The 55660-nt window shown below is 68.8% G+C and carries 54 protein-coding genes and 1 pseudogene (1 of these 55 cut by a window edge); 26 read left to right on the top strand and 29 right to left on the bottom strand.

Annotated features, from left to right (window positions below; genetic code table 11):
- Positions 1–76: 76 nt before the first annotated feature.
- The gene (locus ASF34_RS04035; RefSeq protein WP_443136521.1) at positions 77–424 is read left to right on the top strand and encodes a DUF1003 domain-containing protein; all 348 of its coding nucleotides are present in this window, start codon (positions 77–79) and stop codon (positions 422–424) included.
- Between the two features lie 47 nt (positions 425–471).
- On the opposite strand, the gene ASF34_RS04040 is transcribed toward ASF34_RS04035, so the two are convergent.
- The gene (locus ASF34_RS04040; protein WP_056159010.1) at positions 472–1740 is read right to left on the bottom strand and encodes a deoxyguanosinetriphosphate triphosphohydrolase; all 1269 of its coding nucleotides are present in this window, start codon (positions 1738–1740) and stop codon (positions 472–474) included.
- A 99-nt stretch (positions 1741–1839) separates the two neighbouring features.
- Between ASF34_RS04040 and ASF34_RS04045 the strand changes: the two genes are divergently transcribed.
- Both ASF34_RS04045 and ASF34_RS04050 read left to right on the top strand, forming a co-directional pair.
- Entirely contained in the window at positions 1840–2166 is a 327-nt protein-coding gene (locus ASF34_RS04045) for a HesB/IscA family protein (protein ID WP_018043514.1), read from the top strand.
- Positions 2167–2297: 131 nt separating this feature from the next.
- Positions 2298–4139, top strand: a complete 1842-nt coding sequence (locus ASF34_RS04050; protein WP_200913203.1) for a hypothetical protein — start codon at positions 2298–2300, stop codon at positions 4137–4139.
- 67 nt (positions 4140–4206) lie between these two features.
- On the opposite strand, the gene rnd is transcribed toward ASF34_RS04050, so the two are convergent.
- A complete protein-coding gene (gene rnd, locus ASF34_RS04055) occupies positions 4207–5358 on the bottom strand; it encodes a ribonuclease D (protein WP_056159016.1) in 1152 nt (383 codons plus the stop codon).
- Positions 5359–5452: 94 nt separating this feature from the next.
- Complete coding sequence (locus ASF34_RS04060; RefSeq protein ID WP_056159019.1) at positions 5453–5872, bottom strand: hypothetical protein; 420 nt, start codon at positions 5870–5872, stop codon at positions 5453–5455.
- Positions 5873–6233: 361 nt separating this feature from the next.
- Here ASF34_RS04060 and aspS point away from each other — a divergent pair, with 361 nt between their 5' ends.
- From aspS to ASF34_RS04075, 3 genes are all read left to right on the top strand, one after another.
- Complete coding sequence (gene aspS, locus ASF34_RS04065; protein ID WP_018043510.1) at positions 6234–8048, top strand: aspartate--tRNA ligase; 1815 nt, start codon at positions 6234–6236, stop codon at positions 8046–8048.
- Positions 8049–8229: 181 nt separating this feature from the next.
- The gene (locus ASF34_RS04070) at positions 8230–9099 is read left to right on the top strand and encodes a glycosyltransferase family 2 protein (protein WP_056159022.1); all 870 of its coding nucleotides are present in this window, start codon (positions 8230–8232) and stop codon (positions 9097–9099) included.
- Positions 9096–9428 carry a hypothetical protein gene (locus tag ASF34_RS04075; RefSeq protein WP_018043508.1) on the top strand — a complete coding sequence of 111 codons (333 nt, stop codon included), beginning with the start codon at positions 9096–9098 and terminating at the stop codon, positions 9426–9428. The genes ASF34_RS04070 and ASF34_RS04075 overlap by 4 nt, the downstream gene beginning before the upstream one ends.
- Positions 9429–9444: 16 nt before the next feature.
- On the opposite strand, the gene ASF34_RS04080 is transcribed toward ASF34_RS04075, so the two are convergent.
- Together ASF34_RS04080 and ASF34_RS04085 are read right to left on the bottom strand one after the other, a co-directional pair.
- Positions 9445–9708, bottom strand: coding sequence for a DUF3297 family protein (locus ASF34_RS04080; protein ID WP_056159025.1), 264 nt, complete (start codon positions 9706–9708; stop codon positions 9445–9447).
- A 76-nt stretch (positions 9709–9784) separates the two neighbouring features.
- Positions 9785–10408 carry a CatB-related O-acetyltransferase gene (locus tag ASF34_RS04085; protein ID WP_026175878.1) on the bottom strand — a complete coding sequence of 208 codons (624 nt, stop codon included), beginning with the start codon at positions 10406–10408 and terminating at the stop codon, positions 9785–9787.
- Between the two features lie 84 nt (positions 10409–10492).
- On the opposite strand from ASF34_RS04085, the gene ASF34_RS04090 reads away from it, so the two are divergent.
- Positions 10493–12826 carry an NADP-dependent malic enzyme gene (locus ASF34_RS04090; RefSeq protein WP_018043505.1) on the top strand — a complete coding sequence of 778 codons (2334 nt, stop codon included), beginning with the start codon at positions 10493–10495 and terminating at the stop codon, positions 12824–12826.
- 153 nt (positions 12827–12979) lie between these two features.
- Here ASF34_RS04090 and ASF34_RS04095 read toward each other — a convergent pair.
- Positions 12980–13345: pseudogene (locus ASF34_RS04095) on the bottom strand (PhnA-like protein); the annotation flags it as partial.
- A gap of 363 nt (positions 13346–13708) precedes the next feature.
- Here ASF34_RS04095 and ASF34_RS04100 point away from each other — a divergent pair.
- The gene (locus tag ASF34_RS04100; protein ID WP_056159028.1) at positions 13709–15151 is read left to right on the top strand and encodes an acetamidase/formamidase family protein; all 1443 of its coding nucleotides are present in this window, start codon (positions 13709–13711) and stop codon (positions 15149–15151) included.
- A 16-nt stretch (positions 15152–15167) separates the two neighbouring features.
- On the opposite strand, the gene ASF34_RS04105 is transcribed toward ASF34_RS04100, so the two are convergent.
- From ASF34_RS04105 to ASF34_RS04125, 5 genes are all read right to left on the bottom strand, one after another.
- Entirely contained in the window at positions 15168–15491 is a 324-nt protein-coding gene (locus tag ASF34_RS04105; RefSeq protein ID WP_056159031.1) for a hypothetical protein, read from the bottom strand.
- Between the two features lie 43 nt (positions 15492–15534).
- A complete protein-coding gene (gene ppx / locus ASF34_RS04110; RefSeq protein WP_056159034.1) occupies positions 15535–17064 on the bottom strand; it encodes an exopolyphosphatase in 1530 nt (509 codons plus the stop codon).
- A 47-nt stretch (positions 17065–17111) separates the two neighbouring features.
- Positions 17112–19316: an RNA degradosome polyphosphate kinase gene (locus ASF34_RS04115; protein WP_244478893.1), complete on the bottom strand. Its 2205-nt coding sequence runs from the start codon at positions 19314–19316 to the stop codon at positions 17112–17114.
- A gap of 445 nt (positions 19317–19761) precedes the next feature.
- The gene (locus ASF34_RS04120; protein WP_018043499.1) at positions 19762–20484 is read right to left on the bottom strand and encodes a DnaA ATPase domain-containing protein; all 723 of its coding nucleotides are present in this window, start codon (positions 20482–20484) and stop codon (positions 19762–19764) included.
- Positions 20485–20492: 8 nt separating this feature from the next.
- Entirely contained in the window at positions 20493–21584 is a 1092-nt protein-coding gene (locus ASF34_RS04125) for an AI-2E family transporter (protein WP_018043498.1), read from the bottom strand.
- Between the two features lie 283 nt (positions 21585–21867).
- Here ASF34_RS04125 and ASF34_RS04130 point away from each other — a divergent pair, with 283 nt between their 5' ends.
- The 3 genes from ASF34_RS04130 (at position 21868) to purN (ending at position 25521) form a co-directional block, all read left to right on the top strand.
- Entirely contained in the window at positions 21868–23556 is a 1689-nt protein-coding gene (locus ASF34_RS04130; protein ID WP_244478888.1) for a methyl-accepting chemotaxis protein, read from the top strand.
- Positions 23557–23770: 214 nt separating this feature from the next.
- Positions 23771–24853: a phosphoribosylformylglycinamidine cyclo-ligase gene (gene purM / locus ASF34_RS04135; RefSeq protein WP_056159043.1), complete on the top strand. Its 1083-nt coding sequence runs from the start codon at positions 23771–23773 to the stop codon at positions 24851–24853.
- Complete coding sequence (gene purN / locus ASF34_RS04140) at positions 24853–25521, top strand: phosphoribosylglycinamide formyltransferase (protein WP_018043495.1); 669 nt, start codon at positions 24853–24855, stop codon at positions 25519–25521. Before purM ends, purN begins: the two co-directional genes overlap by 1 nt.
- A 48-nt stretch (positions 25522–25569) precedes the next feature.
- On the opposite strand, the gene ASF34_RS04145 is transcribed toward purN, so the two are convergent.
- Both ASF34_RS04145 and ndk read right to left on the bottom strand, forming a co-directional pair.
- On the bottom strand, positions 25570–25947 hold the full coding sequence (locus ASF34_RS04145) for a hypothetical protein (RefSeq protein ID WP_018043494.1): 378 nt from the start codon (positions 25945–25947) through the stop codon (positions 25570–25572).
- Between the two features lie 169 nt (positions 25948–26116).
- Complete coding sequence (gene ndk, locus ASF34_RS04150) at positions 26117–26539, bottom strand: nucleoside-diphosphate kinase (RefSeq protein WP_018043493.1); 423 nt, start codon at positions 26537–26539, stop codon at positions 26117–26119.
- A gap of 313 nt (positions 26540–26852) precedes the next feature.
- Here ndk and ASF34_RS04155 point away from each other — a divergent pair, with 313 nt between their 5' ends.
- Positions 26853–27392: a DUF2147 domain-containing protein gene (locus tag ASF34_RS04155; RefSeq protein WP_056149369.1), complete on the top strand. Its 540-nt coding sequence runs from the start codon at positions 26853–26855 to the stop codon at positions 27390–27392.
- 4 nt (positions 27393–27396) lie between these two features.
- On the opposite strand, the gene ASF34_RS04160 is transcribed toward ASF34_RS04155, so the two are convergent.
- Positions 27397–28032 carry a glutathione S-transferase N-terminal domain-containing protein gene (locus ASF34_RS04160; protein WP_056159046.1) on the bottom strand — a complete coding sequence of 212 codons (636 nt, stop codon included), beginning with the start codon at positions 28030–28032 and terminating at the stop codon, positions 27397–27399.
- 211 nt (positions 28033–28243) lie between these two features.
- Between ASF34_RS04160 and ASF34_RS04165 the strand changes: the two genes are divergently transcribed.
- The 6 genes from ASF34_RS04165 (at position 28244) to ASF34_RS04190 (ending at position 34228) form a co-directional block, all read left to right on the top strand.
- Entirely contained in the window at positions 28244–28513 is a 270-nt protein-coding gene (locus ASF34_RS04165; protein WP_056159049.1) for a hypothetical protein, read from the top strand.
- 64 nt (positions 28514–28577) lie between these two features.
- On the top strand, positions 28578–28994 hold the full coding sequence (locus tag ASF34_RS04170) for a DUF4345 domain-containing protein (RefSeq protein WP_018043489.1): 417 nt from the start codon (positions 28578–28580) through the stop codon (positions 28992–28994).
- Positions 28995–29047: 53 nt separating this feature from the next.
- Positions 29048–31015: an FUSC family protein gene (locus ASF34_RS04175; protein ID WP_056159052.1), complete on the top strand. Its 1968-nt coding sequence runs from the start codon at positions 29048–29050 to the stop codon at positions 31013–31015.
- Positions 31016–31027: 12 nt separating this feature from the next.
- Positions 31028–31222 carry a DUF1656 domain-containing protein gene (locus ASF34_RS04180; protein WP_018043487.1) on the top strand — a complete coding sequence of 65 codons (195 nt, stop codon included), beginning with the start codon at positions 31028–31030 and terminating at the stop codon, positions 31220–31222.
- Positions 31223–31257: 35 nt separating this feature from the next.
- Entirely contained in the window at positions 31258–32283 is a 1026-nt protein-coding gene (locus tag ASF34_RS04185; RefSeq protein ID WP_056159055.1) for an efflux RND transporter periplasmic adaptor subunit, read from the top strand.
- Positions 32284–32422: 139 nt separating this feature from the next.
- Positions 32423–34228, top strand: a complete 1806-nt coding sequence (locus ASF34_RS04190; protein ID WP_056159057.1) for a methyl-accepting chemotaxis protein — start codon at positions 32423–32425, stop codon at positions 34226–34228.
- A 641-nt stretch (positions 34229–34869) separates the two neighbouring features.
- Here the strand turns inward: ASF34_RS04190 and ASF34_RS04195 are convergent.
- The 6 genes from ASF34_RS04195 to ASF34_RS04220 all read right to left on the bottom strand — a co-directional run bounded on the left by ASF34_RS04195 (position 34870) and on the right by ASF34_RS04220 (position 39591).
- On the bottom strand, positions 34870–35268 hold the full coding sequence (locus ASF34_RS04195) for a hypothetical protein (RefSeq protein WP_018043484.1): 399 nt from the start codon (positions 35266–35268) through the stop codon (positions 34870–34872).
- Between the two features lie 262 nt (positions 35269–35530).
- A complete protein-coding gene (gene gatB / locus ASF34_RS04200) occupies positions 35531–37003 on the bottom strand; it encodes an Asp-tRNA(Asn)/Glu-tRNA(Gln) amidotransferase subunit GatB (protein ID WP_056159060.1) in 1473 nt (490 codons plus the stop codon).
- Positions 37004–37071: 68 nt separating this feature from the next.
- Complete coding sequence (locus ASF34_RS04205) at positions 37072–37371, bottom strand: hypothetical protein (RefSeq protein WP_056149352.1); 300 nt, start codon at positions 37369–37371, stop codon at positions 37072–37074.
- 10 nt (positions 37372–37381) lie between these two features.
- Positions 37382–38875: an Asp-tRNA(Asn)/Glu-tRNA(Gln) amidotransferase subunit GatA gene (gene gatA, locus ASF34_RS04210; RefSeq protein WP_018043481.1), complete on the bottom strand. Its 1494-nt coding sequence runs from the start codon at positions 38873–38875 to the stop codon at positions 37382–37384.
- Positions 38876–38967: 92 nt separating this feature from the next.
- Positions 38968–39255, bottom strand: coding sequence for an Asp-tRNA(Asn)/Glu-tRNA(Gln) amidotransferase subunit GatC (gene gatC, locus ASF34_RS04215; protein WP_018043480.1), 288 nt, complete (start codon positions 39253–39255; stop codon positions 38968–38970).
- Positions 39256–39360: 105 nt separating this feature from the next.
- Positions 39361–39591, bottom strand: a complete 231-nt coding sequence (locus ASF34_RS04220) for a hypothetical protein (RefSeq protein WP_018043479.1) — start codon at positions 39589–39591, stop codon at positions 39361–39363.
- A 108-nt stretch (positions 39592–39699) separates the two neighbouring features.
- Between ASF34_RS04220 and ASF34_RS04225 the strand changes: the two genes are divergently transcribed.
- Both ASF34_RS04225 and ruvX read left to right on the top strand, forming a co-directional pair.
- Entirely contained in the window at positions 39700–40239 is a 540-nt protein-coding gene (locus ASF34_RS04225) for an SMI1/KNR4 family protein (RefSeq protein WP_056159063.1), read from the top strand.
- Positions 40236–40736: a Holliday junction resolvase RuvX gene (ruvX, locus tag ASF34_RS04230; RefSeq protein WP_056159066.1), complete on the top strand. Its 501-nt coding sequence runs from the start codon at positions 40236–40238 to the stop codon at positions 40734–40736. The genes ASF34_RS04225 and ruvX overlap by 4 nt, the downstream gene beginning before the upstream one ends.
- 13 nt (positions 40737–40749) lie before the next feature.
- Here the strand turns inward: ruvX and ASF34_RS04235 are convergent, their stop codons facing one another.
- Both ASF34_RS04235 and ASF34_RS04240 read right to left on the bottom strand, forming a co-directional pair.
- Positions 40750–40950, bottom strand: a complete 201-nt coding sequence (locus ASF34_RS04235; protein ID WP_056159069.1) for a hypothetical protein — start codon at positions 40948–40950, stop codon at positions 40750–40752.
- Positions 40951–40968: 18 nt separating this feature from the next.
- The gene (locus ASF34_RS04240) at positions 40969–42030 is read right to left on the bottom strand and encodes a hydantoinase/oxoprolinase family protein (RefSeq protein WP_056159072.1); all 1062 of its coding nucleotides are present in this window, start codon (positions 42028–42030) and stop codon (positions 40969–40971) included.
- A 27-nt stretch (positions 42031–42057) separates the two neighbouring features.
- Here ASF34_RS04240 and ASF34_RS04245 point away from each other — a divergent pair, with 27 nt between their 5' ends.
- A complete protein-coding gene (locus ASF34_RS04245) occupies positions 42058–42741 on the top strand; it encodes a HisA/HisF-related TIM barrel protein (RefSeq protein WP_056159074.1) in 684 nt (227 codons plus the stop codon).
- Between the two features lie 139 nt (positions 42742–42880).
- On the opposite strand, the gene fae is transcribed toward ASF34_RS04245, so the two are convergent.
- From fae to ASF34_RS04280, 7 genes are all read right to left on the bottom strand, one after another.
- Positions 42881–43393, bottom strand: a complete 513-nt coding sequence (gene fae / locus ASF34_RS04250; protein WP_018043473.1) for a formaldehyde-activating enzyme — start codon at positions 43391–43393, stop codon at positions 42881–42883.
- Positions 43394–43662: 269 nt separating this feature from the next.
- Entirely contained in the window at positions 43663–44499 is an 837-nt protein-coding gene (locus ASF34_RS04255) for a triphosphoribosyl-dephospho-CoA synthase (protein WP_056159077.1), read from the bottom strand.
- Entirely contained in the window at positions 44496–45410 is a 915-nt protein-coding gene (locus tag ASF34_RS04260) for an ATP-grasp domain-containing protein (protein ID WP_056159080.1), read from the bottom strand. Before ASF34_RS04260 ends, ASF34_RS04255 begins: the two co-directional genes overlap by 4 nt.
- A gap of 109 nt (positions 45411–45519) precedes the next feature.
- On the bottom strand, positions 45520–46506 hold the full coding sequence (gene mch, locus ASF34_RS04265; RefSeq protein ID WP_018043470.1) for a methenyltetrahydromethanopterin cyclohydrolase: 987 nt from the start codon (positions 46504–46506) through the stop codon (positions 45520–45522).
- Positions 46503–47672, bottom strand: coding sequence for an ATP-grasp domain-containing protein (locus ASF34_RS04270; RefSeq protein ID WP_056159083.1), 1170 nt, complete (start codon positions 47670–47672; stop codon positions 46503–46505). The genes mch and ASF34_RS04270 overlap by 4 nt, the downstream gene beginning before the upstream one ends.
- Before the next feature lie 194 nt (positions 47673–47866).
- Positions 47867–48760 (bottom strand): NAD(P)-dependent methylenetetrahydromethanopterin dehydrogenase, encoded by an 894-nt coding sequence (locus tag ASF34_RS04275; protein ID WP_056159087.1) that lies wholly within the window; start codon positions 48758–48760, stop codon positions 47867–47869.
- 112 nt (positions 48761–48872) lie between these two features.
- Entirely contained in the window at positions 48873–49856 is a 984-nt protein-coding gene (locus ASF34_RS04280; protein WP_056159175.1) for a beta-ribofuranosylaminobenzene 5'-phosphate synthase family protein, read from the bottom strand.
- 375 nt (positions 49857–50231) lie between these two features.
- Between ASF34_RS04280 and ASF34_RS04285 the strand changes: the two genes are divergently transcribed.
- The 5 genes from ASF34_RS04285 to ASF34_RS04305 all read left to right on the top strand — a co-directional run.
- Positions 50232–51311, top strand: a complete 1080-nt coding sequence (locus ASF34_RS04285) for a hypothetical protein (protein WP_056159090.1) — start codon at positions 50232–50234, stop codon at positions 51309–51311.
- Complete coding sequence (locus tag ASF34_RS04290) at positions 51305–52948, top strand: formylmethanofuran dehydrogenase subunit A (protein ID WP_056159093.1); 1644 nt, start codon at positions 51305–51307, stop codon at positions 52946–52948. Before ASF34_RS04285 ends, ASF34_RS04290 begins: the two co-directional genes overlap by 7 nt.
- 39 nt (positions 52949–52987) lie before the next feature.
- Positions 52988–53944, top strand: coding sequence for a formylmethanofuran--tetrahydromethanopterin N-formyltransferase (gene fhcD, locus ASF34_RS04295; protein ID WP_056149327.1), 957 nt, complete (start codon positions 52988–52990; stop codon positions 53942–53944).
- A complete protein-coding gene (locus ASF34_RS04300) occupies positions 53941–54741 on the top strand; it encodes a formylmethanofuran dehydrogenase subunit C (RefSeq protein WP_056159096.1) in 801 nt (266 codons plus the stop codon). The genes fhcD and ASF34_RS04300 overlap by 4 nt, the downstream gene beginning before the upstream one ends.
- Positions 54742–55562: 821 nt before the next feature.
- On the top strand, positions 55563–55660 hold the 5' portion of the coding sequence (locus ASF34_RS04305) for an outer membrane protein (protein WP_056159099.1). The gene runs 730 nt beyond the window's last position; 98 of the gene's 828 nt are visible here — the first part of the coding sequence; it begins with the start codon at positions 55563–55565; its stop codon lies beyond the right edge, outside the window.

Consider the following 55660-nt stretch of genomic DNA (forward strand, 5'->3'; position numbering starts at 1 on the left):
CTGGCCGCCGATCCCGTATTCCTACGACCGATCCTCACGCCCACGCATCGCCCGACCTCACACTGTCTCGGACAGAGTGAATCATCTCCGGGACAAGCCCGCCAGCGACTTCTTCAGCAGCCTGCTAATCCTCTCCATGGTCGCCGCCCTGCAGGCGCCGGTGATTCTGATGTCCCAAAACCGTCAGGCCTCCCGCGACCGCCTTGCGGCGGCGCTCGACTACGAGATCAATCTTAAGGCGGAGGTCGAGATCATGGCGCTGCACGATAAGCTTGACCGTCTTCGGACGGACCGTATCGAGGCGATGATTGGCGCGCAGACTGTGCAGATCGCCGCCATGGACACGGATCTGCGCGCCCTCCTTGCCGATCGGTCTGGGTCACGCGGCGACGATGCGGTCCGGCGAACGGAGACTGGCCGCTAGCGCAGCGTCTTTTTCCGAAAGCCGAGGCCACCTTTCAAAACGATGCTTCAATCCTCCGCCAGCGGCAGGCCCCGGCTCTCGGGGCTCCAGTGCAGGTCCGGCGTCGTCGGAAACAGGCGCTTATGGGCGAGCACCGCGTAGGTGTCGGTCATGCCGGCGATATAGTCGGCCACCCGGCGGGCGATGCGCCCCTCCCCCGCCGCCTCGAGCCCGGCCCGCCATTCCTCGGGCATGCAGGCAGGGTTCGTGCTGAAGGCATCGAACAGGTCCGCGACGATGATGTCCGCCTGCGCCCGCACCGCCAGCACGCTCGGGTGGCGGTACATCCGCGCGTAGAGGAAGCGCTTGATCGCGGCATCCGCCTCCTCCAGGGCCGGCGAGAAGGAGACGACCGCCTCGTCGGCCGCGCGGATATCGGCGACGGCAGCCGGTGCCAGGGCCTCGATCCGCCGGGTGCTCTCGGCGATCACGTCCTCCACGAAGCGGGTGATTACGCGCCGCGCCAGTTCGTGGATCTTTCGAGATTCCTCGAGATTCGGATGCAGCGCGTCGATCTCGTCGAGGATGTCCCGGAGGAAGGGGACGCCGTCGAGATCCGACAGTTCGAACAGGCCCGCCCGCAGACCGTCGTCGAGGTCGTGGCTGTCATAGGCGATGTCGTCGGCCAGAGCCGCCGCCTGCGCCTCCGGCCCGGCGAAACGGGCGAGGTCGAGGTCGTTCTGCGCGTTGTATTCGAGGATGGCGGCGGGAATGCCCCGTGCCGCCCAGCGCGGGGTCGGGTCGCCCTCCTTCGTGAGGAGCGGGCCATTGTGCTTGACGAGGCCCTCCAGGGTCTCCCAGGCGAGGTTGAGCCCGTCGAACCCGGCATAGCGCCGCTCGAGCCGGGTCACGATCCGCAGGGCCTGGGCATTGTGGTCGAACCCGCCGTGAGCGGCCATGAGGGCATCGAGCGCGTCCTCGCCGGTATGGCCGAAACAGGTGTGGCCGAGGTCGTGGGAGAGCGCCAGCGCCTCCGCGAGGTCCTCGTCGAGGCCGAGCGCGCGGGCCAGCGCACGGGCGATCTGGCTGACTTCGAGGGTGTGGGTCAGACGGGTTCGGTAATGGTCGCCCTCGTGGTGGACGAAGACCTGGGTCTTGTGCTTGAGGCGGCGGAAGGCGGCCGAATGGATGATCCGGTCGCGGTCGCGCTGGAAGTCGCTGCGCGTGGGCGAGATCGCCTCCGGGATCAGCCGCCCGCGCGTGGCCGCCGGATCGGTGGCGTAGCGCGCCCGCCAGCGTTCGCCCCTGTGCCGCACGTCACCTCCTGAATGCGCCATCGCGCGCAACGATCATCCCGCGTTGCAGCGCGTCTCTACGGCGCATATCTTGTGTGGGCTAGCGCTTCTGGCAATCGACGAAAACCCAAGAGCATCACGATGGCCGACATCACCCTCACCCCCCGCGCGGCCAAGCGCATCAACGAGATCATGGGAGCCGAGCCTCCCGGCGCGTCCCTGCGGATCAGCGTGAACGGCGGCGGATGCTCGGGCTTCTCCTACGCCTTCGACATCGAGCGGGCGCGGGCCGAGGACGACGTGGTGATCGAGCGGGACGGCGCCACCGTCCTCGTCGATCCGGTTTCCCTCGAATACATGAGCGGATCGACCATCGATTTCGCCAACGACCTGATCGGCCAGGCCTTCAAGATCGAGAATCCGCAGGTCACCTCCTCCTGCGGCTGCGGCACCTCGTTCTCGCTCTGAGGCTTCGTCATTCCGTCACATCGCGGCGTGAGGCAGCGCGATTGCCTCGCCGTGGAAAAAGCGGCACGGATGCGGTTCGGCGCGGCACCGTTGCACGAAGCGCCTTTTTTCGCAGCGCCCCGGATCCGCTCATGATCGTCCCACAAGGTCGTCCCTTTCTCATGCGGACGGCTGGCCTTTCGGTCTGCGCCCTCCTCGTCTTCGGCGGCGGCGGCCCGATCGGCCCCTTGCCGGTCTCGGCCCAGGAAGCCGCCTCCGCCGTGCAGGACGTCACGCTCCAGAACGTGACGATGACCTTCGGCGGCACGGTCCTCACCGCGCCGCAGGTCATCGTCAGCGGCACGCGCCTGACGAAGGACGACCTTCTCGCCCTGCTCAGATCCGGCCCCGAGCCTCTGCCAGCGCGTCTCGCGAAGTTCGATGCCGCGAGCATCGTGATTCCCGAGCTTCGCTCCGAGATACGGATCGGCACCAAGACCCAGACCGCGACCTATCGCGACGTGACGGCCAGGGATGTGCGCGGCGGCCGCATCGCCCAGGCGGCAGCGGCGGGGGCGACGGCTGCCGAGGCGGGAGGCGGCGAGAAGCGCAGCGCCAGCTACGGCCGCATGGAGATGCGGGACGTCGATCTCACGGCGATGGCGCGTCTCTACGGTGAGGCCGGCGATGCCAAGAGCCCGATGATGCGCCTCTATGGCGCGTTCTCGGTCTCCGATACGCTGATGGAGGCCGACGGCACGGTGGTGAAGGTGGCGCGCATCGAGGGCACCGACCTCAGCGGGCGCCAGATTCCGGCGACCTGGACGGGCGCGCTGGACGCGATGGCGCGCGCGGACCAAGCTCAGGGCAATCCCGCCGACAGGGCGAGAATCTTCGGGGTGATGGCGGACGTTCTCGACGGCTTCTCCGTCGGCTCGGTCCAGGCCACCGGGCTCACCATCAGCCAGACGAAGGACGGCGAGCCCGTATCGATCGGCATGGGGCGCATGGTCCTGTCCTCCGGTGGCCTCAGCATGGAAGACCTCGGCTTCACCGCGGGCGATGCCGCCGGAAAGCTCGCGCGCTTGAGCGTGGCGGGCTTCTCCTTCGCCCCGACCGTGGTGGCCATGCGCAAGCTTTCGACCCAGGCCGGGGAGCCCACCGAAGCGGATTTGCGGCAGATGACGCCGGCGCTCGGCACACTGGCATTCAAGGACCTGAGCCTCCACCTGCCGCCGGACGAGGTGCCCGCTTCGCCCAAGCCCCCCGCGAAGCCCCCTGGCGCCGCCTCGCCCGTACTCCCTCCGGCAGCGACGGCGCCCACGCATATCGGCCTGCGCGACGGCGCCCTCACCTTCGGCCCGCTGCGCGACGGGGTGCCAACCACCGGCCGGGCCAACCTTTCGGGCCTTACCCTCCCCGCCTCTGCGGTGGCCGGAATCCCGGGGCTCGGCTCCCTCGGCGCCTACGGCTACCGCGACCTCGACCTGAACGTCGTCGCCGACACGGCCTGGAACGAAGCCGCCAAGGAGCTCTCCTTCAGCGAGGTATCGGTGTCGGGCAAGGACATGGGCAGCGTGACGATCAACGGCACCCTCGGTGGTATCGGACCTGCGGTGTTCGACCCCGATCCGAGCGTCTCGACCTTCGCCATGCTGGGCGCCACCGCCAAGGCCCTCGACCTGCGGATCGAGAATACCGGCCTGTTCGAGCGCTTCATCGCCTCGCAGTCGAAGAGCCTGAGCCTCAAGCCGGAGGAACTGACCCAGGAATACGTCACCGCCACCACGTTCGGCGTGCCGGCCATCCTCGGCAATTCGGCCGGCGCCAAGGCCATCGGCGCGGCCCTTGGCCAGTTCGTGACAAAGCCGGGCACGTTCTTGCTCAGCGCCAAGGCGAAGAATGCCGGCGGCATCGGCATGCTCGAATTCAGCGCGGCCCCGACGCCGGGCGCCGTGCTCGACAGGCTGGATGTGAGCGCGAAGGCGAATTAAGCGACCCGGGACGACGCCCGCGTCGCTCGCTCCCTACAGGAGGGGGGCAGAGCGTGTGGGGCCGGGGTCAATTCAGTTCGCGCACCACGATGCGGCCATTTTCGGCCGACAGGGCGAGGCGGCCGGCCTTGAGGGCGAGCGCCTTCTCGCCGAACAGCGTCCGGCGCCAGCCGTGCAGGACGGCGATGTCGGCCTCGTCGTCTTCGGCGATGGCTTCGAGGTCATCCATCGTGGCGACGATCTTGGGCGCCACGTCCTCGGCCTCGCAGACCGCCTTGAGCAGCACCTTCAGCAATTCCACCACGGCGCCGTTGCCGCCCCGGCCCCGGCTGCGCTCGGGCAGGACGATGTCGGACAGGTCGCGCTGGAAGCCGCGCTCCACGGCGGCGAGGATGTCCGTTCCGGTCCGCGAACGCTCGAAGCCTGCCGGGATCGAACGCAGGCGTCCCAAGGCCTCGATGCTGCGAGGCGCGGAAGTGGCGATGTCGATCACCGCCTCGTCCTTGAGGATGCGCCCGCGCGGGACGTTGCGGGTCTGCGCCTCGCGCTCGCGCCAGGCGGCGACCTCGGCCAGAACCGCGATCTCGCGCGGCTTGCGCATGCGGCCGGACAACCGGCGCCAGGCCTGGGCCGGGTCGGCCTTGTAGGTCTCCGGCGAGGTGAGGACGCTCATTTCCTCGTCGAGCCATTCGCCGCGATCGGTGGAGAGGAGTTGCCCCGCCAGCACCTCGTAGACCTTCACCAGGTGGGTCACGTCGGAGAGGGCGTAGCTCGACTGGGCGTCGGAGAGCGGACGGCGCGACCAGTCGGTGAAGCGGGAGGATTTGTCGATCTTGGCCTTGGCCACGTCGTTGACGAGTTGCTCGTAGGAGACCGAATCGCCGTAGCCGCAGACCATGGCGGCGACCTGCGTGTCGAAGAACGGCTGCGGCAGAAGCCCGCCGAGCAGCCAGATGATCTCGAGATCCTGGCGCGCCGAGTGGAACACCTTGACCACGCCTTCGTCGGCCATCAGCGCGAAGAACGGTGCGAGGTCGATGTCGGGGGACAACGGGTCGACGAGCACGCCCGACCCGTCCGGCCCCGCCATCTGGATGAGGCAGAGCTTGGGGTAGTAGGTCGTCTCCCGCATGAACTCCGTATCGACGGTGACGAACGGCTGTCCGGCGAAACGGCTGCAGGCCTCGGCGAGAGCCGGCGTGGTGGCGATGAGATCCATGAGAGCCGGCTATATCGGAGGTTGACGCGCGAGGCGAGATCGTATCTCGCACCGCGCGCGCCTATCCCCGACATCCCGTGCTGCACGTCCCTCCTCAGGCGGCGCGCTTGCGGGACCGGTTCCGGCGCGCGAGGCTGCGCACCAGTTCGGTACGCTCGCGCCGCTGGGCCTCGGCACGGGCGAGAAGCCAGTCGAAGATGCCGCCATTCCTCCGAGGCCCGCCCTCCTCGGTCAGGCGCCGGATCCGGTCCACCCGGAAGCCGCGATAACCGCCGCGTGCGCGGTCGATGCCGCCGAGCAGCGTCCGGCCGGGGCCGAGCCTCAATTCGCGCGCGTCGAGGGCACGCGTGCTCCAGAGACCACGGGAATCCTCGTAGACGATCTCGAACCGGCCTTGGAGCGGCAAGACCTGCCATGCGCCGGGCTTATGCTCGTCCCGTTCCGCGGCCTTCCCGCGCGCCGAGGGAGCCACTGCGGCCTCGTGCAAAATGTCGAAAAACGCGTTCGCATTCATGGGCTTGATATGGGGATTTGCCCTCGTTTCCGAAAGGTCCCGACCCCGTCTCCGGGGCTTCGACGATGCCCGTTCCGGGCTCGTCCCCGCTCCTGCCCACGGGCTCCGCCGCGTGGCGTGGGATCGCAGGGCTGCGAACTCAGGTTAACGGCAAAGACTTGCTCGTTACCGCACCTGCGATTTTTTATCCCCTCTCCGTCATTCCGGGCTCCGCTGTGCGGACCCGGAATGACGGAGGTGTGTCCATGGATGTCACGCCCTACCGTGTTAACCTGAGTTCAGAGCCCTGCGTGGGATCGCCTTCGCCTTGACTTGCCCGCCCTCGCGTGAATGGTGCGCCGCTCAATCTGAAGAGCCCGTCATGCACCGTTATCGTACCCATACCTGCGGGGCCCTCCGCCCGTCCGACGTCGGCGAGACCGTTCGCCTTTCCGGCTGGTGCCATCGCATCCGCGACCATGGGGGCGTGCTCTTCATCGATCTGCGCGATCATTACGGCCGCACCCAATGCGTGGTCGATTCCGATTCGAAGGCGTTCAAGACCGCCAACCTCGCCCGCTCGGAATGGGTGATCCGCATCGACGGACGCGTGCGCACGCGCCCTGCCGGCACCGAGAATGCCGACCTGCCCACCGGAACGGTGGAGGTCTATATCGACGACATCGAGGTTCTCGGCCCCGCCGGCGAGTTGCCGGTGCCGGTCTTCGGCGACCAGGACTACCCGGAGGAGACGCGCCTCAAGTACCGCTTCCTCGATCTGCGTCGCGACAAGCTCCACGCCAACATCATGAAGCGCGGCGCGATCATCGATTCGCTCCGCCGCCGCATGCGCGAAGGCGGCTTCTTCGAGTTCCAGACGCCGATCCTCACCGCTTCCAGCCCGGAAGGCGCCCGTGACTACTTGGTGCCGTCCCGCGTGCACCCCGGCAAGTTCTACGCGCTGCCGCAGGCGCCGCAGCAGTTCAAGCAGCTGACGATGATCGCTGGCTTCGACCGCTACTTCCAGATCGCGCCGTGTTTTCGCGACGAGGATGCCCGCGCCGACCGCTCGCCGGGCGAGTTCTACCAGCTCGACATCGAGATGAGCTTCGTCACCCAGGAGGACGTGTTCCAGTCGGTGGAGCCGGTCCTGCGCGACGTCTTCAAGGAATTCGCCGAGGGCAAGCGCGTCACCGAGACCTTCCCGCGCATCCCCTATGCCGAGGCGATGCTGAAATACGGCGTCGACAAGCCGGATCTGCGCAACCCGCTGATCATCGCCGACGTGACGGACGAGTTCGCCCGCGACGAGGTCGAGTTCAAGGCGTTCAAGGGGGTGATCAAGTCCGGCGGCGTGGTCCGCGCCATCCCGGCCACGGGGGCGGCGACGCAACCGCGCTCGTTCTTCGACAAGCTCAACGACTTCGCCCGCGCCGAGGGCGCGCCGGGCCTCGGCTACATCATCTTCGAGGACGACAACGGCACGGTCACCGGCAAGGGGCCGATCGCCAAGTTCATCCCTTCGGAGATCCAGGCCCTCATCCGCGAGAAGACCGGCACGAAGGCCGGCGACGCAGTGTTCTTCTCCGCCGGCACCGAGGGCAAGGCCGCGGCTCTGGCCGGCAAGGCCCGCATCCGCATCGGCGACGAACTGAACCTCTCCGACAAGGACCAGTACGCGTTCTGCTGGATCACCGACTTCCCGATGTACGAGTGGAACGAGGACGAGAAGCGGATCGACTTCTCCCACAACCCGTTCTCGATGCCGAATTTCGACCGCGAGGAATTCCTCGCCCTCGATCCGAGCGAGGCCGAGAAGATTCTCGGCATCAAGGCGTTCCAGTACGACATCGTCTGCAACGGCACGGAGTTGTCCTCCGGCGCGATCCGTAACCACCGCCCCGAGGTGATGGAAAAAGCCTTCGGTCTCGCCGGCTACGGCCAAGAGGTGCTCGAAGAAAAATTCGGCGGCATGCTCAACGCGCTGAAGCTCGGCGCCCCTCCGCACGGCGGCATCGCGCCGGGAATCGACCGCATCGTCATGCTGCTCTGCGGCGAGCAGAACCTGCGCGAGGTGGTGCTGTTCCCCATGAACCAGCGCGCCGAGGACCTGATGATGGGCGCCCCCGCCGAGGCGACGCCGAAGCAGCTGCGTGAGCTCCATATCCGGTTGAATCTGCCCGAGAAGCAGGGCTGAGCTGCGACACACCGCCCTCCCCCTCTGCGGGGGAGGGTACCTACGGAGCAGGCGGGAGAGGGGGCGACCTCTCCGGATTGCGCGCTCCCCTCTCCCGACCCTCGCTGACGCGAGGGCCACCCTCCCCCGCAGAGGGGGAGGGTTTGCAGCGCCCGATCCCTCCAACATTGACAGGGCCGACATGCCCTCCCTCGTCGCCATCGTCGTCAGCCATGACAGTGCGCATGCGCTGCCGACCTGTCTCACGGCGCTCGCAGCCGAGCACGTGCCGGCCATCGTCGTGGACAATGCGAGCCGCGACGGGTCGGCGGGCGTCGCCGAGGCGGCCGGGGCCAGGGTGGTCCGCAATCTTCGCAACGAGGGCTACGGCCGGGCCAACACCATCGGTATCCGCGCCGCCGACCGTGCGGAGCGCGTGCTCATCCTCAACCCGGACATCGTGCTGCGGGCCGGCGCGGTCGATGCGCTCCTGCGCGCGGCTGCCGCCTATCCGGATGCGGGCCTGCTCGCGCCGCGCCTGATGGAGCCGGACGGGCGGTTCTTCTACCAGCCACGCTCGCTGCTCGCGCCCTACCTCACCAACCCACCCGGCAACCGTGCCCTGCCCGACGGCGATGCCTGCGCGCCGTTCCTCTCCGGCGCCTGCCTGATGATCCGGCGGGACCTGTTCCTCGCCCTCGGCGGGTTCGATCCGAACATCTTCCTGTTCTACGAGGATGACGATTTGTGCCGCCGGGTCGCCGATTCCGGCCGCTCCCTGGTCCATGTCCACGGCGCGGTCGCCCTGCATGGGCGCGGGCGCTCGTCGGCGCCGGAGCCCGGCCGGGTCTTCCGCACCCGCTGGCATCAGGCCTGGTCGCGGGCCTATGTCTCGCGCAAGTACGGCCTGCCGGACCCGAGCCCGGCCATGCTCGCGGTCAACGCTCCGAAGGCGGCCTTGGCATCCCTGGGCTTCCGCCGACCCCTGATCGAGCGCTATGCCGGTTCGGCGGCCGGCGCCCTCGCTGCCATCCGTGGGCGCACCGCCCTCGCTCGGGAAGGGCTCGCATGAGCCTGCTCAATCCGACGGCCGCCCTGGCCCGCGCCGTCGCCGGCGTCGCGGCGCAGGGCTTCGTCGTCGTCGCCCGCAACACGCGCGGCGACAGCGTCTACCTGAAGCCGGAGGGCTGCACCTACGCGCTTCGGGTCTCGAACCACGCCCGGACGCCCAAGCAGCGCAAGAACCATCCCGACGCGATCACCAGCCTGGTGATCCGGGCCTCCACCGGCCCGGCTCAGGTCGACGCCCTGGTCGAGACCGCCCTGCGCAACTTCGCCGGGGAGCGGCGCAAGCGCGAGGGAGACCGGGGCGGGGAGAACGACGGGCCGGCCGTTCCGTGACCGGGCGGGCCGAGGATCAGGCGGAGGCCGAACCGCCCTCGGCCGCATCGCGAAAGTACGGCTCTACCGGGCCCTTCAGCTTCACCGTCATCGGGTTACCGGCGCGGTCGAGGGTCTTGCCGGCCGACAGGCGGACCCAGCCTTCGCTGACGCAGTATTCCTCGACATTGGTCTTTTCGACGCCCTTGAAGCGGATGCCGATGCCGCGTTCCAGGATGGCCTCGTTGTAGAACGGGCTGGTCGGGTTCACCGCGAGGCGGTCGGGAGGCGTGTCGGACATCGGCGTTGCCTTGGGAATCGTTGATCGGAGTCGAGCGATCGTTGACGCGTCGGGACGAAGGGTCCGGGTAAGCGATTCACGCCCCGCCCGCAACGCCGCCGGCCCTGGCCGCCCGCGCCGCCGCGATGAGATCGTCGATACGGTCGCTCTGAAGCAGGGGCACCAGAGCGTGCACCGCCTCGGGGGGCAGGTCCCACCACGCCGTCTCCAGCAGCGCCGCCACATGCTCCGGATCGAAGCGGTGGCGGATCACCCGCGCGGGGTTGCCGGCGACGATCGCGTAGGGCGGCACGTCCCGGCTGACGACGGCATGGGCCCCCACCACGGCGCCGTGCCCGATGGTGACGCCGGACAGGATCATGCAGCCCGAGCCGAGCCAGACGTCGCTGCCGATGGTCACGTCGCCGCGCGAGGCATGATAATCGGCCGGCGCCTCCACCCCCGGCCAGAGTCCCCCCATGGCCGCGAAGGGATAGGTGGTCACCCAGTCGAGGCGGTGGCCGCCGCCGAGGAGGATCTCGACCCTGTCGGCGATGGAACAATACCGGCCGATCGTAAGGTGCCGCCCAGCTTCCGGGAACCGCACTTTCGGACGGCCATAGGAGTACGAGCCGATGGAGAAACCATGGGTTTTCACCATTTTGGCGAGGTGCAGGCGGGTTTCGTTGTGCGGGTTGCGCCCACTCCGCAAGCGGTGCAACAGAGTTTTCAATCAATGCATCCCGAAGACCGGCGGGAAAGCTCCGCGGCGCCGTCAGAGCCCGCGATGAAGGGAGTGAGGCTCATGGGCGACAACATGTCCGACGATCTCAAATCCGGAGCCCTCGTCTACCACCGCCTACCCCGGCCCGGAAAGCTCGAGATCCAGGCGACGAAGCCGTTGGGGAACCAGCGCGACCTGGCGCTGGCCTATTCCCCCGGCGTCGCCGCGGCCTGCATGGCGATCTACGACGACCCGCAGGAGGCCGCCACACTCACCATCCGCCAGAACCTCGTGGCGGTGCTCACCAACGGCACCGCCGTGCTCGGTCTCGGCAATATCGGCCCCCTCGCCTCGAAGCCGGTGATGGAGGGCAAGGCGGTCCTGTTCAAGAAGTTCGCCGGGATCGACGTGTTCGACATCGAGGTGGACCAGAACGACGTCGGCAAGCTGGTGGACGTGGTCTGCTCCCTGGAGCCGACCTTCGGCGGCATCAATCTCGAGGACATCAAGGCACCCGAGTGCTTCGAGGTCGAGGAGCAGTGCCGGGCACGGATGAACATCCCGGTCTTCCACGATGACCAGCACGGCACCGCGATCATCGTGGCGGCGGCCGTCCTCAACGCCCTGGAATTCGCCGGCAAGCAGCTCTCCGACGTCCGCATCGTCACCTCGGGCGCGGGCGCCGCGGCGCTCGCCTGTCTCAACCTGCTGGTGTCGCTCGGCGCCCGGGTCGAGAACATCACCGTCACCGACATCAAGGGCGTGGTCTACAAGGGCCGCGCCGAACTGATGGACCGCTGGAAGGACGTCTACGCAAAGGAGACCGAGGCCCGGACGTTGGCCGAGGTCATTCCGGGCGCCGACGTGTTCATCGGCCTCTCGGCCGGCGGCGTCCTGAAGCCGGAATACCTGGAGAAGATGGCCGAGAAGCCGCTGATCATGGCGCTCGCCAACCCCTATCCGGAAATCATGCCGGATCTGGCGCAGGCGAAGCGTCCCGACGCGATGATCTGCACCGGGCGCTCGGATTTCCCGAACCAGGTCAACAACGTCCTGTGCTTCCCCTACATCTTCCGCGGGGCGCTCGATGTCGGCGCCACCTCGATCAACGAGGAGATGAAGAAGGCCGCCGTGAAGGCGATCGCCGCGCTGGCCCGCGAGACTCCGTCCGACGTGGTCGCCCGCGCGTATGGCGGCGAGGCCCGGCCCTTCGGCCCGCATTCGCTGATTCCGAGCCCTTTCGATCCGCGTCTGATCCTGCGCATCGCCCCCGCCGTGGCGCAGGCCGCGATGGATTCGGGCGTCGCCGGCCGGCCGCTGGAGAACATCCAGGCCTACGCCGACAGTCTCGACCGCTTCGTCCATCGCTCCGGTTTCATCATGAAGCCGATCTTCACCAAGGCGAAGGAGAATCCCAAGCGCGTCCTCTACGCGGAGGGTGAGGACGAGCGCGTGCTGCGCGCCGCCCAGGCCATCGTCGAGGATCATGTGGCCCGACCCATCCTGGTGGGACGCCCGCGGGTGATCGAGACCCGGATCAAGCGCTTCGGCCTGTCGATCCGGCAGGGCACCGATTTCGACCTGATCGATCCCGAGGACGATCCGCGCTACCGCGACTATGTCGCGACCTATCTCGAAGTCGCCGGCCGTCGCGGGATCACGCCGGATGCCGCGCGGACTCTGGTGCGCACCAACAACACGGTGATCGGCGCCATCGCCGTGCGCCGGGGCGAGGCGGACGCACTGATCTGCGGCCTGGAGGGCCGGTTCGAGACTCGCCTGCGGGTGATCCGCGACGTGATCGGCCTCGCGCCGGGCGTGCTCGATTTCGCCGCCATGAGCCTCATCGTCACCAAGGAGGGCGCCTACTTCCTCGCCGACACCCATGTCCGGCCCGATCCCAGCGCCGAGGAGATCGCCGACGTGGCGGTGGCCTGCGCCGGCCACGTAGCGCGCTTCGGCCTCACTCCGAAGATCGCCCTCCTCAGCCATTCGGATTTCGGCCAGTCCGATTCCCGCTCGGCCCAGAAGATGCGCGCGGCGCTGGGGCTGATCCAGGGCCGCCGGCCGGATCTCCAGGTGGATGGCGAGATGCAGGCCGATACCGCCCTGTCCGGCCTGATCCGCGACCGGGTGCTGCCGGGCTCGCCCCTCAAGGGCTCTGCCAACGTCCTGATCTTCCCCAATCTCGACGCGGCCAACATCGCCTTCCAGTTCTCCAAGGTCCTGGCCGACGCCCTGCCCGTGGGGCCGCTGCTGATCGGCCCGGCCCGGCCCGCCCACATCCTGTCGCCGTCGGTGACGGCGCGCGGCATCGTCAACGTCACCGCCGCGGCGGTGGTGGAGGCGCAGGCGGGCGCCGTCGAGCCGACGATCGCGTCGGTCGAGCCGGGTCTGACGCCCCTCTCCGAATAGGAAGAACAGGCGGGACGTCGCTCGTCCTCCACGGCCGATGCCATGAAAAAGGCCCCCGATTCCTCGGGGGCCTTTTTCGTTCGTGTGCCCGGAAGCGGTGGGATCAGACGCGGCGGTCGCCGTAGACGGCCTGAGTCACGGCGCCGAATCGGCCGCCGAGGTGAGCAGGTAGACGATGACCAGGGTGGTGACGGCCCAGGAGACGAGGCCATGACAACCGCTGGTGCTGGCCAGCGGCTTGCCCGAGAGGCGCCCGGCGAGGAACCCGCCGGCGAGCGAGGCGACGATGCCGGAGACGACCCACCACAGGCCGGCGCCGGTGGACAGACTGGCGGCGGTCGGGGTGTCGTTGCCGGCGGGATCCAGGGTCGACAAGCCGATGCCGAGGCCGATCATGTTGAGGATCATCTGCGCTACGAGGGCCGCCACGGCGCCGGCGAAGATCGCGCCCCAGGAGACCTGATTGTACAGGGCCGGGCGGGCGTCGAGGTCCGGTGGCGTTGCGACGACAGGCTTCAGAGTGGGGGATTGAGCCAAGGAAGGAGATCCTGAAAACAGATGTGAAGGATGAGGATCACGCGCAAGGACACCGTCGCCCCGGCAGAATTTTGCGGGGAGCGTGAAGTCGTTCGTGTCTTCGATATCCAGGGACGCGTTCCAGCTTCCCCGACACGCTCGGGGAGGCTGGAAATCAGCGCCGGTCCACGTGCATCGTCGGGGAATGTTCGCTCCGCCCGACGGAAATCCATCCGCCCATCATCCCGTCGGTCCTCGCCTACCGGCGAGCGGATCGTGTCGGGATTTCCCTTGAGCTCCGGCGCGTGAAAACTGGCCACTGGATTGCATACAGGATTCGGATCAAGGGCCGGTCGGGAGATTCCAATGTGCCGTGGTGACGATCCGAACTGCACCCATTTCGCCGAGCATCGCCGCCGTTTCCTCGGCGACCTCGCGCCCGAGCGGCGGGCCTTCCTCAAGAGCGGCTTCGTCGCCACCGGGGGCGCGGCGGCGATGGCGGCCGGCGGCCTGTCCCTCGTCGGCCCCGCGCTGGCGCAGACGAGCGCCAAGGGCATCCGGCAGACGGCGCATTATCATCTGCCGGCCACCGCCGAGACCGTCCATTGGGGCTATTTCTCGAAACTGCTGAAGCCCCAGGTCGAGATCGCGTCCGGCGACTACGTCACCATCGAGACCCTGACCCACCACGCCAATGACGATGCGGAGCGCATGGTGACGGGGGATCCCGGCGCCGAGAGCGTGTTCCTCTGGACCAAGGACAAGAAGGGCGTCGCCCGCCGCGGCGCCGGGCCGGAGACCGGCCCCCTCGGACCGGGCGGGGGGCTCGGCGTCCACATCTGTACCGGCCCGGTGGCGATCCGCGGCGCGGAGCCCGGCGACGTGCTAGAGGTGCGCATCCTCGATGTGGCGCCCCGCCCCTGCGCCAACCCCGCCTTCAAGGGCCGCAGCTTCGGCAGCAACGCCGCCGCCTGGTGGGGCTACCACTACAAGGACATGATCACCGGCGACCGGGCGCGCGAGGTCATCACCATCTATGAAGTCGATGCGAGCGGCGCCCGCGACTGGGCGAAGGCGGTGTACAATTTCCGCTGGCCGGGGGTCACCGATCCGTTCGGCGTGGCGCATCCCACCATCGATTACCCGGGCATCCCCGTCGACCATACCAAGACGCAGCGCAATTTCGACGTGCTCAAGGGCGTGCGCGTGCCGATCCGCCCGCATTTCGGCACCATGGGCCTCGCGCCCAAGGAGGCCGACATGGTGAACTCGATTCCCCCGAGTTACACCGGCGGCAACATCGACAACTGGCGCATCGGCAAGGGCGCGACGATGTACTATCCCGTCGCGGTGCCGGGTGCCCTGTTCTCGGTGGGCGATCCGCACGCCAGCCAGGGCGATTCCGAACTCTGCGGCACCGCCATCGAGTGCTCGCTCACCGGCACCTTCCAGTTCGTCCTGCACAAGAAGGCGGATCTCGCCGGCACGGCCCTTGAGACCCTCGATTTCCCGATGATCGAGACGTCCGAGGATTGGGTGCTCTCGGGCTTCAGCTACCCGAACTACCTCGCCGATCTCGGCCCCGACGCGCAGAGCGAGATCTTCTCCAAATCCTCCATCGACCTCGCCATGCGCGATGCTTTCCGCAAGATGCGGTCCTTCCTGATGCAGGCGAAGGGGCTGACGGAGGACGAGGCGATCTCGCTGATGTCCATCGCCGTCGATTTCGGCATCACCCAGGTGGTGGACGGCAATTGGGGCGTCCACGCCATCGTCAAGAAAGCGATCTTCGCGGACAGGCCGGCGTGACGCGCCGCGTCGTCGATCAGCCGACGAGGTGCCTTCGCAGCATGAAGAGATAGAAGATCTCGGCGGCGATCAGGATGGCTCCGACCGTCGCCATGTTTCGGGCGACAGCGGACCCGTCGTCGCCGGGGCCATGGCTGACGGCCACCGTCGCCATGACGATCAGGCCGATCGCCGGGATGAATCCGAGCGCGATCCATATGGGCGCGTACCATGTCGGCTGCCCGTTCAGGCCCCATTGCATCGGAAGCCGGTCGAGATCGCCCACCCAAGAGCCCGCAAGGGCCGACAGGCATGAAAGAATGACGAGAGTCAGGACGGCGAAGACGTAGACGGTCGGCATCGACAATCCTCCGAACGGCCGAGGCTATGACCCCGCGACGCTATCAGGCGGTATCGATCCGCCCTTCCAGACCGAGCACGCGGCCGAGGCCGCGGACGCGGTTGAGAAGGCGATCGCCCGGCAGCGCGGCCAGATCCACAGGCAGGGTCAGGGTCACCCGTCGATCCGCGACGAGGAGGGGCATGCGGGCCAGCGCCCCCTCCATCCCCGCCGAGATCGGGAAGGCGACACGCAGGAGGGCGCCGAGGAGGCGGGCGCGTTCGAACAGGCGCGGCCCGGCGAGGCTTCGCAGCATCGGGCTGGCCTTGTCCGCCGCGACGCCCTCGTGGCGGAAATAGACCGCCAGGGCGAGATAGGCCCGTCCGGGGTGGTCGATCCCGACGAAGGCGGCATGCGTGATGACGTTGATGCTCTGTTCACCCCGGTAATCGGGGTGTGCGCGCCAGCCGATATCCGAGAGGAGACAGGCGGCGTGCCGCAGGCGGCGCTCGTCGGCCGTCTCCGGCCCGTCGAGGGTTGCGACGAACCGGTCGGTCCAGGCGATGAGGTCGCTGCCATGGCCCGGCGAGCGGGCGCGGAGGCGGTTCAGTTCCGCCGCCGCCGCGAGGAGCGGGTCGGTGAGGCGGGTGTCGCGGTCGAGCTGCTCGTAGAGCAGCCCCTCGCGCACGCCGGAGGCCGAGATGGCGAGCTCGCGGGGGCGGCCGACGCGGATGATCTCCTCCAGCACCACGGCGCCGTAGGCGAGGAGGGGCCGGCGCGCCTCCGAGACGGCCTCCACGTCCTGCAGCAGGGCGGCGTCGGTGCGCTCCACCACTTCGAGGAAGCTGAGTTCGTCGGAAGGCTCGATGCTGTAGCCGTGCATGACGTGGAGCGGGTAGCCCCGCGCGGCCTGATGCAGGCGGGCGAGCGCCCGCCAGGTGCCGCCCACCGCGTAGAAGCTGCGCCCGCGCAGGGTCTCCAGCTGGGGGGCTGCCTTCGCGAGGTTCTCGCGGGCGATCTTGAGGGCCTTCTTCACCGACCCGCCGGAGAGATCCTGGAGGGCGAGACCGCCGAGCGGCATCGTCACCCCCTGCCCTACCGTGGCGCCGCGCACGTCCACCAGTTCGAGGGAGCCGCCACCGAGATCGCCGACGACCCCATCCGGCGTATGGAAACCGGAGATCACACCGAGGGCGGAGAGCTCCGCCTCCCGCCGTCCCGACAGGAGCTCGATCCGGTGGCCGCAGGCGGCCTCCGCCGCGGCGAGGAATTCCGGGCCGTTCTGCGCGTCGCGCGCGGCGGCCGTGGCCAGCACGAAGACGCGGCCGACGCGCATGGTCTCGCAGAGGATGCGGAAGCGCGCCAGCGCGCTGAGGGCGCGCCGAACCGCCTCCTCGTTGAGCCGGCCCGTGCTGAAGACGTTACGGCCGAGGCCACACAGGACCTTCTCGTTGTAGAGCGGCGTCGGCGCGCGGTTCAGGCCGTCATAGGCCACGAGACGCACGGAATTCGAGCCGATGTCGATGATCGCTACCGGTTCCACGCGATCTTGCACGCCGGGATCCCCCTGAGTCGTGAAGCCCGTACCTGTCATGCCGTCACGAGGAAGTCCCACGACCAGCTCCTGCCGGTATCGTCCGCTCAAGGACGCTGGGCTCTACGGCTCAGCGCGCGCGGACTCGACTTCTTCGAGGACTTGCCCCGGCCGGACAGGCTCGGGTTCGTCATGAAGTACTTGTGCGCGTTGAACGGCTCCTCGCCTTCGGAGGGCTGGACACGTTCACTCGCGCCAGACGCCAGTACACGCCAGCTCTGCTGGTTGTCGAGGAGATTGGCGAGCATGATCTGGTCCAGCACCTGCTGATGCACCGTTTGGTTAGTGATCGGCAACAGCGCCTCCACGCGCCGTTCGAGGTTGCGGGTCATCAGGTCTGCCGACGAGATCGACACCGTCGCCTTTGGGTGCGGCAGGCCGAACCCGTTGCCGAAGGCGTAGATCCGCTCGTGTTCGAGGAAGCGCCCGACGATGGATTTCACCCGGATCGTATCCGACAGGCCGGGAATGCCCGGCCTGAGGCAGCAGATGCCGCGCACGATGCAGTCGATCTGCACCCCGGCCTGGGACGCGTCGTAGAGCGCGTCGATGATCTGCCCGTCCACCAGGGAGTTGCACTTGATCCAGATCGCCGCCGGCCGCCCGGCTTTGGCATGGGCCACTTCCGCCGCGATGTTTTCCAGGAGCCGGGGCTTGAGGGTCAGCGGCGAGACCGCCATGCGCTCGAGTTCGGCCGGTTCGGCATAGCCGGTGATGTAGTTGAACATGCGGCTGACGTCGCGGGCCACCGCCGGGTCGGCGGTGAAGAACGACAGGTCGGTGTACACCCGCGCCGTGATCGGGTGATAGTTGCCGGTGCCCACATGGCAGTAGCTCACGAGCTTGTCGCCCTCGCGCCGCACCACCATCGACAGCTTGGCGTGGGTCTTCAGCTCGATGAAGCCGAACACCACCTGCGCGCCGGCCTTCTCCAGGTCGCGGGCCCAGCGGATATTGGCCTCCTCGTCGAAGCGCGCCTTCAGCTCCACCAGCGCCGTCACGGACTTGCCGAGTTCGGCGGCTTCCGCCAGCGCCGCCACGATCGGCGAGTTCGAGGAGGTGCGGTAGAGCGTCTGCTTGATCGCGACCACGTTGGGGTCGCGGGCGGCCTGGGCCAGGAACTGCACCACCGCGTCGAAGGATTCGTAGGGGTGGTGGACGATGAAGTCCTTCTGCCGGATGGCGGCGAAGACGTCGCCGCCGCTCTCGCGGATGCGCTCGGGGAAGCGAGGGTTGTACGACTTGAACTTCAGGTCCGGCCGGTCGATCCCGACGATCTGCGACAATTCGTTGAGGGCGAGCATGCCCTCGACTACGAAGATCGCGTCGTAGCCGATCTCGAGTTCGTCGGCGACGAAGGCGCGCAGATCCTCCGGCATTCCCGCCTCGACTTCGAGCCTGATGACGACGCCGCGGCGGCGCTGCTTCAGGGCGCTCTCGAAATGCAGGACGAGGTCTTCGGCCTCCTCCTCGATCTCGAGGTCGGAATCGCGGATCACCCGGAACGCACCCTGCCCTTTCACGAAGTAGCCTGGGAACAGGCGGCCGGTGAACAGGACGATGACCTGCTCGATGGCGATGAAGCGGGCGGTGGAATCCCCCGCGACCTCCGGCAGGCGCACGAAGCGGTCGAGGACGGCGGGCAGCCGGATCAGGGCGCGCAGGGTCCGCCCGTCGCGCGGGCGCACCATCATCAGGGCGATGCTGGAGCCGAGGTTCGACAGGAACGGAAACGGATGGGCCGGGTCGATGGCGAGCGGCGTCAGCACCGGGAAGACGTGGCTGAGGAAGTACTCCTCGAGCCAGGCCTTGTGATCGGGGGTGAGGTTGCCGGGCTCCACGAGGTCGACGCCGACACCGTGGAGGTCGTCACGCAATTCGCGCCAGCGCCGCTGCTGGTCGAGGGCGAGGCGGGAGACTTCGGAACCGATGCGGGTGAGCTGCTCGGACGGGCTGAGCCCGTCCTGCGACGGCTGGATCAGGCCGGCGCGGACCTGGTCGTGCAGGCCCGCCACGCGGACCATGAAGAACTCGTCGAGGTTGTTGGCCGAGATCGAGAGGAAGCGCAGCTGCTCCAGCAGCGGATGGCTGGCGTTGGAGGCCTCTTCCAGCACCCGGCGGTTGAACTGCAGCCAGGACAGCTCCCGGTTCACGAAGCGCTCGGGCGAATGGCGCAGGGCGCGGCCGGCGGCGAGCACGGTCTCCCGCGCCACGGGTTCGACTGTCGCTCGTTCTGTCGCCGTGTCGGCCATGATCGTCTCCGCCAGAATCGAGCCCGATTCCGTCTGTGCCTCGGGGGCCTCGTCGAACGAGGCCGATTCTGCCGGGAGAGGCGCTCCGGGGCCGGGCTTCGTCGTCCGTGTCCGGACGGTGGCGGGGCGAACCGGACCGGCCTCCGCCGGCCGGCGCCGGGCGGCGGGGCGTTTGGGCGCCAGGGATTCGGGTGCCGCGGAGCCGCGGCCGTCGTCGCCGGAGCGGGGTTCGTCTGGCGAGGCGTCGGCCGCTGGAGCGATCTTCCGCTCCTCGACAGCCGTTCCCTCCGTATCCGATCCCTTGATGTCCGACTCCTTGGCGATCGCGTCCGAATCCACTTCCGGCAACGGGTCTTCTCCTCACTCTGCTCGAACGAACGGCCTCGTAGCATGCGGCCGGGCCGTCGCGTCTGACAATTCCATGACAATCAGGATGGGCGGGCGATCAAGCCGGCGCGTCGTCCTCGTCGGTCTCGTCGTCCGGCACTCCCAGATCGGCCAGGACAGACATGGCCAGCGGCCTCGTGATGCGGCGGCCGCGCCTCAGGGCGTCGCGGTCGAGTTCGGCCACCACGGCCCGGGCCCTGGCGAGGGAGCGGTCGATCCGCAGGGCGATGGCCTCGACGACGCTGAGATCGACCACGAGCTGGCGGTCGACGAAGAGCTTGACCAGCACCGCCCGCATCAGCGCGTCGTCGGGGGGAAGGATGGTGGCGCCCGGTGCCAGCCTCAGGCGCGAGCGCAGATCGGCGGTGACGAGGCCGAGCGCCTCCACCGGTGCGGCCGCCGTAATAAGGACGGGGCTGCCGTTCTCGCGGGCGAGGTTGAGGAGGTGGAACAGGGCCGCTTCCTCGCGGCCCTCGGGGCGGTCGATATCTTCGATGACCAGGGCGCCGTTGGAGACGAGATGCGTGACCGAATCGGCGGTGACCTCGGAGGCCGGGACGGTCCAGGCATGGGAGCGCGTTGCCCAGATCGAGGCGAGGTGGCTCTTGCCGCTGCCCGATGGCCCGGTGATGAGGCAGACCGTATCGGGCCAGCGCGGCCAGGCCTCGATCAGCCCGTAGGCCGCCTCGTTGGCCGGCCCCACCAGGAAGTCCTCGCGGCCGTAGCGCGGGTCGAGGGGCAGGTCGAAGGCGAGCTGCTTCGGGGGCGCGGCCTCGCGCATCGGCGATCTCATCCCTCGCGCTTCTGAATCAGGATCGGTTCCTCGGCATAGTAGAGCGGACTCTGGAGATAACGCGAGATCGCGAAGCGCACGATGACGCCGATGGAGGCCGCGACGGGGACGGCCAGCAGCAGGCCGAGGAACCCGAACAGCGAGCCGAAGGCCAGGAGCGCGAACATCAGCCAGACCGGGTGCAGGCCGACCGAGTCACCGACGAGCTTGGGCGAGATGACGTTGCCCTCGAAAAACTGGCCCACCACGAACACGGCGACGGTCAGTCCGATATGGAGCCAGTCGGAGGTCGGCCAGAACTGGACCAGGGCGACGCCCACCGAGAGCAGGAACCCGACGAGGGTGCCGACATAGGGGATGAAGGTGAGGAAACCCGCGATCATCCCGATCAGCACGCCGAAATTCACGCCCACGAAGAACAGGCCGACGGCATAGAACGTCCCCAGGATGAGGCAGACCAGGGTCTGCCCCCGCACGAAGCCGATGATCGCCCGGTCGATCTCGCCGGCCAGACGCCGCACGGTGGTGCGGTGGCGCGGAGGGGTCCAGCCGTCGACGGTGGCGACCATCCGGTCCCAGTCGACGAGGAGGTAGAAGGCCACGACGGGGGTCACGACGAGGAGCGAGGCGATGGAAACCAGCGCTTGGCTGCCCGACCACAGCGATTTGAGGAAGGCCAGGAACCACGTGCCGCCCTGCCCCACCAGGGCTCCGACGGAGGATTGCAGGTCGTTGAGAACGTCCGCTCCGCCGACCCGTGTGAGGATCGGCCCGACCCGCTCGACGATGATGCCCTGAAGCCGTGACACCATGCCGGGGAACGTCGTCACAAGCGCCGAGATCTGATTGGCCGCCAGGGGCACCACGATCAGCAGGATCACCACGAGCCCGACGACGAACATGGCGAGGATGAGGAGCGAGGCGGAGAGCCGCCCGAGACCCCAGCGCTGGAGCCTGTCGGCCATGGGGTCGAGGAGATAGGCGAGCGCCAGCCCTGCCACGAAGGGCAGCATCACGCCCGAAAGCAGATAGAGCAGAAGCGCGACGACGCCGAGGCCCACCAGTCCGATTACCGCCCTGCCGCGCATCGGCCCTCCTCCGTCTCGCCCGTCGCCCGCGCACAAGAGTGGGAAGGCGGTGCGGCGCGGTCAAGGCTCGCCCGCGGAGGCCCGGCCCGCGACCGGGGGCGGGCTTGGATGACTTTCATCGGCACGAGAGCGGATTTTTAACAAGATAGACTGCATTATTCCCGTTACGACGGGGGATAAAATGAGTCTATCGCGAAAGTTTGCTGTTTTAATCGCAGCTATGCTGGTATCCAGCTTGCTCCTGGCTGGGTCCATCATCCTTTATGGACGGGCTGTCGACCAGGTGAGCGCGGCCTACGCGACCCGCCAGCAATCGATCCTCCTCGCCGACGAGATCCGGCAGAGTTCGGACGACCTCACCCGGCTCGGCCGCACCTACGTCGTCACCGGCCAAGCGTCGTACAAGCAGCAATATTTGGACATCCTCGACATCCGCTCCGGCCGCAAGCCGCGCCCGGAGGAGTATCATCGCATCTACTGGGATTTCGTCGCGGCCGGCGTGGCGAAGCCGCGCCCCGACGGCGAGACCGTGTCGGTGCACGACCTGATGAAGCGTCTCGGCTTCAGCCGGCAGGAAACCGACATGCTGGCGGAATCCGTCCGGAATTCGGACGGGCTGGTTCATCTCGAGGTTGAGGCGATGAATCTCGTCGAGGGCAAGGACAAGGATGGCCAGCCCCTGGCACAACCGAACCCCGCCCGAGACCGCGATCGGGCGATCGGGCTCGTCCATTCGGAGGCCTATCACGGTTTCAAGGCGCAGATCATGAAGCCGCTCGACGCGTTCTACGGGCTGATGCAGTCCCGCACCGACGCGGCCGTCGCTGCAGACGAAGCCCAGGCACACTTCTACTTCGCCGTCGTCATCGGCACGCTGGTCGCCACCGTCGCCACCTTCCTGGCCCTCGGCTGGTTCGCCCACGAGGCGCTGGTCCGCGGCTACGGCGCGGTCGGCCTGGCCATGGGCCGGATCGCCGAGGGCGATTACGCCGCCGCGGTGCCCTGCCTGGACCGCCGGGACGAGGTCGGCAGCCTCGCCCGGGGCCTCGAAGCGTTCAAGGCCAACCTCGCCCGGGACGTGGCGGAGCGTCATGCCGGGGAAACCCGACAGCGCGAGATCGCGCGCCGGGCTCAGACCGAGACCCTGGCGCAGGCCTTCGAAGCGGCTTTCGGCGGCATCGTCCGCGCCGTGGCGACCTCCGTGGGTGAACTGCAGGACACCGCGCAGGCGATGTCGCAGATGGCCGGCGACACCGCCGACCGTTCCGGCGCGGTGATCCGTGCCGCGCAGGAGGCCTCGGCCAACGTCGCCGCCGTGGCGGCAGCGGCGGAGCAACTCAGTGCCTCGGTGTCGGAGGTCGGCCGTCAGGTCGATAGTTCGGCGGCGCTGACGCAGGCGAGCGCGACGGAGGCCGGGCGCACCGTCGGGCTGGTCCAGGATCTGAGCCGGGTGGCGACCCGTGTCGGCGACGTGGTGGCGATGATCAACGGCATCGCCAGCCAGACCAACCTGCTCGCCCTCAACGCCACCATCGAGGCCGCGCGTGCCGGCGAAGCGGGACGCGGCTTCGCGGTGGTGGCGGCCGAGGTCAAGGAACTCGCCACCCAGACCGCCAGGGCCACCGACGAGATCGCCTCCCAGATCGGCGACATCCAGTCGGTCACCCGGGAGGCGGTGACGGCGATCGGCGCCATCGCCGGGCGCATCGACGACTTGAGCGGGATCTCGGGCGCGATCGCGGCCGCGGTGGAGGAACAGGGGGCAGCGACCCGGGAGATCGTTCGCAATATCCACCAGACCGCCGATGGCACCGGTCAGGTCACGTCTCATATCGGCGGCGTCGCCGACGCGGCGCAGAGGGCCGGCGGAGCGGCCGAGCGGGTGCTTTCCGTCGCCTCCTCGGTCTCGCACGATGCCGACCATCTCGATGCCGAAGTCACCCGTTTTCTGGCGCAGCTTCGCGCCGCCTGAGGACGATGCTCCGATCCGCGCAAGGCGTCGCCTGTCCGGTTCATCGAAGCGGGCGCGGGGATCGGCGAGCCCGGTGCGGCCCTCGTCGAACGGTTGAGGCGATCGAAATCTGCTTCCGCGCCCGGCACCGGGTGCCGAACTCGTCCGCGACGACTCGCCGAGACCGCCGCGACCCGTTAGAGCAGCCGGGACAGGACGTTGAGACGAGGTGCCGATGACGGCCGAGAGCAAGAACGGCGAGAGCCGGAACGGAATGACCTACGCGGATGCGGGCGTCGACATCGATGCGGGCAACGCCATGGTCGAGACGATCAAGCCGCTGGTGCGCTCCACCCGCCGGCCCGGCGCGGATGCCGAGATCGGCGGGTTCGGCGGGTTGTTCGACCTGAAGGCCGCCGGCTTCTCCGACCCGATTCTGGTGGCAGCCAATGACGGCGTCGGCACCAAGGTCAAGATCGCCATCGAGACCGGCCGCCACGATACGATCGGCGTCGATCTCGTGGCGATGTGCGTGAACGACATCATCGTCCAGGGCGCCGAGCCGCTGTTCTTCCTCGATTATTACGCCACCGGCAAACTGGTGCCGGGGGTCGGCACCGACATCGTGCGCGGGATCGCGGCGGGCTGCCGGATCGCGGGCTGCGCGCTGATCGGTGGCGAGACCGCCGAAATGCCGGGCCTCTACGACGGGGCGGATTACGATCTGGCCGGCTTCAGCGTCGGCGCCGCCGAGCGTGGCAAGCTCCTGCCACGCCCCGGCATCGCGCCCGGAGACGTCGTCCTCGGGCTGCCCTCCTCCGGGGTGCATTCCAACGGATTCTCGCTGGTCCGCCGGATCGTCGAGGCAAGCGGCCTCTCCTACGACGACCCGGCCCCGTTCGAGTCGTCGCGCTCGCTGGGCGACGCTCTCCTCGAGCCGACCCGGATCTATGTAAAGCCGCTGCTGGCCGCCCTGAAGGCAACGGACGGGATCAAGGCGCTCGCCCACATCACCGGCGGCGGCTTTCCCGACAACCTGCCCCGCGTCCTGCCCGATGGCGTCGGCATCCTGATCGACCTCGACACGATCGTCCCACCCCCGGTCTTCGGCTGGCTCGCCCGCGAGGGCAACGTCGCCGAGCACGAGATGCTGCGCACCTTCAATTGCGGCATCGGCATGGTGGCGGTGGTCTCGCCGGAGAGTGTGTCGGCGGTGACCCGGGCGCTCGACACCGCAGGCGCCTCGCCGATCCGCCTCGGGCTCATCACCGAGCGCGGACCCGATCCGGTGACCTTCCAGGGCAAGCTCGCCCTGTGATGGCTCCCCGACCCAAGATGCGGGTCGCGATCCTGATCTCGGGACGCGGCTCGAACATGGTCTCGCTGATCGAGGCCGCGAAGGCCCCGGATTATCCGGCCGAGATCGTCCTCGTCGCCTCTAACCGGCCGGAGGCGGGCGGGCTCGCCCATGCCGCGAGCGCCGGGATCGCCACGACGGCGCTCGATCACCGCGCCTATCCCGACCGGGCGAGCTTCGATGCCGCCCTGAACGCGGAACTCGAAGCGGCCGGGATCGAGCTCGTTGTGCTCGCCGGCTTCATGCGGATTCTCTCCGCGGGCTTCGTCGAGGCATGGGCCGGGCGGATGATCAACATCCATCCTTCGCTGCTGCCGCTGTTTCGCGGCGTCCATACCCACGAGCAGGCCCTGGCGGCGGGCGTGCGCCTGCACGGCTGCACGGTGCATTACGTGGTGCCGGAACTCGATGCCGGGCCGATCGTGGCCCAGGCCGCTGTCCCGGTCCTGCCGGGCGACGATGCCGACAGTCTCGCCGCGCGCATTCTCGTGGAGGAACACCTCCTCTACCCGCGTGCCCTTGCGCTGATCGCCGGCGGACGGGCAAGGCTGGAGAGTGGCCGCGTGGTGTTCGCCGGAGACATCAGGCCGGCCGAGGGGGCCTTGCTCAGCCTGTCCGCGCAAGGCTGAGGCCCGAGCCGCCGATCCCGAGATATCGAGATCGGCGATGATGACGGCTTATGCCGGGCGCGGCAGCTGGCAGCTGTCGAGGGCCGACAGCGCCTTGGCGCGGGCGGAATCGTTGAAATAGCCGGTGGTGCGGTAGGATTCGAGCTCGGCCGGGTTGAGGCTCGCCAGGGTCTGCTTGGCGTAGCAGCCGCACGGGCGAGCGAGCGACGCCTCGGGGACGCTCTGCAGGCGGGACTGCGTCACCGTGCAGGCGTGGCGCACACGACCGGTGAGGTTGCCGGCGGAAGCCGTCTTCAGGGCCGGATCGGGCGTGTAGCCTTCGAGGGAGGCCGTGGGCGTCCCCTTGTTCGCGTTACACGCGGCGAGCAGGGAGATGAGGCCGGCGGCGAGCAGGATCCGGCCGGTGCGCGGAGCGATGGAGCGCATGGAATGTGGGGTCCGTGAAAGGGATTCGGTGAGGGAATTCCTTTCACGTTCACACGACTCGCGCGCAAGGGCGTTCGCGCCACACCCGGCATCGTTCCGCGCCACGCTCCCGGTTCACCGGACGACGATGCGATCACGAACCCGTTGGCGGCGCGAAAGCCGGTCGGGCTCAGCCGACGATGTCGGAATCCTGGAAGAACTGCGCGATCTCGATCTTCGCGTTCTCGGCGCTGTCCGAACCGTGCACGGTGTTCTCGCCGACCGACTCGGAGAAGGTCTTGCGGATGGTGCCCTCGTCGGCGTTGGCCGGGTTGGTGGCGCCCATCACGGTGCGGTAGGCGGCGACGGCGTTCTCGCCCTCGAGCACCTGCACGACCACGGGGCCCGAGGTCATGAAGGAGACGAGTTCACCGAAGAACGGGCGCTCCTTGTGGATCTCGTAGAACTTTTCGGCCTGGGCCTGGGTCATCTGGATGCGACGCTGGCCGACGATGCGCAGGCCCGCCTTCTCGATCACGGCATTCACGGCGCCGGTGAGGTTCCGCTTGGTCGCGTCGGGCTTCAGGATGGAGAAAGTGCGCTCGGTGGCCATGTTCAGTCCGGTTATGTTCGCTCAGCCGAAAACGGCTTCGGCGGCCGGCTTATAGCGGGCACGCCCCGTCCTCTCAACCCGAAGGACGAAGACGGCGCATCCACAGCGGAATTCCCTTGGCCATGGCTTCGGCGCAACAGTGCCGGAAATTCGCCCGATTGCTGGTGTCTTCTCGCACCAGAAGACGCCGGCCCGGACCGCTCTCGGCGTCCGGCGCGGCCACGACCAAGCTTTCGACCCCAGGCTCACGACCCTTCGCGACGCTCCCGCCGATGCGCCGCGGCCCTTCACAGGCACCAGGAGACCAAAAGCCATGCGCGTTGCCCTGACCTCCGCCTTCCTGCTTTCCGGACTCGTCGCCGCCGCTGCGGCCCCGTCGAAGGACCCGTCCGGCACCTGGCTCACGAAGGACGGCCGCGCCAAGATCCGCATCGATCATTGCGGCCCGAACAGCGCGAACATCTGCGGCAAGGTCGTGTGGCTGAAGACGCCGACCACCGAGACGGGTGCGCCGCGCACCGACGCCAAGAACCCCGACCCGAAGAAGCGCCTGCGCCCGGTCATCGGCCTGCAGCTCATCGAAGGTCTCGCCCCCGACGAAGAGAAGTTCTCCGGCGACATCTACAATATCGACGAGGGCAAGATCTATCAGGTCAGCCTGGAGCGTGAATCCGGCTCCGAGCTGAGCGTGTCCGGATGCCTTCTCAAGGTCCTGTGCGGCTCGGAAACCTGGACCCGCGTGCCGGACGTGAACCAGCAGGCCGCCGTGACTCCGGCTTCCGAAGCCGCTCCCAAGCCGGCGCCGAAGCCCGCGGCCAAGCCGGCCGCGCCTCAGGTCGAAGCCAAGAAGTAGCGGCTCAGAGCGCGGCGAGGCCCCGTTTCACGGCGGGCCTCGCCAGCACTGTGTCGAGCCAGCGACGGACATTCGGCAGGGTCGCCAGATCGATTCCCTGCTTCTCGTGATGCTTGGCCCAGGTCAGGACCGCGATGTCGGCGATGGAATACGTATCGGCGATGTAGTCGCGATCCGCCAAGCGCCGGTCGAGCACGCCGTAGAGACGATGGGCTTCTGCAGAGAACCGTTCGATGGCGTAGGGGATCTTCTCCTCCGCATGGATGCGGAAATGGTGCATCTGACCGAGCATCGGCCCGAAGCCCCCAACCTGCCAGAACAGCCATTCGTCCACTGCCACCCGGGCGCGTTCGTCGGCGGGGTAGAGGCAGCCGGTCTTTCGCCCGAGATATTGCAGGATCGCCCCCGATTCGAAGACCGTGATCGGCTTGGCCCCCGGGCCGTCCGGGTCGACGATGGCCGGGATCTTGTTGTTGGGCGAGATCGCCAGAAAGTCCGGCGCCAACTGGTCGCCCTTGCCGATATTCACCGGCACCACCCGGTAGGGCAGACCGCACTCCTCCAGCATGATGGGGATCTTCCAACCATTGGGCGTGCCCCAGGTATGGAGGTCGATGGGCTTCTGGGTGGCGGCGGCCATGGGAAACGTTCCGCTCGTGTCAGGGTCGCATCATGTCGCCGGATCAAACCGGGCGAGGGGCGGATGGTTGCAGGATCCGCGCCGCCATCGAACGGTGGACGGTGCGCCGCGGCACCGCGAAGGACCTTGCCCTTTACCCGACTTCTGGCTGTGATGATGGCGGTTCCGGCGCCTCACCGTGAGCGCAGGACAACAGCCTGGGGTTGCGATCATGCGGTTTCGTTTTCTTCCGGCCGCGGTGGTCGCGGCGTCGATGGTGCTGGGTTTCGCGACGACGGCGTCCGCCAAGGACCCCGTTGCCGTCGCTCCGGAGCCCGCCGCGAAGGAACCGACGGTCGGGCAGAGCGCCGCCCGCGAGCGGCAGAAGAAATGCGGTGCCGAGTGGCGCGCCCTCTCGGTTACCGACAAGGCCGCGCAGGGGCCGAAATGGCCGCAATATTTTAGTAAGTGCGTCAAGCGCTTGAAGGAGATCAAGGCCTGATCTAGTTCGACTCGGGACCGGCTCGAGCTACGATTGCTCCGGGCCGGAGCGGAGAAACGGGCGGATGCGGGAACGCGAGGCGCTGCAGCGCGTGGTGGCGGTGGCCGCGATCATACCGGTGGCGTCGGGGCTCTTCGGAATCCTGTTCGGGCTCGGAGGAGTCGGCGGCGACAGCCTGTCCCAGATCTCCGCCGACAGCCATTTCCGCTACCTGTCGGGCCTCCTGACGGGCATCGGCATCCTGTTCTGGAGCTGCGTGCCGGCCATCGAGTCGAAGTCGCGCCTGTTCCGCTTCCTCACCCTCGTCGTCGTGCTCGGCGGGCTGGCGCGGTTGCTGGGCCTCTACCTCACCGGCCTGCCCTCGGCGGTGATGCTGGGTGCCCTGGCGATGGAACTGGTGGTGACGCCCCTCCTCTGCCTCTGGCAAATGCGGGTCGCGGCCAAGGCCGCGGATGCGGCGGCGGCCGGGCCTTCTCCGTGAGCGTGATTTCCGCCGGAACACGCCCCTCCCCGGTCGACCGCGCCCTTTCGCTCATGGAGCGCATCGTCCCCGCGCCCTCCGCCTGGGCTTTCGCCCTGCGGATCTGGCTCGCCATGGTGCTGGCCCTCTACGCCGCGTTCTGGCTTCAGCTCTCCGGTGCCTCGTCGGCCGCCGTCTGCGTGGCGATCCTGGCCCAGCCCAAACGCGGCCAGGCCCTGTCCAAGGCGCTGTACCGCTTTCTCGGCACCCTGGCGGGGGGCGCGATATCGATCCTGCTGATCGGTGCGTTCGGACAGGACAGGGTTCTCCTCCTGGTCTCCGTGGCGACCTGGCTCGGCCTCTGCGTCTTCGTCGCCCACTTCCTGCAGGACACGCGGGCCTATGGCGCCATGCTGGCGGGCTACACTGTCGCCATCGTCGCCGTCGCCCATATCGACACGCCGCAGGCGGTCTTCGAGGCCGCCATCGACCGCGTCGCGGCGATCACCATCGGCATCGTCGCCATCACCTTCATCAACGACGCCCTGGCCTCGCCGAGCACGTGGCGCACCCTGCGCAAGCCGCTCTCCGAGGCCCTGTCGGCCACCCGGGCCTTCGCCTGCGAGACCCTGTCCCAGGCGGATCCCGGCTCGGAGCGGGCGGCGGCCCTGATCCGGCAGATCGCGGTGATGCGCGCCGATGCCAGCGCCATCGGCGGCGAGCTCGACGACGGCGCCCGCCGGGCCGCCGGGGCGCGCAGCGCCATCGCCGCGCTCTACGCCATGGCGGCGGCGAGCCGCGCCTTCACCGCCGCCGCTGCGATGCTGGGTCGCGACAGCGCGGCCGTCGCCGAGGGCCGCCGGATCTGCCTGGGTCTCACCGATGACGGGACGCCCGATGCCGAGGCGGCCGCGCATCGCCTCGGTGCCCTGGTGGATGAGGCGATCCAGGGCGGGATGAGCGAGCCCCTGGAGATCCTGGCGCTGCAGCGCGGCCTCGATTTCGCGCGCGCCGCCTCCTTCGCCGCGGACGGTCTGAACGCCCTCTCCACCGGCTGCCGACCGAAGCGCGATGTCGCCCTGCCGACGCATCGCGACCTGCCCGTGGCCCTTCGCGGCGCGGCGCGGGTGGGAATCGCCTTTGGCGCCACCGCCCTCCTCCTCATCGCCGCCGGCTGGCCCGCCACGTCCTTCGCCCTGGTGCAGGTGGCGGCGACCTGTTCGCTCTCGGCCATCGCGCCGGATTCGAAGGCCTTTGCCCGGGGCGTCCTCATCGGAATGCCGCTCGCGGCGCTCTGCGCCGGAATCGTGCTCTTCGGCGTGCTGGGGGGCGAGCAGGGCTTCCCGCTGCTCGCCATCGCCATCGCGCCGGTGATCTTCGTGGCGTGCTTTCTCAGCCTGAACCCGCCGACCTTCGGAATCGGCTTCATCCTGCTCGTGTTCTTCATGGTCCTGCTGTCGCCGTCGAACCCGCAGACCTACGACGCACAGACCTTCCTGGCGAACGCGTTCCTGGTGACCATGGCGGCCTGCATCCTGTTCGTCGCGGTGCGGATCGTGCTGCCGATCTCGCGCGCCCAGCGCCGCGCCTTCGCCCTCGATTCGGCCCGGGATTCGGTGCTGGACGCGCTGGCCGGTGATGGCGGCGACGCCACCACCCGCACCAGCCTCAACAGCGATCGGCTGCTGCAATTCTCACAATGGAGCTCGGGCAGCGGCGCCGTCCGCGCGGCGAGCCTGGACCGTGCCTTCGACCTGGCCCGCCTCGAATCGGCCGCCGCCCGCGCCCATGCCCAGCTGTGCCGCCTCCCCGACGATCCCGCCCTGAACGATGCCGCGAGGCAGGCGCGGGAGGGGCTGGAGGCGGCGGACGCGGCCACGCTCGCCCGGTCCGTTCGCGCGTTCCTCCGGCACGGCCGATCCGTGAGCGCCCCGACGCGGCTCGACATCGCCCGCCTCGTCAGCGACCTGGTGACGGCGGGCGGCATCATGGAGAGCCAGCACCGCCTCCTGCGCCGCCTCGGCATCCTGCGACCGGCCTGATGGAGGCGCCCCATGCGGCATGACATCGATCTCGGCGGCGTCCTGATCTCGCCCTTCGTCGCCTATGTGCTGGCGGCCCTGGCCATCATGGTGCTCCTGCGCTTCGGCTTCAGCCGCATCCGCTTCAGCCGCTACGTCGCCAACCCGCCGCTGGCCGAGGCGGGGATCTTCGTCTGCATCCTCGCGCTTCTCATCGTTCTCTTCTGAGCAATGTGGCTCGCCGACATGGATCTTGCCTGACAATGGCCGACGACGATCTCTCCGACGCTCCCCCGTCCCGCGAGCGCGTGCCGTCCCTCGCGAGGCGCCGGCGTTGGCACGTGGTGCGGCTCCTGGCGACCGTGGTGATCCTGGCCTGCGCCTGCCTGGCCGCCGCCCTGGTCTGGCAGTTCTACGTCACCGCGCCCTGGACCCGCGACGGGCGCGTCCGCGTGCAGGTGGCCAGCGTAGCGCCCCAGGTCTCCGGCCAGATCACCGAACTGCGCGTCACCGACAACCAGACCGTCGCCAAGGGCGATGTGCTCTACGTCATCGATCCGGTGGATTTCGACATTGCCATCGCGACCGCCCAGGCGGAGCTCGAGAACCGCGAGGCCGACCTTCAGGTCAAACGGACCCAGGCGGCCCGGCGCGAGGCCCTGACCACCCTCTCCACCTCGGTGGAGGAGAAACAGCAATATGCGGGCACCGCCAAGATCGCGGAGGCGGCGCTCGCCTCCGCGAAGGCGCAGCTGCATCAGGCCCGGGTCAACCGAGGACGCACGGAAGTGCGCTCGCCGGTGAACGGGCGCGTCACCAACCTCCTCCTGCGCGCGGGCGACTACGCCGCCGCCGGCACCGTCAACGTTGCGGTGATCGATACCGATTCGTTCTGGATCGACGGCTATTTCGAGGAGACGAAGCTGGCCCATATCCATGTGGGCGACGCGGCGAAGGCCGAGCTTCTCGGCTACTCGGCGCTCATCGACGGCCGGGTGGAGAGCATCACCCTCGGCATCAGCAACGCCAACGCCTCGCCGAGCACGCAGGGCCTGCCCAATGTCGACCCGGTCTATACCTGGGTGCGCCTCGCCCAGCGCGTCCCCGTGCGCATTCGCATCGATCGGGTTCCCGACGGCGTCACCCTGGTGGCCGGCATGAACGCCACCGTCTCCGTGGGCGAGCCCGGTGCCCATGGCGGCACGTTCTGGAAGACCCTGCGCGACCGCTTCACGGGACCCTCCGCCTCCTCCGGGCAGGAGCGTGTTTCGGGGGCGGCGGCCCGCTGAAGCCCTGGCCAGGACGACGTCGCGCTTCGCCGAATGCCTCGGGGCAGCATGCCCAGGCAATGGAGAGGTGAAAACTTCTTCAGTATTGGCGCGAAGTTGAGCACGGATCGCGAAGCTGTTTCAACCGCGCTTAAGGACCATGAGCGATTCTTCCGGCATCTTCTCGGCTGGGTCGGGTCACGTGCTGAAATCCATCGACGCCTTTGAGAACGACCCGACCGCGGCGCCCGGAGACGGGGGCGTCACCGACGCGGTGGCCGGCATGGCGACACTCATGCGCCACGCCGCCCGCGCCAATGGACAGGCCGCCAGCTTCACCCGCGAGATCCGTCGCCAGTCGACCGGCGTCGACCGTTCCTTGGCGGCGACACTCGGCAGCGTCGGCCGCGACACGGCGGCGGGAACGGCCGAGCGCCTCCGCGGCGAGCTGGTGGATGCGGTCGGGCAGGCCATGCGCGAGATCAACGCCGAGATCGCCCGCATCGGCGCGCGCATCGACACCAAGGCCACCGAGGCGAGCCGGATCGTCGCCGCCATCGACGGGATCGGCGCGACGATCCGGATGCTGTCGTTGAACGCGACGATCGAGGCGGCGAGAGCCGGTGAGCATGGGCGCGGCTTCGCCGTGGTCGCCGCCGAGGTCCGCGCCCTGGCCGACCAGACCCGGGAGAGCGCACGCAACGCGGCCGGCATCATCGATTTCTCCGATGTCCGCGCCGATCTCTCCGCCCTGCGCGTCTCGACGGACCATGCCCTCGACGGACTCGCCGGTTCCGTGCGGGCCACCGCCGACCGGATCGAAACCCTGCTCGGCGGTGTCGGCGTCGAACTGTCCGCGATCAGCGCCAGCAACGCCTCCATCGGTGAGGCTCTCGGTGCCATGCAGAGCAGCATCGACCGGACGGAGGCCAAGGCCGTCCGCGCCCTGGCTCTGGCCGATGCCACGCTGCAGGCGGCCGCCTCGGGCCTGCCCGCGCCGGACATGGCCCGGCACGGTCTCGCCCGCCGTCCGAAAGGCTTCGATCTCCTCGACGACATCCGGGCGCGCGGTACCCTTCGGATCGCCGTGGAGCCCGATTTTAAGGGATTGTCCTTCCGCAAGGCCGCCGGCGGCGCCCTGCTCGGCCTCGACATCGCCTATGCCACGGCCTTCGCGCGGTCACTTGGCGTTACGCCGGTCTTCGTCGAATGCCCCTGGGACCAGTGCACGGAACTGCTTGATGCGGGCCAGACCGCCGCCGAGGCGCCCGCCGACATCGTCTGGTCGGCCCTGCCGCCGAGCCCGGGATTCGGCGCCATCGCCTATTCGCAGGCCTATACCCATCTCCACTACGTGCTGGCGCGCCGGACCGGCGACACGCGCATCCGCAGCCTGTCCGACCTCGACGGCCGGACGCTCGGCGTCATCAACGATCCGAGCGCCTACGCCACGCTGGAGGCCGCCGGACTGCGCTGGGCCGAGAACCTGCAGGCGAAGGGAAGGCGGGTGGCGACCCTCGGCAGCCTCGTGCCGATCACCGACCAGGGCCGCATCCACGACGCTCTGGCCGAGGGCGTGGTGGATGCCTTCGCCGTGGACGCGCCGATCATGCACTGGGCCTGCACCGGCGCCGACAGCCCGTGGCGCGGCCGCATCGAGATCGTACCCGGCAACATCGCGCCCGCACCCTGGTACTACACCGCCGCCGTCGCCGACCATCCGAGCGCCTGCCGCCTGCTCATGGCGGCGGATGCCTTCATCGCCGCCTTCGCCGGCACGCCCGAGCGTGCCGCGATCGAGCGGCAATGGCAGGGCGGTGCCATTGCCGGCACGGGCGGTTACCGGGACGAGCCGGGAGGCTTGCGCGGCGCGGCGGAACTGGCGGCCGATTACGCGGAGGCGATGGGACGGATGCCCAATCTCGCACCTCCGCGCGGCGGCGTGGCACTCCGGAACGTTGCCTGAATCCGGCCCCGGAACGCGGACGATCCTTTGCCGACCACTTTGTCGACCACCTAGCCAACCACCTGAATGGGCAGCGCTTTTCAGGATGTCGCGGAATGGGAAAGAATACAGTTGCCGGAAAGACGAGATAGGGGCTTGACGTAAGGGCGATCCAGTCGCACCTTGATCATGTGCTCTTGAACAAAGCACAGCTCAAGCAACGAGGAGGCGTAGATCGGTTGTCGATCACGACCAACTTAGAGGCAGGAGATGGGAATGACTCCACCCCAGCAGGATGCTGCGACGATCATCCGGGACTAATTCGGCCTGGACGTTGAGCAGCACAAACGCGAATCACGGGACGGAAGCGGTCTCCGGGGCGCAGAAGCGGCCGATACGGCACGACTTCGAATGCGCAGAATGCCCCAATTCGACCGCTTCCGCCGCCTGTCCATTGTCTTCACCCGACGTGTCCGAGCCTTGAGGCCCGCAAGACCTTCCCACATGACTGATCGCTGATTTTGAGAGAGCGTGGTTTTAGCCCCAGGGCAAGAAACCGCCGTCCTCATACCTCCGGATCATGAAAGTGTTGGATGCTCTCGCGATCGATCTCGGAAGCCTTTCGCCCGCGACGGGCCGGCTTGCCGAGCGCCATGGTCTCGTCAGCGCTGGCGGATCGGCCGCAGCGGGCCGTGGAAGAATCCGGGCTCCATCCCGATCTCGGCGGCGCGCTCACCGATCACGCCGAGGCCGCCCATAAGCCCCATGATCGGCGCATCCAGCAGGGCCGGATGGTTCAGGGCGTTGCCGATCTGGCGGCCCTCCCACCATAACTCCGCGAAGAGAAGGGCGAGGAGGCCGAGCAATCCCCAGGTCTCCAGGCCCCACCCGAGGAGATAGACGCCGTAGGGCGGCGACAGGACCGTGCTGAGACGGGACAGGCCGATCACCCCGGCGAAGCCCAGGACGAGGATCAGGGGCAGGCGAACGAGAAGGCGCCGATACAGGCGCAAGGCCAGGTTGAGTTCCTCGACGGAGGAGTGGTCGAGCCTGAGGGGCATTTGGGATTTTCCTGTGACGTTCGCGCGCCCGAGCGCCATGCCCCCCGATAAAAGTGGGAGATGTGTGGCTGACGGGCGCCCGCCCCGCCACCGGTGCCATCACGGGGGCCGACACGTGTGCCTCTAAGACATCTCGTCAGCCGCCTCCGCGCGCTCGCCGGCGCATGCCGCTGACCATGATGCGCCAGGGCCGATCGAGGATGTCTTTGTCGGGTTTGAGCAACCGGTTGAAATGAGAGCCTCGACAACGGCGCGGCGCGGGTCACTCGATCCCGAGCTTCGCCTTCAGCAGGGCATTGACCGCGGCCGGATTGGCCTTGCCGCCCGTGGCCTTCATGGTCTGGCCGACGAACCAGCCGAGCAGGGTCGGCTTTTCCTTGGCCTGCTGAACCTTGTCGGGGTTCTTGGCGATGATCTCGTCCACCGCCGCCTCGATGGCGCCGGTATCGGTGACCTGCTTCATGCCGCGCGATTCGACGATCTCGCGCGGGTCACCGCCCTCGGACCAGACAACTTCGAAAAGGTCCTTGGCGATCTTGCCGGAGATCACGCCCTCGCCGATGAGGTCGACGATGGCGCCGAGCTGATCGGCCGAGACCGGGCTCGTCTCAATGCTGTGGCCCTCCTTGTTGAGGCGGCCGAACAGCTCGTTGATCACCCAATTCGCCGCGGCCTTGCCGTCGCGGCCCTTGGCCACCGCCTCGAAATAATCGGCGGAGGACCGCTCGGCGATGAGCACGCCGGCATCGTAAGGAGAGAGGCCGTAGGATTCGATGAAGCGGGCCTTCTTGGCGTCCGGCAGTTCCGGCAAACCCTCGGCCAGCGCATCCACATAGGCCTGGTCGAATTCCAGCGGCAGCAGGTCCGGGTCGGGGAAGTAGCGGTAATCGTGCGCCTCTTCCTTCGAGCGCATGGACCGGGTCTCGCCCTTGCCCGGATCGAACAGGCGGGTCTCCTGGGAAATCGTGCCGCCATCCTCGATGATCGCGATCTGGCGCCGGGCCTCGACCTCGATGGCCTGCCCGATGAAGCGGATCGAGTTGACGTTCTTGATCTCGCACCGGGTGCCGAGCGGCGCGCCGGGCTTGCGCACCGAGACGTTCACGTCGGCGCGGAGAGATCCCTTCTCCATGTCGCCGTCGCAGGTGCCGAGATAGCGCAGGATGGTGCGCAGCTTGGTCACGTAGGCGCGCGCTTCCTCGGAGGAACGCAGATCCGGCCGCGAGACGATCTCCATCAGTGCGACGCCCGAGCGGTTGAGGTCGACGAAGCTCTGGGTCGGGTTCTGGTCGTGCAGGGACTTGCCGGCATCCTGCTCGAGATGCAGGCGCTCGATGCCCACCGTGATGGTCTCGCCCTCGGGCAGGTCGACCAGCACCTCGCCCTCGCCGACGATGGGGTCCTTGAACTGGCTGATCTGGTAGCCCTGCGGCAGGTCCGGGTAGAAATAGTTCTTCCGGTCGAACACCGAGCGGTGGTTGATCCGCGCCTTCAGCCCGAGGCCGGTGCGCACGGCCTGGGCCACGCATTCCTCGTTGATGACGGGGAGCATGCCGGGCATCGCCGCGTCCACCAGGGAGACGTGGTCGTTGGGCTCGCCCCCGAATTCCGTCGAGGCGCCGGAGAACAGCTTCGAGCGGCTCGTGACCTGGGCATGGATCTCCATGCCGATCACGACCTCCCAGTCGTGCAGGCCGCCCTTGATGAGTTTCTTGGGGTTCACGGCAGCGGTCATGATGGCCCGGATTCAGTGTTGCGCGGCGCGAAACCGCACCGGAAAGGTGGAAGGACCGGCCGGCGCGGTCAAGCGCGCAGGCGATAGAGCTGATGGGCGAGGAAGCCGAGGGTGCCCCACAGGAAGCCCGCCATCCAGCGAATGGGGAAGAAGGTCGGCCCGTCATGGCTGATCGGCGCCGGCCAGGGAATGCCGATGGCCGTGACGGCCCAGGACACCATAACCGAGATGGCGAAAGCCATCAGCGAGACCAGGATGACCTTCACGAACTGGTCCGACTTCCAGCCCATGACCAGGGCGATGGCGATCAGGACGGGATCGAACGCGGCCCAGATCCAGACGTCGAAGGGATAGACCGGAACGGTCATGGTCGCGCTTTCATGCCCACCACGCCTTCGGCAGCTTGGTCCGTCCGGCCGCCGTTTCGATCACCTGGGCGGCGGCGAACAGCGTCTCTTCGTCGAACGGGCGGCCGATGAGCTGGAGGCCCAGCGGCAGCCCCTGCGCGTCGAGCCCGGCCGGCACCGAGATGCCGGGCAGCCCCGCCATGTTCACCGTGATGGTGAAGACGTCCTGGAGGTACATCTCCACGGGATCGCCCGAGCCCTTCTCGCCGATGCCGAAGGCGGCGGACGGGGTGGCGGGGGTCAGGATCGCGTCGACGCCGGAGGCATAGGCCTGTTCGAAATCGCGCTTGATCAGGGTGCGGATCTTCTGGGCGCGGACGTAATAGGCGTCGTAATAGCCGGCCGAGAGCACGTAGGTGCCGATCATGATGCGGCGCTTCACCTCGCGGCCGAAGCCCGCCGCGCGGGTGTTCTCGTACATCCCGGCGATGTCCTTGCCGGGCACGCGCAGGCCGTAGCGCACGCCGTCGTAGCGGGCCAGATTCGAGGAGGCCTCGGCCGGGGCGACGATGTAATAGGCCGGCAGCGCGTAGCGGGTGTGCGGCAGCGAGATCTCGCGGATCGTGGCGCCCGCATCCTTGAGCATCGCGGCGCCCTTGTCCCAGAGCGCCTGGATCTCGGCGGACATGCCCTCGACCCGGTATTCCTTCGGGATGCCGATGGTGAGGCCCTTCACCCCCCGCGCCACCGCCGCCTCGAAATCCGGCACAGCCAGGTCGGCACAGGTGGTGTCGCGGGCGTCCGCCCCGGACATGGAGCCGAGCAGGATGGCGCAGTCGCGCACCGTGCGGGCGATGGGGCCGGCCTGGTCGAGGGAGGAGGCATAGGCCACCGTGCCCCAGCGCGAGCAGCGCCCGTAGGTCGGCTTGATGCCCACCGTGCCGGTGAAGGCGGCGGGCTGGCGGATCGAGCCGCCGGTATCGGTGGCGGTGGCGCCAAGGCACAGATGCGCGGCCACGGCAGCGGCCGACCCGCCGGAGGAGCCGCCCGGCACCAGCTTCGTGTCGGAGAGCGTTCCGTTTTCCTGCCGCCGCCAGGGCGAGACCACGTCGCCATAGGCGGAGGTCTCGTTGGAGGAGCCCATGGCGAACTCATCGAGGTTGAGCTTGCCCAGCATCACCGCGCCGTCGCGCCACAGATTGTGGGTCACGGCCGATTCGTAATGCGGCTGGAAGCCTTCGAGGATCTTCGAGCCGGCGGTGGTGGCGACCCCGTGGGTGCAGAACAGGTCCTTGACGCCGAGCGGCAGGCCTTCGAGGGGCCGGGCCTCGCCGGAGGCGATCTTGGCGTCGGAGACCTCCGCCATCTGCAGGGCGCGCTCGGGCGTCTCCAGCAGATAGGCGTTGAGGCCGCGCGCCGCCTCGATCGCCGAGAGATGGGCCTTGGCGAGGTCGGTCGCCGAGAAATCCTTGGCCTTCAGCCCGTCGCGAGCCTCGGCCAGGGTGAGTTCGTTGAGATGGGTCATGCCGCCTGCTGTCCTCAAAGCCCGCCGGACCCCGTCGCCATTCTCAGGCGCCGCGCGATCCTGGCCGGGCACGCATCACGAAATCGAGCGTGCTACTCGACCACCTTCGGGACGAGGAAGTAATGGTCCTCGGTCTCGGGGGCGTTGAAGACGATGTCGCGAGCGTGACCGCCGTCGGTCACCACGTCGGTGCGCTTCTTCATCGCCATCGGCGTGACCGAGGTCATCGGCTCGACGCCCTCGACATCGACTTCGGAGAGTTGCTCGACGAAGGCGAGGATGGCGTTGAGTTCGCCCTGGAGCGGCGCGACCTCCTCGTCGCTCACCGCGATACGCGCCAGATGCGCGATGCGCCTCACTGTGGTTGCGTCGACCGACATGCTGCCTTCGGACCTCGGGACCTGCGCCGGAACGCGCGTTCAGAGGCCGGGCTATAGCACCGGGCTTCGCGGCCCCGCAACGCCGGGGCGGGCGGAAGCGTCGTCTCAGACGATGGCATTGCCGGGATGAGAGGGAGCCTCGACCACGATCCCCTTGTCCTGGCGGAGCGTTTCCGACTGCCGGAAGCCGAGGACGAGGATCTCGAGGGCCAGGGCGAGCATGAGCTTGTGCCGGAACGGCATTTCGCGCGTGGCGTCGACGTTCCAGGCGCTGCCGCCTTTGCCGGGCGACCGTAACATGCCGAGAACCTGGGAGAGGCGGCCGCGCCGATTCATGCTGTCTCCGTATCGTTATCAAATCCTTAACGAGCTTATGGCGCATTCGCTCCCAGTGCGGCTATTCCCCTTCGGACGTAGGATAGGGTCGCGTTGGGGATAGACATCATGTGGCAGACGGTGTTCGCCGATTTCACCGCCGGGCCGAAGGCCGATCCGGCCGATCTCGACCGCGCGGAGACGGAGCTGGGGTTCCCGCTGCCGGAGAGCTACCGCAGCTTTTGCCTCGCTTGCGGAATCGGCCTCGCTTGCGGCTCCCTCCGCATCGCGATCCCGAGCCCCACCGAGAGCGCGGACCTCGGCACCCGTTCGGAACTGATCGCGCACAGCATCGCCTCCGTGCTGGAGACGCGGGAGGGGCATCGCTTCGAGGTGGAGGGCGACGATCCGAGCGTGGTCGAACGCGCCTGTTTCTTCGGTGAGACCGAAGCGGGCGAGTTCCTGTTCTGGGACGTGGTCGTCGGCGCGGACCAGACCGAGCGCCGGGAATACGAGATCTGGGTGATGGGCGCCGATCTCGAATCGGTGCGGTTCGGGGGCGCCGACCTCCCCGATCTCATGCGCCGGCTTCAAGGTCCCGCAGTGCGCGGCATTCTCGGCATGGGCGCCGAGCCCCTGCCCTCCAGTTTCCTGGGTCAGGTCTCGTGACGGAAGACGAGGTCCGGGCGTTCGTCGCGGCGTCCGCGGGCGGCCGGCGCCTCATCGGGATCGATCTCGGCACCAAGACGATCGGGCTCGCCCTGTCGGATGTGGGCCGGCAGATCGCCTCGCCCCTCGAGACCATCCGCCGGGTGAAATTCACGCCCGACGTCGCCCGCCTGCGCCTCCTGTGCGAGGCTCACCAGGTCGGCGGCCTCGTCATGGGCCTGCCCCTCAACATGGATGGCAGCGAAGGGCCGCGCGTCCAGGCTACGCGCTCCTTCGTACGCAACATGAAGCCCCTGCTCGACCTGCCGGTGCTGTTCTGCGATGAGCGCCTGTCCACGGCGGCGGTGACGCGGGCGCTGATCGCGGCGGACGCTTCGCGGGCCAAGCGCGGCGAGGTCGTGGACATGCTGGCGGCGGCCTACATCCTCCAGGGATGCCTCGACCAGATCCGGGGTCTGATAGGGGACGAGGAGCGCGAGGAGCGCGACGCGTACTGAGGGGAGCGGCGCGTCACGCCGCAGCCGGCGGCTCGTCGTCGCCGGGCCCGACCGGCGAATTGAGGATGTCCTCCAACTCGTCCACCAGCATGTCGATCTGGTCCTGGCTCGCCAGCACCTTGAGGGTCTGGCCGCTCTCGGTGGCGAGGGCGAGCTCGATTCCCGCGCCGGAGCGCGTGGCCAGGATGCGGGCGAGTTTGTGCGTGGCGTTCATGCGGGTCTCCCGTTCGGCTCAGTGTTGGATGATTTCGGCGGCCAGCAGGGCCACCGCCACGGCCGGGCCACAGGTGGAGGCCCAGTCGGCGCCCTCCTCCGCGAGCGACGGCGCGATGAGGTCGGTGAGCGCTACGGCGGGGCGTCCCAGGCGCCGGGCCAGCCGCCCGGCCAGGAACCGCCCTGCCCCGCAGACCACGAGGGGCGCATCCGCCGCGATGTCGGGGCGCGAGAGCAGGATCGCCGCCGCGTCGTGGAGGGGCCGCAACTGGCACTCGGCGAAATGCGCCGCGAGGGCACGCCAATCGGCCGAGTTTCCCTCCGCATGGTCGCGGCCGATCATCCGGGCGAGGCGGATCTCGGTCTCGGGGATCGATTTGCCCTTCATGTCGGCGCTGTGCTGCTGGTCGGCCCCCTCGGGCAGGTCGCCGGTGAGGCGGTAGACGTCGGCCGTGGTGGCGAAGGTCTCGGCCATCAGGCCCGTACGTCGGCCCTTGAACGGCGCTGATGCGGTGAAGGCGAGGACGGGCGTGCGCACCACGCCGGAATAGACCAGTTCGCCCGTCTCCAGGCGCTCGGCATCGCTGTAGCCGGTGGCGGCGGGGCGGCCGCCCACGATGGGGATCAGGTCGGCGGTGGTGGAGCCGATATCGACGAGGAGCGCGTTTTCCGCGTGGCGGCCGACCAGGGCCGCCGTGGCGTGCCAATTGGCCGAGGCCACGTCGAGGGCGGCGCCCGTCGCCTCGCCGGGCGGGAGGAGCCCGGCCCGGCCGCCATAAATCCGCACCGAACCGGCGAGATTCGCGCTCGCCCAGGCGGAGAGCTGCGCCACGCCATCGGTGCGGTCGGAGAAGCAGTCGGTGAGTTCGCCGGTCATGGTCACCACATGGTCGGCCTCTCCGCGCGCCCAATCGGGCAGCTGCGAAAACGTCTCGTCGAGGGCGGGCAGGCCGCGCCATAGACGGCAGGGTGCCTGTACCACCGCCTCGACACGGCCGTCGCGAACCAGGGCCGCCTTGACATGGACCCCCCCGAGATCCCAGCCGATCACCGGGTTGTGCGTGGATGCGGCAGGCGTCACGGGCAGGTCCGTACAGGGAGGAACGGGATGAAGGACGGGTTTCGGATCGTTCCGGTGATCGACCTGCGCCACGGAGAGGTGGTGCGGGCCAGGGCCGGGGATCGCGCCTCCTATGCCCCGATCGTGACGCCCTTGGCAAAGGGATCGTCGCCCGGGGATGTCGCGCAGGGGCTGGTCGCCGCGATCGCCGCCCGCATCCTCTACGTCGCGGATCTCGATGCGATCATCGACGGCAGGCCTCCCGATCTCGGCAGCCTCGCGCAGGTCGCTCGCGCCTGTCCGGGTGTCCAGCTCTGGGTCGATGCGGGATTCTCCGGCGGCCCCGGCGTGGATGCGTTCCTGGCGGAGGGGTTGGGGCGTCCGGTGATCGGCAGCGAGAGCCAGCACGATGCCGCCCTGGTGCGGGCGCTCGGAGACCGCGCGGTCTTCTCCCTCGACAGTCGGGGCGCGGAGCGGATGGGGCCGGCGGAGCTCCATGACGAGCCGGCGTACTGGCCCTCCGAGGTCATCGTGATGACCCTGAGCCGTGTCGGTGCCGGGACCGGGCCGGACCTCGACCGCCTGTCGGAGATCCGTGAGATGAGCCCCGCGACGCGACTCTACGCGGCGGGCGGGGTGCGCGGGCCTGCGGATGTCGCCGCGCTGGAGGAGATTGGCGTCGCGGGTGCCCTGGTGGCGACCGCGATCCACGACGGGACATTACGGAGGTAGCGGGCCGGAGACACAAAAAAACGAGGCGGCCGGAGCCGCCTCGTTTCATGTTTCATCGTCCGAGGAAGATGGAAGCCAGTCGCTGGAGCAGGCCCCGCGGTGCGGGCGGAGGCGCGCTCTGCCCAGGACTGTCCCCGATCTAAGCGTTCGACGCGAAGGGGTGCGAAGCGGAGTTGCGCTGCTCGGTGGCGTAGGCAGCGGTGGGCTCGCCCTTGACGGCGCGCTGGATCGACAGCTTCACGGCGTCGTAGTTGTACTTCTGGATCTTGGCGTCGTCGGCAGCTTCCCAGTGAATGAACACGCCGACCAGGATGAACAGGTCGTCGGCTTCGTCAGCGGGGATGATGCCTTCGGCAACGGCGTCCTGCACGGCCTTGGCAACGCCGTACTGGGCGGGGCCGAACATCTGGACGGCCTGACGGGCGTCGTTGATGGTGACCTTGTTGAACATCAGGGTGTTCGGCTTGCAGGGCAGGTTCGGCGCGATGACCGCGAGCAGGCTGGTGAAGCCGTGCTTGTTGTTCACGAGGCCGTTGCAGAAAGCCGTCTCGGCCGGCGAACCGCGCGGTCCGATGATGAGATCGATGTGGGCGACCTCGTTGCCATCGCCGACGAGAGCCTCGCCGACCAGAACTTTGTTGATCTTCGCCATGTGGGGTTTCTCCCAGGAGTCTTGAAAAAGCATGACCGCCCCGTAGTTTGGCGCGGCCGAAAGCCATCCTTGTTCACGGCGTCCAGCCCCAATGGGACCGGACCGGTTTGCCCGGATCGCGGCGCGGACCCTACTCTGGGGTCTCTGCCGGAACAACCCTGCAAGGGGGGCGGATTCGAGCAAAATCTTTGCCGAACGGGGGCTTGAACGCGCCACGGCATCGATTATGGCGCCCCTCGCCGCCGTAGGGGCAGCTGAATTCCCTGGGTTTAGGTTCCAGCCGCCAGCAATCGGTCGGCGAAGAGGGTGGCCACCGTCATGTCCGCGCTGGTGCCCGGATTGAGGTTCTGGCCTTTCCACGAACGGTCCCGCACCAGGAGCTCGGTGACGGGGTGGGTGGCGAGATCGAGGGAGAGAAGCTCCGCCGCCTCGGCGCACAGGGCGTCGGCGCGGGCCGCGCCGTGCTTGCGCGCCACGTGGCTGTCGGGAACGGCCGCGAGGTAGCCGAGGAACACCGCCGTCGTGCTCCAGGGGGGCGTGAGGCCCTTGCCGCGCGCCTCCGCCAAGGCGGGCAGGCCGATGCCGAAGATGTCGGCGAAGCCGGTGACGTAGGCGCGGGCGATCCGGTCGCGCGGGGCCGCCTCCGCCATGGCCGCGACGAGGCTGGCCGGGGCTTCCGGTCCGGTCACGTCGTGGCGTTCGGCCCGGCCGAGGCCGCCGGGATTGGCGGCGCGAATCGCGGCGAAGACGTCGGCCGCATCCGCCGCGTCGAGGGTATCGAGAACGTGGCTCAGCGCCCCGCGCAGAGGGCCGCCGCGCTCGGCGGCGAGCGCCAGGGGCGCGCAGAGGAGGAGAATGCCGAGATTGGTGTTCTGGCCCACCGCGCCGAGGGTCGCCTCCATGGCGGTGCGCACGCGCCGGCCGATCCGCGCGCCGGGTTCCGCCAGATGGGGCGCGGAGACCTCCGCGCTCGTGACGAAATCCGCCACCGCCATGCGATGGCCGTCGCCGAAGACATGGACGTTGCCGGGCTTCAGGGCATCGAGCTCGGCCAAGCAGCACGCCCTGTAGGCCGCGGCGATCACGTCGGGCGAAAGCCCGCTCATCCCGATGCCGCCAGGAGCCGGGGGGGCCTTGCCGCCCGCACGGCGTTGAGGAAGCCCCGGGCCACGGCGGCCGCGACGTCGACCGCGGTGACCTGTTGCAGGCCCGACCAGGCCGGCATGGAATTGACTTCTAGGACGAGGTAGCCGCCCTCCCCGTCCTCCACGAGGTCGATGCCGGTGTAATCGACACCGATGGCGGCCGCCGCGCGTTCGGCGAGTTCGGCGGCCTTCTCCGGCATCGCCCAGGGCAAGGGCCGGCCTCCGCGATGGACGTTGGTGATCCAGCCGTCGCCCTCGCGGATCATGGCGGCGATGGCCCTGCCCTCGCAGACGAAGACCCGGTAATCGCGCCAGAGGCCGTCGTTCCGCGCGATGTAGCGCTGGAGATAGTAGACCCGCGACACGGCCTCCTCGTCGGGCAGGTCTTCCGGCCGTTCGATGAGCTGCAAACCCTCGCCCTGTGAGCCGAAGAGCGGCTTGAGCACCAGCGGCCGGCCCGGTCCCGCCTCGCAGGCGACGCAGGCGGCGGCGGCCTCGCGGCTGGAGAACACGAAGGTGTCGGGGGTGGGGAGGCCGGCCCTGGCGACGAGGAGGCTCGTCATGGCCTTGTCCACCGAGCGCTCGATGGCGCCGGGGGAGTTCCACACCGTGACCCCGGAGGCCACGAGGGCGTGGAGCACGCCGAGCCGCATGGTGGTGGCCTCGAAGGTGCCGCCCGCGATGGTGCGCAGGAGGACGCCGTCGGGCAGGCCGTCCGCGAAGCCCGGCACACGAAGCGGCTCGCCCGCGCCGGTGACCACCGCCACGTCGGCGAGCGAAAACAGCACCGGCTCGGCGCCGAGATGTTCCAGGGCGGCCCTCAATCGGGCCTTGTGCCAGTTGCCGTTGTCGGCCGCGAGCCCGATGCGCATGGATGTGGTCTCACACGGTGATCCGGTCCCGGCCCGGCCGGGATGACAGGCGTTCCCCTCTCCCCGCCCGGCGGGGAGAGGGGCTGGCGCTGCGGCTTTTCCGTTCAGATCAGCTGAAGGAGGCGTCCACCAGTTCCGGCATCAGCCGGCCACCGCGGAAACTCTTGCCGGTGGTGACGGAGGTGACGATGACCTCGGCCGGGCTGAAGAGCGCGCCGTCGATCTTGTAGAAATCGCCGTTCACCCGGCCGAAGATCTCGGCGAAGGGAGCGCCGTGGTCGGCCGAGGTGGTGGAGGGCAGCTGCTCGGCGAGTTGCTTGGCATCCGCCTCGTCGGCCTCGACGAAGAGCTGCACCCGGCCGCCATAGATGATGGCGTCGTTGGTGCGGCCCATGGCCTGGATGAAATCGGGATGCTGCGGCGAGAGCGGGGCCGAGCCGATTCCGTCCACGATCTTATGCAGGTCGAAGCCCACGGTGTGGGCCTTGTGCAGGGCGACTTCGAGGACGCGGGCGACGACCTGTGTCGCGCCGGCCAGCGACTGTGTCGGGGCGTAGATGAAGGTCAGCGCGTCCGCCGACAGGCCGCAGGCCTCGGCGACCTTGGCGATGACGGAGGCGGGCGGTCCGCCGGCGGCCTCGAGCACCAGGGCGGTTCGGCTGGCGGAATCGCGGTAGCCGAGTTCGGTGTAGAGATCTTCCACCACCGAGACCGCGCGGCCGGGGCCGGAGCCCAGGGCGAAGAAGCCGGAATCGCCGGTCTCGTCGGCCAGTGACCAGCCGGCATACTGGCTGCCGAGGCAGGCGAGCACCGGGTCGGCGGAATGCACCACCACGGAATAGGGCCAGGCCGCGATCGGCCCGGTGGGGACGATCGACACGGTGCCGAGGCCGCCGAGGCAGATCTCGGCGATGCGCCGGCCGGCCTCGATGGAGCCGCGCACGGTGGCGCCGGCATCGACCATGCGTGCGCCGTTCTCCGTGGTGACGGCAAGGCGCAGGGCCTCTGCATCGGCCACCAGCTTCTCCACGAGGGGATTGGCGAGGGCGTTCAGGCTCGGCGTGGTCCGGAGCGTGGCGGGGGGATGGGTGGTCATCGGGCTTCCTCCGTCGGGGCGAGCAGGGTCCGCAGAGTGGCGGCCCGGACGCGCAATAGGTCTCGGGTGGCGGCCGAGTCCGGGCCTGCGGCGAACACGGTGCAGAGGGGAGCATCGCGTGGCACGCAGGTGCCGGATTGTGGGCGGTCGCGAACGAAATCCGGCCAGTCGAGGGGCGGCATCGGCGCGTAGCCGGCTGCCGCGTAACAGATTTCCGTGGCCGCCGCATCCACCGGTGCGGGTTCGATTCGCGGCAAAACGCCGAGGCTCGCGTCGATATGCGCGGCCAGGAGCGGCGTGTCGCGGCGGTCGAGGACGTCGAGGGTGGCTCCCGGGCGCGGGTTGATCTCGCTGAGCCACCACCCCTTCTCCGAGACGAGGAGGTCGGCGCTGGCGAGCCCGACGAGCCCGGTCTCCGCGACGAGTCCGGCGATGGCCGCCGTCACTTGGGAGAGGGTCGCGGGCGACAGGGCCGGCGCCTCGTGGGCGGCGCGTTCCAGCGCCCCGGCATAGCGGAAGGGGCGTAAGGGAGACGGCGCGCTCCATTGCTCGGTGACCGCCACGATCGCCGCCTCGCGCCCGTCGGCCAGGAAGGCGACGGCGTGCGCCGTGCCGGCGACCCGCCGCTGAAAATAGGCGCCCGGCGGTGCCCTCCCCGCGCCGGCGAGGCGGATATGGCTGCCACCGGACCCGCCGGAGCGCTTGAGCAGCCAGTCCGAGCGATCCGTCACTGCCTCCCGCGTCACCGCCGGATGCGGGATCGCGAGGCGGTCGCAGAGGGCCGCGAAGGCGAGCGGATCCTTCAGCACCCGGACCGTATCGGGGCTGGCGCCCAGGAGCCTGTGGCACCGGCCGATCCTCGCCATCAGGTCGAGCGCATTCTCGAAGCCGCTGCCGAGCACGATCCCGATCGGTGGCTTGTCCGCCATGGCGGCCAGCGCATCGAGCCCGGCGAGCACGCCCTCCCCCGCCAGCCCGTCGCCGAAGCGACCCACGGCAGGGCGATAGCCTTCGGCGAGGGCGAGCGTGTCGGCATCGCCGAAGAGGTCGAGGACATAGGGGCGCAGGCCCGACCGGCGCGCGGCCTGCGCCAGGGCGCGCCCGGACTGGGCGGCGATGAGGATCGCGTCGCCCCGGGGCGGCGGCCGTTCGGATGATGCTGCCATCGCGGCGATCGCTCGGGATCACGCCTTCGCTGCTGTCACCACCCTGCCTCGTCCTGAGGCGACGAGCGAAGCGACGGCCTCGAAGGAGGCTTCCAGTTAGCTCGGCGAAAGCTGGAGGCCTTCTTCGAGGCCCGCTTTCGCGGACACCTCAGGATGAGGTCATGGGCGGGATCGAGCGGGCGGGTGAGTGCCCGTCAGCCGGCCACCTCGACGGCGACCTTGTAGGCGTCGCGGAAGTCGAGGCAGAGGGGCTCGCTGGCGGCGAGGATCTGGCGGAACAGGCGCGACTGGGTCTGGTACTTGACGTTGCCGACCGCCAGCGCGCCGATGCCGATGCCCTTGCCGGTGGGCAGGGCCACGTCCTTGGCGTTGACGTCGATCCCGGCGATGCCGGCGGGCGGCACCGCGTTCACGTCGGAGGCGACGAGCAGCTTCGGCGCGGATTCGAGATCCGTCGCCGACAGGATCGGGACGCCGGCCGGGCCGGCCGAGAGGATCACGTCGGCCTCGGCGATGGCGGCGCGGCGCGCCTCGGCGGTGGAGCCGTCGACGGCGCCGACCTCGATGCCGAAGCGCCATTTCATCGTGAAGGCGATCTTGCTGACTCGCTCTTCGCCGTCATGCCCGACGAGGACGGTCTTGGCGCCTTCCAGCGCGCCGATCACCGCCGCCACATAGGCCACGACGCCGGCCCCGCCGAAGATGACGATGCGCTTGCCCTTTAGGTCGGTGCCGAACTTCGCCTTGAGGGCGCGGGTCACCTCGGCGACCATGGCGGCACCGGTGGTGAAGGACCCGGCCGGATCGGCGACGATGTGGTTGGCGAAGGGCGGCACCAGGGCTTTCTTGGCCCGGTCCATCATGTCGAGGGCGTCCTCGGCGTTCTTGCCGCCGATGAAGATGGTCGTGCGGGCGCCATCCTGGGGCGAACGGGAGAAGATCGAATCCTGCACCAGGGAGGTCACGTCCGGCAGGGTCACGTCGGTATAGGTCGCGATCGTCTCGAAGCCGGCATCCACTGCCATGTTCACGTCGAACGGGCTCATGTGCTTGAGGGGCGTCAGCATATGCAGAATCGAGCGGGCCATCGTGTCTCTCCCTCCGCAAGTGTCCGGCGCCATCGCGGCGCCGACTCTCGCATGTGTACTGTCGGAACCGGCCGGGCCGGCTGCGTCAAGCGTCGCTGATGCGCTTGTTGTCTTAAAGTGGCGTGACCGAGGCGCCGGTATTGCGACCGCGCGCGATCACGAAACGCAAAGGGCCTGGCCGGTCGAGGGACGCCACGAGGGCGCGTGCCTCCGCTTCGGACGGCACCAGGGCGAAACCCGTCGGCCCCCACGAGCTCTGGCCGTAGCCGGCGATTCCCTGGGCGGCGATGGCGGCGAGCGCCTCGGCCACGGCAGGGCTGGCGTAGCGCCCGCCCTGGTGAGGCGCGAAATGATCGCCGATGAGGCGCTGGATCGTGGTGATGCCGGCGCCGAAGCCATCCGGTTCGGCGGTGGCTGCCGCCGGCAGGACCTGCATCAGCACGATCCGGCAGATCGCGGCGGCCTGCTCCTCGGGAAAGCGCGGGAGATCGCGAAACGCCTCGACCTCGCGGGTGCCATGCACGCCGGTCATGCTCTCGTCGAGGATCAGCACGATCCGCCACGCCTCCGGATAGGCGAGGCGCGCGATCAGCGGCGGCGGGCCGTTGCTGGCGTCACGGCCGCCATCCACGATGAGGCCGCCCTGGGTGAAGGCGGCCAGACCCACGCCCGAGCGGTTGCCGCGATCGAGGGCGTCGGCGAAGGCGTCGGGCGAGAAGGGGCGGCCGTCGAGGGCGGCGAGCGCGGCCGCCACGCTGAGGGCGAGCTGCGTGCCCGAGCCGAAGCCGGCATGGGCCGGGATCGCCTCGTCCACCCGGATGGAGGCCGCTCCCCGAAGGCCGAGATGGCGCGCCGCGGCCTCGGCATAGGTGCGGGCGCGGGCCGCCTCCGGCCCGATCACGTCGAGGGCGGGGGCCGCACGCGCGATGAGATCGATGGAGGGGGCGTCGACGGCGAGCCCGATGCTGCCGAAGCGCCGGCCGAGGCCCCCGTGCAGATCGAGGAAGCCGAAGTGAAGCCGCGCCGGTGCGCGCACCCGCACCGCACGGGTCCGTCCCGCCGTCTCGGCCGGCCGTTGATCCGGGATCTGGTCCACGTCGACCCCCTTCATGCGATAAGCCTTCATCCCTGCGCCGCGCGGGCCGCGAGCCGATCCGCCCCGGCGGGGCCTGACCGGAATTGCGACCGCATGGCGCTTGCCGGCGCGGGCTTCTCCCACGGAGGACGGATCGGTCGCAAGCGTCGCCATACCATCAATCGTCGGGCTTCCGCAGGCCGGGGCTCCACCGGAGGCCGGGAAGGTGCGGCTTGGCGGGACGGCAGAAGGGAGTCGACGGCGGTCGGTGGGGGGTTGCTTGCGGCGCCTCCGCGATGCAAACGTGCCGGCCCACTAGGAATGGACTGGCGCAGTCCCGCCGTGTGCGACGCTGAACACAGCGCGTGCCGGGCCCTCGTTCTCCAAGGTGTAGGCATGGCTGCCTGGGTAAAGGGTGGTGCGGCGGACGTGAGCGCAGCGGTGGAGGCCGCCGCCACGCTCCTCGCCGCAGCGAAGACTCCGATCGTCACGGGATTGAGTGCGGATACGAGCGCGGTGCGGGCGGCCTATCATCTGGCCGGACTCATCGGTGCCTCCGTCGATCCCGTCGGTGGCGACGGCCTCTATGCGGAGCTCGGCCCCCTCAGCCAGTTCGGCAATCTCAACACCACGCCGGCCGAGGCGATCGGCCGGGCCGATGCGGTGCTGATCGTCGGTCTGCGCCCGTGGGACAGGCCGATCGTGCAGGAGATCGCCGCTTCCGCGCCGGTGCGCGGTCGCGCCGCCGGTTCCGAGCGCACGCTGCTCTCCCTCGGTGGCCCCGGCGACGGCGCCACACGGCACGTCTCCTATCCGGCCGCGGCCGGCGGTCTCGCCGTCTCGGTGGCGCATCTGCGCGCCTACGTGAAGGGCAACCTCGCCGGCGAGGCGGCCTATGCCGATCTCGGCCGGCGCCTGACGACGGCCCAGTACGGTGTCGTCCTCTACGATGCCGCCGAACTCGGCGATCTCGGCGTCGAGATGCTGCAGGGGCTGGTGCGCGATCTCAACGATCTGACGCGCTTCTTCGCGCTCTCCGTCTCGGATGGGTTCCAGGGCCGCGCCGTGACCCAGCTCGCCTCATGGACCACCGGCCAGCCGCCGCGGGTCGGCTTTGGCCGTGACCTGCCCGAGCATGATCCCTGGCGGTTCGACAGCGCGCGCCAGGTGGCCGCCGGCGAGGCCGATGCCGCGCTCTGGCTCGCCTCCCTCCCCGCTCCGCGCCCTGACTGGCTCGCCGCTCTGCCCTCCATCGCCATCGTCGGTGAAGGAAGCCCCGATGCCACGGGCGACGTCGCCGAGATCGTCATTTCAGTGGGCGTGCCCGGCGAGACCGCAGGTGGCGCCCTGTGGAACGAACGCCGTGCGGCGATCACCTATTCACCTCCGGTTGGCCAGCCGGCCGACCTGACTGCGGCCGGCGTGCTCGCCGCCATCCAGAATCGCCTCACGCAGAAGAAGGGCGCCTCATGCTGATCCTGATCCAGGGCGGCCGGGTCGTCGATCCCACCGCCGGCCGCGACGGCGTCGGCGACGTCTGGATCGAGGACGGCCGCGTCGTGGCCCCGTCCGAGCGCGCGCCCGACAAGACCATCGACGCCTCCGGCTGCGTCGTGATGGCGGGCGGCGTCGAGGTGCATTCGCACATCGCCGGCGGCAACGTGGTGATGAGCCGCCTGCTCCTGCCCGACCTCTATGTCAGCGAAGCCGCGCCCGAGGGCCATCCCTTCGCCCATGCCGGCGGCTCGGCCGCCTGGATCGGCGCGAACTACGCGCGGATGGGCTATACCATCGCCGTCGAGCCGGCGATGCCGCCGACGAACGCGCTGGCGACCCAACTCGAACTCGCCGACATCCCCCTGCTCGACCGCGGCGCCCTTACGGTGATGGGCAACGACGACCAGCTCCTCGACTTGCTGCGCCAGCGCGAGGGCAAGGCGGCGGTGCGGGACCTCGTCGCCCTGTCGGTGGCGACCTCGCGCGGTCTCGGCGTCAAGTGCATCAACGCGGGCGGCGCCTCGGCCTTCAAGGACGGGATGCTCAACCTCAGCCTCGACGAGGAGATCCCGGTCTACGGCCTCTCCACCCGCAAGATCATGAACGCCCTCCTCGATGCGGTGGAGGAGATCGGCGTGCCACATCCGCTGCATGTCCATGCCAACAACCTCGGCATTCCCGGCGCCGACGATTCCTTCGTGGCGACGATGGAGGCGGCGGAAGGCCGGCGCATCCACTTCGCCCATGCGCAGTTCTACGCCTACGGCGCGGTCGATCCGGCCAATCCCGGCACCGGCGGCTTCCGTTCGGCGGCCGAGCGCATCACGGAGGCGATGGAGAAACACCCCAACGCCACCTTCGACGTGGGTCAGGTCGCCTTCGGCCAGACGGTGACGATCTCGCTCGACGTCATCCGCCAGTTCGCCGGCCGCAAGGGTGCGAACCCGAAGAAGTGGATCATCACGGCGGGCGACGCGGAAGGCGGCGGCATCGTGCCGTTCCTCTACAAGCCGCGCGGCCCTGTGAGCTCCCTGCAATGGGCGATCGGCCTCGAACTGATGCTGCTCTCGGGCGACCCCGAGCGCACCATCCTCACCACCGACCACCCCAATGGCGGCCCCTTCACCGAATATCCGCGGATCATCCATCTGCTGATGGACAAGGAGGAGCGCGACCGCGAGATATCCTCCCTGCACAAGGTCATCGCCGAGCGCTCGGGCCTCTGCGGCATCGAGCGAGAATACACCTTCTCCGAGATCGCCCAGCTGACGCGCTCCGGCCCGGCCAAGCTCCTCGGCCTCGCCGATCGCGGCCACCTGCGCGAGGGCGCGCGCGCCGACGTCGCGATCTACCGTGATGACAAGAACCGGACCGCGATGTTCGCCCGCGCCAAACTGGTGCTCAAGGACGGCCACGTCATCGTCGAGGATGGCGAGATCGTCGATTGGCGCGCGGGCCATACCCTGGAACTGACGGTGGAATCCGACAAGGCGATGGAGACGCGCACCGACGCTTATCTCGATGCCCGTTTCGGTGCCGGTCTCGACAGCTTCACCGTGCCGGACGAGGCCTTCCCCGTGAGCGATGTGTTCGAGGACGTGGCATGTCGAGCGTGAGAATGATGACGACGCCTCGCGTGGGTACGGTGACCGAGCATGACTGACCTGACCCTCAACGGCATCCCGGTGATCGACACCTTCGCCGAGGCGTTCGACGTCGCCGGCACGGCGCTGATCATCACCAACGACACCGCCAAATGGGCGATGATCGCCGCCGTCACGATGACCGGGTTCGCGACCTCGGTGATCGGCTGCGGCGCCGAGGCCGGGATCGATTGCGAACTTTCGCCGGAGGAGACGCCCGACGGCCGCCCCGGTGTGCGGGTGCTGCTGTTCGGCTTCGAGCCGAACGGCCTCAAGGACCAGCTCCTGAAGCGCGTCGGCCAGTGCATCCTCACCTGCCCCGGCACGGCCTGCTATGCGGGCGTCGACGGGCCGCACAAGATCAAGCTCGGTGGCGCGATCCGCTACTTCGGTGACGGCTTCGCCGTGGCCAAGCGCCTGACCGATCCCGTCACCGGCAAGGCGCGGCGCTATTGGCGCGTCCCCGTGATGGACGGCGAGTTCCTGTGCGAGGATTTTGTCCGCGCGGTGGATGGCGCGGTGGGCGGCGGCAACCTGCTGTTCCTCGGGCGCAACCATGCCGAGACCCTCAAGGTCGCGGAGATCGCCGTGGATGCCGCTCGCTCGGTGGCCGACGTGATCCTGCCCTTCCCCGGCGGCATCGTCCGCTCCGGCTCGAAGGTCGGCGCGCGCACCAAGGGCATGATGGCCTCCACCAACGACGCCTATTGCCCGACCCTCAAGGGCCGTGCCGGCTCGGAACTCGCGGCCGAGGTCGGCGTGGTGCTCGAGATCGTCATCGACGGGCTCACCTCGCGCTCGGTGGCCGAATCCATGCGCGCGGCGCTCCACGCCTCCACCGAAGCCGGTGCCGCGCACGGGCTCGTGGCGGTGACGGCGGGCAATTACGGCGGCAATCTCGGCCGCCACCATTATCACCTGAAGGACCTGCTCTCGAAGGAGCCGGCGAGCGAGGCTGGAGCGGCATGAGCACCCTCACCCTGCGCCAGGAGCCGCCGGAGCGGCTCGATTTTCTCCACGTGACTCCGCTCTCGCTGAGCGGCCTCTCCGAGGCCGAAGCGGCCCGGCTCCCCATCGGCACCAGTCGACGCGGCCTGACGCTGGGTGACGTCTTCTCCATCAGCCTCGACGGCTCCGACAGCCTGACCATCGAAGGCGGTTCGTCCCGCTTCGACAGTGTCGGTGCCTCGCTCAGTGGCGGCTCGATCCGCGTCGTCGGCGATGTCGGTCAGCGCCTCGGCGCCGGTATGGCGTCGGGATCGGTGACGGTCACGGGATCGGCCGGGCCTTATGCCGGATCGGGCGCCAAGGGCGGCACGATCACCATCGAGGGCGATGCCGGCGATCATGCGGGCGGTGCGGTCTATGCCGCCAAGGCGGGGCTCGACGGCGCCACGCTGGTGATCCGCGGATCGGCCGGCGATTATCTCGGCGACCGCATGCGGCGCGGTCTGATCCTAGTCGGATCCGCCGGCGCCCATGCCGGATCGCGGATGATCGCGGGCACGATCGCGGCCCTCTCGGTGGGCGACCATCCGGGCTACGGCATGCGGCGCGGGACGATCCTCGCCGGCGGACACGGTGCCCTGAGCCCGAGTTTCGCCGAGACGGGAACGCACGATCTCGTGTTCCTGCGGCTGCTCGCCCGGTCCCTGCGTGCCCTCAGCCCTGCCCATGCCGACCTCGCCGCGGGTGCGCTCAAGCGCTATTCTGGCGATCTCGCCACCCTCGGCAAGGGTGAGCTCTGGGTCACGGCCGGGCGATAGGCCCTTCGATTTCTCCCCGGCGGCGGCACGCCCCCCGTCGGGGAGACGATCCCCGAAGCCTTCAGGGGCATGGCTTCGATCGAGGTTGCCCGCCGGGCATTGCCCGAAGACCTGCCGCCTCCCGCGAGGGATGGGCGTCGCCGTCGGTTCACCGGGCGCTCCCGCCAAACTCCGAGCACAGTCGGCCCGGGTAAGGCCCGCGACGGCCAAGCACCCAAGGCCAAGACCGATCACTGTCAGGACAAGTCGGACCTTGGTGGAGCGGCCGTATTGCGGTGTTGCCTTGCTACCCGAATGTCTCGGTCTCGCCTCGAGCCAGCGGCCGGATCACCAGGATGGATTCCGCCGCGACGGGGCTGCAAATGCCGCAGCGGGCTGAATGCCGGCTTCGGACGCGCGACCACGGAATCGTCGGGCGTGCTTAACCTTCTGTTGCCTGCATTTGCTTGCCGAGCCTTGCCGATGGACCGACGCCGATGCGTCGCGCACCAGACGGGTCATCTTCGCATCGCAAGCGGGGACAAAAAGCTGTTCCTAATTCGCATGATGCAGAATTGTTCCGCTTAATAAATGCTTGCGGGAAGTGAAAACCGGTCGTCACAGCAGTGTGATCTGGATCAGCCGCGAGGTGAGCAGGAAAGGCACCGGAAGTGCGCCAGAGCACGTCACTGGCCTCTCGTTTCTCACTTGCGCCTAACCTTTACCCTTCGTTGACGGGTGCCGCTGTATTCGATGGATGTTGTTGCAGGAATGCGACAGACCTCACGCCCGTCCGAGCCTACAAGCACCTAGGCTTAATGCCCATCAGGACCAGACACACAATGAAAAGACTGCTTCTCGCTACGACCGTTCTCGCCGGCCTGACTGCTGTCGCTTCGGCCGCCGACCTTCCCCGTCGCGCCGCCCCGCCGGTCTTCGT

The organism is Methylobacterium sp. Leaf106, assembly GCF_001422895.1.
GTDB lineage: Bacteria > Pseudomonadota > Alphaproteobacteria > Rhizobiales > Beijerinckiaceae > Methylobacterium > Methylobacterium bullatum.

Excerpts from the sequence above, each read along its gene's own strand:
- ASF34_RS04040 (WP_056159010.1), bottom strand. The coding sequence starts at position 1,740 with ATGGCGCATTCAGGAGGTGACGTGCGGCACAGGGGCGAACGCTGGCGG.
- ASF34_RS04045 (WP_018043514.1), top strand. The coding sequence starts at position 1,840 with ATGGCCGACATCACCCTCACCCCCCGCGCGGCCAAGCGCATCAACGAG.
- ASF34_RS04050 (WP_200913203.1), top strand. The coding sequence starts at position 2,298 with ATGATCGTCCCACAAGGTCGTCCCTTTCTCATGCGGACGGCTGGCCTT.
- rnd (WP_056159016.1), bottom strand. The coding sequence starts at position 5,358 with ATGGATCTCATCGCCACCACGCCGGCTCTCGCCGAGGCCTGCAGCCGT.
- ASF34_RS04060 (WP_056159019.1), bottom strand. The coding sequence starts at position 5,872 with ATGAATGCGAACGCGTTTTTCGACATTTTGCACGAGGCCGCAGTGGCT.
- aspS (WP_018043510.1), top strand. The coding sequence starts at position 6,234 with ATGCACCGTTATCGTACCCATACCTGCGGGGCCCTCCGCCCGTCCGAC.
- ASF34_RS04070 (WP_056159022.1), top strand. The coding sequence starts at position 8,230 with ATGCCCTCCCTCGTCGCCATCGTCGTCAGCCATGACAGTGCGCATGCG.
- ASF34_RS04075 (WP_018043508.1), top strand. The coding sequence starts at position 9,096 with ATGAGCCTGCTCAATCCGACGGCCGCCCTGGCCCGCGCCGTCGCCGGC.
- ASF34_RS04080 (WP_056159025.1), bottom strand. The coding sequence starts at position 9,708 with ATGTCCGACACGCCTCCCGACCGCCTCGCGGTGAACCCGACCAGCCCG.
- ASF34_RS04090 (WP_018043505.1), top strand. The coding sequence starts at position 10,493 with ATGGGCGACAACATGTCCGACGATCTCAAATCCGGAGCCCTCGTCTAC.
- ASF34_RS04100 (WP_056159028.1), top strand. The coding sequence starts at position 13,709 with ATGTGCCGTGGTGACGATCCGAACTGCACCCATTTCGCCGAGCATCGC.
- ASF34_RS04105 (WP_056159031.1), bottom strand. The coding sequence starts at position 15,491 with ATGCCGACCGTCTACGTCTTCGCCGTCCTGACTCTCGTCATTCTTTCA.
- ppx (WP_056159034.1), bottom strand. The coding sequence starts at position 17,064 with ATGACAGGTACGGGCTTCACGACTCAGGGGGATCCCGGCGTGCAAGAT.
- ASF34_RS04115 (WP_244478893.1), bottom strand. The coding sequence starts at position 19,316 with ATGGCCGACACGGCGACAGAACGAGCGACAGTCGAACCCGTGGCGCGG.
- ASF34_RS04120 (WP_018043499.1), bottom strand. The coding sequence starts at position 20,484 with ATGCGCGAGGCCGCGCCCCCGAAGCAGCTCGCCTTCGACCTGCCCCTC.
- ASF34_RS04125 (WP_018043498.1), bottom strand. The coding sequence starts at position 21,584 with ATGCGCGGCAGGGCGGTAATCGGACTGGTGGGCCTCGGCGTCGTCGCG.
- purM (WP_056159043.1), top strand. The coding sequence starts at position 23,771 with ATGACGGCCGAGAGCAAGAACGGCGAGAGCCGGAACGGAATGACCTAC.
- purN (WP_018043495.1), top strand. The coding sequence starts at position 24,853 with ATGGCTCCCCGACCCAAGATGCGGGTCGCGATCCTGATCTCGGGACGC.
- ASF34_RS04145 (WP_018043494.1), bottom strand. The coding sequence starts at position 25,947 with ATGCGCTCCATCGCTCCGCGCACCGGCCGGATCCTGCTCGCCGCCGGC.
- ndk (WP_018043493.1), bottom strand. The coding sequence starts at position 26,539 with ATGGCCACCGAGCGCACTTTCTCCATCCTGAAGCCCGACGCGACCAAG.
- ASF34_RS04155 (WP_056149369.1), top strand. The coding sequence starts at position 26,853 with ATGCGCGTTGCCCTGACCTCCGCCTTCCTGCTTTCCGGACTCGTCGCC.
- ASF34_RS04160 (WP_056159046.1), bottom strand. The coding sequence starts at position 28,032 with ATGGCCGCCGCCACCCAGAAGCCCATCGACCTCCATACCTGGGGCACG.
- ASF34_RS04165 (WP_056159049.1), top strand. The coding sequence starts at position 28,244 with ATGCGGTTTCGTTTTCTTCCGGCCGCGGTGGTCGCGGCGTCGATGGTG.
- ASF34_RS04170 (WP_018043489.1), top strand. The coding sequence starts at position 28,578 with ATGCGGGAACGCGAGGCGCTGCAGCGCGTGGTGGCGGTGGCCGCGATC.
- ASF34_RS04175 (WP_056159052.1), top strand. The coding sequence starts at position 29,048 with ATGGAGCGCATCGTCCCCGCGCCCTCCGCCTGGGCTTTCGCCCTGCGG.
- ASF34_RS04180 (WP_018043487.1), top strand. The coding sequence starts at position 31,028 with ATGCGGCATGACATCGATCTCGGCGGCGTCCTGATCTCGCCCTTCGTC.
- ASF34_RS04185 (WP_056159055.1), top strand. The coding sequence starts at position 31,258 with ATGGCCGACGACGATCTCTCCGACGCTCCCCCGTCCCGCGAGCGCGTG.
- ASF34_RS04190 (WP_056159057.1), top strand. The coding sequence starts at position 32,423 with ATGAGCGATTCTTCCGGCATCTTCTCGGCTGGGTCGGGTCACGTGCTG.
- ASF34_RS04195 (WP_018043484.1), bottom strand. The coding sequence starts at position 35,268 with ATGCCCCTCAGGCTCGACCACTCCTCCGTCGAGGAACTCAACCTGGCC.
- gatB (WP_056159060.1), bottom strand. The coding sequence starts at position 37,003 with ATGACCGCTGCCGTGAACCCCAAGAAACTCATCAAGGGCGGCCTGCAC.
- ASF34_RS04205 (WP_056149352.1), bottom strand. The coding sequence starts at position 37,371 with ATGACCGTTCCGGTCTATCCCTTCGACGTCTGGATCTGGGCCGCGTTC.
- gatA (WP_018043481.1), bottom strand. The coding sequence starts at position 38,875 with ATGACCCATCTCAACGAACTCACCCTGGCCGAGGCTCGCGACGGGCTG.
- gatC (WP_018043480.1), bottom strand. The coding sequence starts at position 39,255 with ATGTCGGTCGACGCAACCACAGTGAGGCGCATCGCGCATCTGGCGCGT.
- ASF34_RS04220 (WP_018043479.1), bottom strand. The coding sequence starts at position 39,591 with ATGAATCGGCGCGGCCGCCTCTCCCAGGTTCTCGGCATGTTACGGTCG.
- ASF34_RS04225 (WP_056159063.1), top strand. The coding sequence starts at position 39,700 with ATGTGGCAGACGGTGTTCGCCGATTTCACCGCCGGGCCGAAGGCCGAT.
- ASF34_RS04235 (WP_056159069.1), bottom strand. The coding sequence starts at position 40,950 with ATGAACGCCACGCACAAACTCGCCCGCATCCTGGCCACGCGCTCCGGC.
- ASF34_RS04245 (WP_056159074.1), top strand. The coding sequence starts at position 42,058 with ATGAAGGACGGGTTTCGGATCGTTCCGGTGATCGACCTGCGCCACGGA.
- fae (WP_018043473.1), bottom strand. The coding sequence starts at position 43,393 with ATGGCGAAGATCAACAAAGTTCTGGTCGGCGAGGCTCTCGTCGGCGAT.
- ASF34_RS04255 (WP_056159077.1), bottom strand. The coding sequence starts at position 44,499 with ATGAGCGGGCTTTCGCCCGACGTGATCGCCGCGGCCTACAGGGCGTGC.
- ASF34_RS04260 (WP_056159080.1), bottom strand. The coding sequence starts at position 45,410 with ATGCGCATCGGGCTCGCGGCCGACAACGGCAACTGGCACAAGGCCCGA.
- mch (WP_018043470.1), bottom strand. The coding sequence starts at position 46,506 with ATGACCACCCATCCCCCCGCCACGCTCCGGACCACGCCGAGCCTGAAC.
- ASF34_RS04270 (WP_056159083.1), bottom strand. The coding sequence starts at position 47,672 with ATGGCAGCATCATCCGAACGGCCGCCGCCCCGGGGCGACGCGATCCTC.
- ASF34_RS04275 (WP_056159087.1), bottom strand. The coding sequence starts at position 48,760 with ATGGCCCGCTCGATTCTGCATATGCTGACGCCCCTCAAGCACATGAGC.
- ASF34_RS04285 (WP_056159090.1), top strand. The coding sequence starts at position 50,232 with ATGGCTGCCTGGGTAAAGGGTGGTGCGGCGGACGTGAGCGCAGCGGTG.
- ASF34_RS04290 (WP_056159093.1), top strand. The coding sequence starts at position 51,305 with ATGCTGATCCTGATCCAGGGCGGCCGGGTCGTCGATCCCACCGCCGGC.
- fhcD (WP_056149327.1), top strand. The coding sequence starts at position 52,988 with ATGACTGACCTGACCCTCAACGGCATCCCGGTGATCGACACCTTCGCC.
- ASF34_RS04300 (WP_056159096.1), top strand. The coding sequence starts at position 53,941 with ATGAGCACCCTCACCCTGCGCCAGGAGCCGCCGGAGCGGCTCGATTTT.